The sequence below is a fragment of the Arthrobacter sp. GW460-12-1-14-TSB2 genome (assembly GCF_059423525.1).
Window position 1 is genome coordinate 52,561 of sequence record NZ_JBWKYC010000019.1, and the last position, 56,904, is coordinate 109,464.

Genomic DNA, 56,904 nt, shown 5'->3' on the forward strand with positions numbered 1-56,904 from the left:
GTGCTGTCCCAGGACAGCACCCCGACTTCCTGTTTTAACGGGTCGCGTGACTGCTGGAATTGAGGTTCCGTTGAGAAATAACTTTCCTGACGGAAGATTGCGGATTCCTTGTCGAATATTTTCCTGCTGCTTGCGTTCCAGTTGAAAAACTCTAGTCAACAAACAAATTGACTAATTCGGGTTGGAGCAACAAGCCAGTGTGTGACTATTCGAATTCTGAGCCTGGAACCGCGGGTGCCGGACTTCTGTGATAACAGTCCTTATTCCTGCGCATAATGAAGCCGCAGGTATTTCTGACACGCTTGAATCCCTTAAATCGCAGACTCTCCCGCCGGACAGGGTGCTGGTTGTTGCTGACAACTGCACTGATGCCACAGAGGATATTGCCCTTGCGCTTGGCGCGGAGGTCATCCGCACTGTCGGAAACACGGACAAGAAGGCGGGTGCCTTGAATTTCGCGCTGGAGGGACTGCTTCCCGGCGCGCGACCGGAAGACATGATCCTCGTCCAGGACGCGGATTCGCAGCTGAGCCGTGACTTCCTCGAGCGGGCAACCGCCCATCTGAGCGCCGACAGGCGGCTGGGAGCCGTGGGAGGCGTCTTCCGCGGTGCGAAGGGCGGCGGCTTCGTGGGCCACCTGCAGCGGAACGAGTACGCACGGTACGCGCGGGATGTGAAGCGGCTGCACGGCAAATGCCTGGTGGTTACGGGAACGGCCGCGCTGTTCCGGGTCCGCACCCTGGTGGACGTTATCGAGGCCCGGCGTGATGGCACCCTGCCTCCCGGCAACGGCAGGGCGGGCGTTTACGACACCTCCGTTCTGACCGAGGACAACGAGTTGTCCTTCGCCCTGCTGACCCTGAACTACCGCATCAAATCGCCGGCTGACTGCACGCTGGTCACGGAGATCATGCCCACTTGGCGCGAACTCTGGGCCCAGCGGCTGAGGTGGAAGCGGGGAGCGGTGGAGAACTGTGTCCAGTACGGCTGGACCAGGGTCACCCGGCCGTACTGGGGCAGGCAGGCCCTCTCCGTGACAGGCATCCTGGTGTCGTTGGCCTACTTCGGAACGGTGGCTTTTGCACTGGGCACGGGAGAAGGGCTGCACATTCAGCCCTTCTGGATGGCCGTGACCGGTGTCTTCGTGATCGAACGGGTAGTGACCGTGCGGCTGCGTGGCTGGAAGTACATGCTGGCGGCCGCAACGATGTACGAACTTCTGATCGACCTGTTCCTTCAGGTGGTCCACGCGAAGGCCTACGTGGATGCAGCACTCAACAAAAAGAAAGCTTGGTAACACTATGTACAGCAATCCAGCAGCTCCCGCAGCGGCCGGTGTCGGGGCCGGAACCCTCGCGGCAACCGGGGCCGGTGACCTCTTCTGGTTCGCCCTGGCAGCCTTCGCGCTCGTGGCGCTCGGTCTGGCCGTCAAACGCATCGTGCCGGTTCGGGCCAAATAACTTCAGCCTTATGGGGCGGGCGGCCCGGATTCGCGACGAATCCGGGCCACCCGTTCGTGTCCGGCTCAGGTGACCACGCTGACGGCCTCGGAACAGGCAGCAGCATCGCAAACCTTGTAGCTTGTGGTTGTACCGCCCTTGAACTTGTTCACGTAGCTTCCCGTGTTGGGGACGGTCTTCGGGGTGCCGTTCATCCAGAGTGTGACGCTGGACCCGGTGGCCCCGGTCCACTTCAGCGTGGTGGAATTGACGCCTTTGACCTTGCTGTTGGCCGCGGTGAGTTTGATGGGTGAGCCGGCGGCTGGAGTTGTGGTGGCAGCCGGCGTGAACGAGAAGTCTCGGATCACCACGGACTCCGGTTTCACATGTTCGGGGTCGCCGCCACCCCCGCCTGTGACCCAAAGGTTGAAGTGGATGGCTTCTTTGGCCGGCACGGGGACGGTTGTTCCCTGCAGGACCGTGCGTTTGAGCAGGGTGCCTCCGGACCCCTCGCCGGCGAAGGTTTCGAACGTGAGCTTTCCGGGTTCCCAGACCATTTTGTGGGTGAGGACCAGGTCATTCGTCGTGTTGAAGACGACCGTGTTGTTGCCCTGCCCCGGCGGCTTGGTGGCATCGAACCAGTAGCCGTGGGCCTGGGTCACGGGCCAGGACTCCCCGTAGCTTGCGCCTCCGCCCCAGGCGGATGCCTCGCACAGATCGATCTCGTTGTAGCCGGGAGTCGCCAGGGGATCATAGGTAAACAGGCATCCCCACACCACTTCCTTCTGGAGGGTGCTTACATCTTTCGCCACCGTGGTGCTGTACGTGCCGTAGCCGAATCCCTGCCGGGTGGACTGGAACTCAGCCCCGACAGGAGCGCTGCCTGTCGGGTTGGTGAGGGACAGCGTGACGTATCCGCCGGCGTCGGGATTGCTGACGTTCGCCGCGTCGAAGGCCTTGTTGTACTGCGGCGCACCGGCCCAGAACCGTTTTTCCCAGTTGAACCCCTTCCAGGCAAAGCTGCCGACGGGCCCGGGGTTCGGGTCCATGGGGGTGGTGTCGGCGGCCTGCGCCGACGTTGTTGCGGACAACATGACCAGGCTGGCAGCTGCCAGCATTGCCACCGGCCTGTTTAGCCAAACCGCTTTTGCGACGCGAGACCTCAAGGAAACCATTTAACGCCCCCTACATTTGCGCCGAACACCGCAGCGCCGCGCCCCCAGTGAGCACAAGATGATCATCATTCAGTGCGGATTGGTTGGCAATAGAGGGCCCGCGATATTTATTTTTACATTACTCAATAAATGCACAATTTTTCCGCAATTCGTTGTTGAGGAATTGGTGATAGTTACTAAAGCTGAATACGCACGAGAATTTCTTGGGGGTTTGATGGTTACGCGCGGCATAGCTGTGGTTATTGACGGCGACGGTCGTAGCAGGGCATCGCTGGAGGAGCTGCTGGTCCAGTCCGGGTTCGAAGTGGTGGCCGCGGCGTCCGGTGCCGAGGGAGTGGCTGCCGTGCGGCGGCATGATCCGGTCCTGGTCACCGTGGAGCTCGGGCTTCCCGACTTTGACGGCATCGAAGCCTCCCGCCGGATCCGTACCTTCAGCCATGCCTACGTGATCCTGGTCGGCGCCCTGGCGAACGAAGCCGATGCGTTGCTGGGCCTCGAAGCCGGTGCTGACGATTATCTGGCCAAGCCGTTCCGTCCGCGCGAGCTCCGGGCAAGGATCGCTGCCTTGCTGCGCCGGCCCAGGCGTCACGCGCTGGTGGAAGCTGCGCAATGCGCGGCAGGACACTTCGTCGCCAAGCCTGTAGGCGCGGAACTGACCGCTCCCGCTGCCGCCGCTCCCCGCGACGTTGCCGCGGCCGAGGAACCCGAGGCCGGAACCGGGTGGGATTTTGAACACCGCGGCCTTGCCCTGATGGACAGCACCCGTGCAGTATCGGCGGACGGACAAGCCATTGATCTCACCCGCACCCAGTTCGAACTGCTCCGCGTACTGCTTCAAAACAAGGGGGCGGTGCTGACCAAGGCGGACCTGGCCCGGCATTTGCGGCACGAAGCCCCCGTTCCCGGGTCTGCCGTGACGGCCCGGGACGAACGCGTGCTGGAAGTGCACATGGGCAACCTGCGTAAGCGGCTGGGTGACAGTCCACGTTCGCCGCGGTGGGTGCAGACCGTGCGGGGAGTGGGCTACCGGCTGACCCCGCAGTAGATCCATCCCCGCAAGGCGTCGCCACCGCACGGGGGGCCACCGCACAAGAGCCCGCCGCGCAAGGCAGGTCTTTTGCCCCTGCCCGGCCCATGGGCGCAGGCGTGTACTTGAAGTGTCAGCCCGCTTCGGGCATTACACCGCAACGCACGGGAGGTACCGTCGTCATGTCTGATCTGTTCAGGTGGTCACCGTTCCATACCAACCGCTGGCTGGATACATTCCGCAGCAGCCCGTTCGATCTGCTCCGCCGGTCCCCGTCCGAAATGATGGACGCCATGGACAGGGTCTTCCAGCAAGGCAACCAGCCGATGCCGATCCGCGTCGAGGAGTACCTCGACGGCAACACCCTCGTCGTCCGGGCCGAAGCGCCGGGGCTGGATCCGGACAAAGACATCGACGTCTCTGTTGTTAACGGTTCCCTGCAGATCCGCGCCGAACGCCGGGAAGAGACGGAGGAGAAGGAAAAGGGCAGCTACCGGTCGGAGTTCCGCTACGGCTCATTCTTCCGCTCCCTCCCTCTGCCGCCGGACGTAAAAGAGGAAGACATCAAGGCGACTTACAAGGACGGCGTCCTCGAAGTACGCACACCCGTTCCGGAACAAGAGTTGTCCGAGCCAAAGGGCAAGAAACTCCCTATCACCCGCGAATAGCCGACGTCATACCCGCGCATCGGCCCGGCCGGCTGTTCCTGTGCACCGTGGGCCGGGGCATGTTCCGCGGCGCCGGGCAGGCGTATTGTCTGGGGTAGGAGGCGCTACGCGCACACGATTTCTCCGGACGGTCTCCCCCTCCGATTGTCCGGTGACTGGCCGGAGGACAATCCATGGCAAAGAAACTTCCACTGGATGAGCTGTCCGGCGCGATCGGCAGGATCCGCCGGCTGCTTCTGACCGAGGAAAAAGTCAGCACCGCCGTCGAACTCCTGGCGAGGGCCATCAAGGACTCCGTACCTGGCACCATCGGTGCGGGGGTGTCCGTCCTGGACCCGCAGGGCCGCCGGACCAGTCACGGATCAACCGACAGGGTGGTTGATGAGGCGGATGCACTGCAGTACGAGCTCGGGGAAGGGCCGTGCCTCACGGCGTGGGCCGCGGAGGAAACCATACTCGTGGACGATATCCGAACGGACAGTCGCTGGCCACGCTGGAGTGAGGCGGTGAGGGGGCTTCCCGTCCGATCGGTGGTGAGTGCAGCCCTCGGCGCGAACAAGGAATGCATTGGCGCCATCAAGGTTTACGCTGCGCTTCCGTCCGCCTACACCACGGCCACGACACGGCTGCTGGAGCTGTTCGCCGCCCCGGCCGCGACCCTGCTTTCCCACGTGCAAGCCAACGAATTGCCGCAGCAGATCAGCGAGGAGCTGCATGCAGCCCTGGAGAGCAGGGACGTGGTGAACCGGGCCTGCGGGATCCTGATGCAGCGGCACGGGGCCGGGTACGAGCGTGCTTTGGAGGACCTGATGCACCATGCCAGGCAGCGCAGGACCACCCTCGCCGAGGCCGGCGCGGAAATCATTGCCGCGTTACAGGCCGGCAGGAACTAGAGGCGCCACTATGGGCTTCGACCTGAACGAACCCGAGCAACGGCGGAAGCTCCGGGCGGCCCTGAAAGCGTCTGACGTCACGCCCGGGGAACTCTGGTTGAACTATTTCAGCATCGGCGGCGGCGTGGGCGAATACGAAGTTGAAGCGTATCTGCAGGGGTTGCTCTCCCTGCCGACGATCCAGCGGGACCTGCTGGCGATGGCTGCCAACGAACTCATCGAGACCGTACCCCGCCTGTATGCACCGTATTCTGATAACCCCGACCTTGCAGACCGCCGTCCGGAGTCCGGTCAGGAATCTGAGCCTGAATCGGGCCAGGACGCCGACGAGGACCACGACACGCACAGCAGGCAGGGGCCGGATGAGCAGACGGACCTGCCCGGAGACGAATAGCTGCCCCGCCGGACGGCCGCTGGCCAGCTGCGGGCTGACAGACGCGCGGGGCCGAAAGTAAGCTGGAAGCCTAGGCGATGAAGCAGACGAGCGGAGGCTGACGACGATGTCCGGACACTTCGAATTGATAAGCGCGCCCGGCGGCGGATACAGGTTTAGGCTGCTGGACAAGTCCGGGGACCTCGTGGCGATTTCAGTAAAATTCCCGACGAAGCGGAGCGCCGCCGCCGGGATCTACCGTGTTCGCGAGATTGCCGGGACCGGCCTGATCCATGATTTGAGCACCAGCCGCCGGAGCGAACCATCCCACCGGTTCAGGCCCACGCAGCCGGCACAGGTCCACAGCGGCACCCATGCGTTCCAGGCCCGGGGAGCCCACGCCCTGCACCCTGAGCGGGAGCGGGCGCACATGAGCAGCACGGGCCGCTGACGCGGGGCCACGGCCGGGGCGGCGGCGGGGCGGCGGCCCGAGGAAACGCGGCGGCGCCTACAGCGACACCCTGCCGCTCACCACGGAGCGGCTGACCCCGCCGATCCAGATGCCGTCATCGTCCACCGTGACAGTCAGCAGGCCGCCGCGTCCCAGGACAGTGCCTTGCTGGACGGTGTAGCCGCCGTCCACCACGCCCTCGCCCAGGAGCCATTGCGCCAGTCCGGCGTTGAGGCTGCCGGTTACGGGGTCCTCGGGAACGCTCAAGCCGGGAACGAACGCCCGGACTTCAAAGTCGGCAGGTCCACCCTCCCGGTAGCTGCCGATGACGCCGACACAGAGCTGGTCCATCAAGGCGAAATCGGGCTCCAGCCGGAGCACTGTTTCCGCTGATTGCAGCCGGATCCCCAGCCAGCCCGGGCCGTTGTCCACCCAGTTGCTGCCCAGGACTTCGCTGGCATCGATGCCCAGGCTGGCGAGGGCCTGTTCCAGCACCGCCGGTTCAACCGGACCCGAGCGGACCAGGAGCGGCGCCGCAAAGGCGAGGTCCGTGCCCGAGCGGCGGATTTTCACGAGCCCCGCCTCGCATTCCTGCACCAGTTCGCCGTCACGGCGGGGCTGCCCGCCGTTTTCCAGCCACGCGTGCGCCGAGCCCAGGGTGGGGTGCCCGGCGAACGGCAGTTCGGCGGCGGGCGTGAAAATACGCAGCCTGTAGTCCGCCTCGGGGTGCGACGGCTCCAGGAGGAACGTGGTCTCCGAGAGGTTGGTCCAGTTAGCGAAGCTTTGCATCTGTTCGGTGGACAGGCCATGGGATTGATGTACGACGGCGACCGGGTTGCCTGCCTTGGGCCCCGGGGCAAAGACGTCAACCTGGGAGAAGGGATATTCGTTTACTGCGGTGGTCATGCTGGTCATAGCAACCAACCGTAGGGGGCCGCCGTGCCGCGGCACCATAGCCAATTCCGGAAAGTGGCCTTGTTCAGTCCTGCCCCACCAGCCCGTCCCAGGACCATTGCGGGATGCGGAGCCCGTCGGGCACGTCGTCCGCGGACCGCTCGTACAGGGACATCGTGGTGGTCGTCGCCCACGCGAAGTAGTCGTGCAGCACCTTGCGGAGGGTGTTGTCTCCGGTGAGCCCCACGTCGGTCAGTGCCTGGTCGAAGCAGGCGATGGCCCTGCGGTCCATCTCCTCGTGAGGCCCGTTGCCGCTGTGGATCCGCACCACCGATGTCTCGTCGCCGTACGAGGCCGAATAGCTCGGCGGCCCGCCCAAAGCCTCCGCCCAATACGCGGCGAGCCGCTGGCTGTGCTCGGGGTGGAACCCGTGGCTGAACGCATGGCTGACCACGTCGTCGGCTATGACACGGGCATGCCAGGCGTTGGCCAGCGTCAGGAAGAAGCCGGCGCCGCCGGCAGCCTCATAAACCGTTTGCATGCTGCAACGATGGCACGGCCCGGCAGTACACGGAAGGGGCTTCCCGGCCACCGGCCATGAATCGCACGTGACACGCTTCGCCCTGAGAGGAACCCGGCCCGCTCGCAGCTTCCGGTCGTAAACTGGCCTTCGAATCTGATTGCGCGGGCTCCGGAAGGAACCCTCGCGGCGTGAAGTGGAGTCCGGATGCTCTGGAAACTGCTCGTTGAGTACCTGCGACCGCAGCGGCGGCTGCTGATCGCCGTCGTGATTTTCCAGCTGGCGCAGTCCATTGCGTCCCTGTACCTGCCCACGCTGAACGCGGACATCATCGATGAAGGCGTGGCCAAGGGGGATACCGGGTATATCCTCCGCGTGGGCAGCCTCATGCTGTTCATCACCCTGTTGCAGATCGCCTGCGCGGTGGTGGCTGTGTATTTCGGGGCGAAGGCGGCCATGGCGCTGGGCCGGGATCTCCGCGGGGCGATCTTCACCCGGGTGGGGGAGTTCTCCGAGCAGGAGGTCACGCGGTTCGGGGCGCCGAGCCTGATCACCCGCTCCACCAACGACGTCCAGCAGGTCCAGCAGCTGGTGCTGATGTCCGCCACGATGATGGTGGCTGCACCCATGCTCAGCATCGGCGGGGTGATCATGGCGGTCCGGCAGGATGCGCAGCTGTCCTGGCTGATCGCCGTCAGCGTCCCGGTGCTGCTGGTCGCCGTCGCGCTCATCATCACCCGCATGGTGCCGCTGTTCCGGAAGATGCAGGTGCGGATCGACACCGTCAACCGGGTGCTCCGCGAGCAGCTCACCGGCATCCGGGTGGTGCGGGCGTTCGTGCGGGAGGACATCGAGACCGCCCGGTTTGCCCGCGCCAACGAGGACGTCACGGACACCGCGCTGCGGGCCGGCCGGCTGATGGCGCTCGCGTTTCCCGTGGTGATGCTGGTGCTGAACGTCTCCAGCGTGGCGGTGATCTGGTTCGGCTCGTTCCGGATCGAGGACGGTTCCATGCAGGTGGGCACGCTGATCGCCTTCCTCAGCTACCTGCTGCAGATCCTGATGTCCGTCATGATGGCCACGTTTATGGCGGTGATGATCCCGCGCGCGGCGGTTTCGGCGGACCGGATCGGCGAGGTGCTTACAACGGAGTCGAGCGTGCGGCCGCCGGAGCATCCGGTCACCGCTGCCGCCGGCCGGGGCGGTGCGGGCAGCGGCGAGATGGAGATGCACGACGTCGGGTTTGCCTACCCGGGTGCCGAGCAGCCGGTTCTGTCCGGGATCAGTTTCACTGCCCGTTCGGGGCAGACGACGGCGATCATCGGCAGCACCGGGTCCGGCAAGACCACGCTGGTGAACCTGCTGCCGCGGCTTTCCGATGCCACCAGCGGGTCGGTGAAGTTCGACGGCGTGGACGTCCGCGAGCTGCACCCGGACCAGCTGTGGGGGCACATCGGCCTGGTGCCGCAGCGGCCGTACCTGTTCTCCGGCACGGTGCGCAGCAACCTGCTCTACGGCAAGCCCGATGCCACCGAGGATGAGATGTGGCGGGCACTCACCACCGCGCAGGCGCAGGACTTCGTCAGGGAGATGGAGGGCGGGCTGGATGCGCCCATCTCGCAGGGCGGCACCAACGTGTCCGGCGGGCAGCGGCAGCGGATCGCGATCGCCCGGGCGCTGGTGAAACAGCCCGAGCTCTACATCTTCGACGACTCGTTCTCTTCGCTGGACACCGCCACTGACGCCCGGCTGAGACAGGCGCTCAAGCACAACACCTCCGGCGCCACCTTGGTGATCATCGCCCAGCGGGTGTCCAGCATTGCCGACGCGGACCAGATCCTGGTGCTCGACGACGGCAGGATCGTGGGGCACGGAACGCACGATGAGCTGCTCGAGACGTCGGAAACGTACCGCGAGATCGTGTCCTCGCAGCTGGCAGCGGAGGAGGCGGTATGAGCGGGCGAAGCACCCCCACCCGGCCGGGACCGGCCCCGGAAACCGGGAGCACCGCCGTCGTACGCCCGCCGCGTCCGCCCATGGGTCCGGGACGCGGGGGACCGTTCGCGGGGATGAACATCCCTGCGGAGAAGGCGATGAACTTCTGGCCGTCGGCCAGGCGGCTGCTGGGAACTCTGCGGCCGGAGCGCCTGTGGCTGGTGCTGGTGATCGCGCTGAGCGTCGCCGGGGTGACGTTGTCCGTGATCGGCCCGCGGCTGCTGGGCGAGGGCACCAACATCATCTTCGCCGGCGTCGTGTCCAAGCAGCTCCCGGCGGGGATGACCAAGGCGCAACTGATTGCGCAGCTGCGGGCCGCGGGGGAGAACCAGAAGGCGGACATGCTCAGTGCCATGGCGCTGACGCCCGGGACGGGGATCGACTTCACGGCGCTGGCCAATGTGCTGCTGTGGGCGCTGGTGCTGTATGTGCTGGCGTCCGCGTTCATGTGGGTGCAGGCGTACGTGCTCAACGGGGTGGTGCAGCGGACGGTGTTCCGGCTGCGCGAGCGGATCGAGGCGAAGATCAACCGGCTGCCGCTGCGGTATTTCGATTCAATCCAGCGCGGCGAACTGCTCAGCCGGGTGACGAACGACGTCGACAACATCTCCCAAAGCCTGCAGCAGACCATCAGCCAGGCGGTGATGTCGCTGCTGACCGTGGCGGGCGTGCTGCTGATGATGTTCCTGCTCTCGCCCACGCTGGCGATCATTGCGCTGGTGACCATTCCGCTGACGCTGGTGACGACGGCGGTGATCGCCAAGCGCTCGCAGAAGCTGTTCGTGGCGCAGTGGAAGCACACCGGCGAGCTCAACGGCCAGATCGAGGAGACCTACACCGGGCATGCGCTGGTGAAGGTGTTCGGCCGGCAGCAGGAGGTGGGGGAGCGGTTCCGGCAGAAGAACGCGGAGCTGTATGAGGCGAGCTTCGGCGCGCAGTTCATTTCCGGCCTGATCATGCCGGCCATGACGTTCATCGGGAACCTGGTGTACGTGGGGATCGCCGTGGTGGGCGGCCTGCAGGTGGCGTCCGGGGCGATGCAGCTGGGCGATGTGCAGGCATTCATCCAGTACTCGCGGCAGTTCACGCAGCCGCTGGCGCAGCTGGGGTCCATGGCCAACCTGCTGCAGTCCGGGGTAGCGTCGGCCGAGCGGGTGTTCTCGTTGCTGGATGAGCCGGAGGAGTCGCCGGAAGCGGCCGGTTCTGTTCCTGCCGGCGGGCGCGGGCGGCTGGTGTTCGAGAACGTCTCGTTCTCCTATTCACCGGACAAGCCGCTGATCTCTAACCTTTCGTTGGTGGCGGAGCCGGGGCAGACCGTGGCGATCGTCGGCCCCACGGGGGCCGGGAAGACGACGCTGGTGAACCTGATGATGCGGTTCTACGAGATTGATGCGGGCCGGATAACGCTCGACGGCGTGGACATCACCTCGGTCTCCCGGCGCGAGCTGCGCTCGCGGATGGGCATGGTGCTGCAGGACACATGGCTGTTCGGCGGGACGATCCGGGACAACATTGCGTATGGCCGGCCCTCGGCGTCGGAGGCCGAGATTCTGGAGGCGGCGAAGGCGACGTACGTGGACCGGTTCGTGCACTCCCTGCCGGAGGGTTACGACACCGTGCTGGAGGACGAGGGCGGAAACGTGTCCGCGGGGGAGAAGCAGCTGCTGACGATTGCCCGGGCGTTCCTGGCCCGGCCGTCTGTGCTGATCCTGGACGAGGCGACTTCTTCCGTGGACACCCGGACCGAGGTGCTGGTGCAGAAGGCGATGAGTGCGCTGCGGAGCGACCGGACGAGCTTTGTGATTGCGCACCGACTGTCCACGATCCGCGACGCCGACCTCATCCTTGTGATGGAGGCCGGGCAGATCGTGGAGCAGGGGACGCACGCTTCGTTGCTGGCGGCCGGCGGGGCTTATGCGCGGCTGTATGAGGCGCAGTTCGCGGCTCCTGTGGCGGAGGTTTAAGGGGTTCGCGGAAGGCGACGCCGGCCCTCCGGCCCCGGCGAGTCGGAAGGCCATAGGGGAGAGCTCAGGATGTCGGTGCGACGTCGATGAGCACCTTACCGATGGTGCCATGCTCCACGGCGTCATGTGCCGCGGCCGTCGCTTGGAGCGGGAAGCGGGTCAGCGGCAGGCCGTGTTCTTCACCAACGCGCAACGCGCCGGCCTTTAGCGCCTCGGAGACGGCGGCCACGGCGTGCTGTTTCTGCTCGTCCGTAACGGTGTAAGTAAGGATGAACTGGTAGCGGACGTTCTTCGTCATGCTTTCACGGATGGGAACGGTCACTGATTCCCCGAGATTCGCCGCGTAGATGGCAATGGTTCCGTTTGGCTTGAGCACCCGTACGTCGGAGTCGATATTGGCTGGAACGTTAACATCGACGATGGTGTCGACTCCGTCTGGGGCGGCTTGGCGGACGGCAGCGACGACGCCGTCCGTCCGGTAGTTGATAACTAAATGGGCTCCGGCGAGACGTGCGAGCTCAGCTTTCCGGTCTCCGCTGACGGTCGTAATGACTGTTGCTCCAGCCCATTCTGCGAGCTGAATGGCCGCGTGTCCCACTGCGCCTGCGCCGCCGGTGACGAGTACGGTTCGTCCCGACAGGGCTCCGGGTGAGAGTCTGGCGGGGCCGTCCTCGGCCGAGGTCAGCGCCCGGTGCGCTGTCAGGGCGGGGATACCGATGGATGCCCCTGTGTCGAAGGATTCGGTACCCGGAAGTGCCACTGCTTTGACCGCCGGTACAACCGCATACTCCTGCGCGGTGCCTTCATTGCCGCCCCAGGCGACGTCCCAGAGCCAGACGCGGTCCCCGATGCTGAATCCTGTCACTCCGGATCCGATCTCGTCGATTACGCCGGCACCGTCCTGGTTAGGAACCTTTGGTGCTTCCAGCTTGGTGCTTCCTCCGCCTGCTCGGGCCTTCCAGTCAGTGGGATTCACCCCGGAGACGACGACCCGGACGCGGACCTCACCCGCGCCTGGATCAATCAACGGCTTGTCCTGAAGCTTCAGCACTGCGGACGAGCCTGTCTCTTCGAACACAATCGCTTTCACGTCTTCTCCAATGAGTCGGTTTGCGTGGACGGCCTTACCGAACCAACCTATCGAAGGGCAGCGGCCCAGTTCCTGTATCTCCGGCACCTAATCATGGCGTCGTGCCGACGTGACTTCTGCAGGTGCGAAGTAGAGTGCGGCGCCGTAGCTGCCCTTGCATTCAACGGCGACGGCCGAGAGCGTTTCCTTTGGCGCGGATAAATGCGATTGTCTTGCGGTATCCACCCGAAGTCGCGGCAAATTCCCGGTCGGCGAGTGGACGAGAAAGTGTCGATCGATAATGACAATAGGTGGGTTTCTGCATGGGTCATGGGTACCGGTCCCGACTTGCACGTTTGGTTCGTTGCGTTCCATGATGATTCCCAGCGCACCTTCCTTTTCAGTTCTGAGCGCACCGGGCGGGGCCCCTGGCCAGCTCATTGATGAGACGCTTGTCAGACTCCTATCGGGCCATGGCAGGCTGCCCAGCGGCGCCACTTGTGAGGCTGGCGATCGGCAGGTCCATGTCAGGGACAAATATCACCTGTGACGGAGGGCGCGTCAGAAGGCCCCTTCCTTGAGCAAGCAACCCCCAGAGGCTGAACCATACTTTGGGCAACTCTGCGCCTGTCGATATTCAAGCGGGCACCGTGCGTACTCCTGCCCCTTGGAAGCGGGTCGCAAGGCTGGCAGCGTTGGTCAGGACGTTCGACCAGCGAGTGAATCCAAGGTGCTAGGAGCCGCCGGGCTCACGCGGACTGAGCGTGCGCCCGGCGGGGTCAGATCACTTGGGCGGTCAGGCTACCTGCGCCGTCAGACCGGCCGCCTTGATCGCCGTCGCCGCAGCTGTCTCGTCGTTGTCGGAGCTGTCCCCGCTGATGCCGACGGCACCCTTGACCCTCCCGTCTTCACCCTGTATGAGGACGCCACCGGGCACCGGAATCAGGCGGCCGGCGAGAGCTGCGGTCGCAGCGGCGATGAAGTAGGGCTGCTGCTCGGCACGTTCCATGAGTGCTCGCGAGCCCATCCCGAGAGCCAGGGCCCCATAGGCCTTGCCATGGGCAATTTCGAAGCGGTTATTCGAAGCTCCGTCCTGACGCACGACGGCGATGACGTGGCCTCCTTCGTCGAGCACAACGACGGTCAGCGGTTTGAAGCCGTTCTGCTGACCCGTTGCGAGGGCCTCGGCGGTGATGGACTGGGCAGTGGCTAGGTTGATGCTCATGAGGTGCTCCTGGCAAGGTCGTCGATGTGTTTCTGCGTAGCGCGGTGCCGGTGTAGAACGGGTTCGGTGTATCCGGACGGCTGCGCGGCGCCGTCAAGTACGAGCTCGCGGGCGGCTAGGAACGCCTCGGTGTCGAACGCGGGGGACATGGGCAGGTAGTCCGGATCCGAGGCATTCTGCTCATCGACGACCGTGGCCATGCTGCGCAGCGACTCTTCCACCTGTTCTGTGGTGACAACGCCGTGCCGGAGCCAGTTGGAGACATGCTGCGAGCTGATGCGGCAGGTGGCCCGATCCTCCATGAGCGCCACGCTGTCAATGTCGGGAACCTTGGAGCATCCGATGCCTGCGTTCACCCAGCGCACGACGTACCCCAAGGTGCTCTGGATATTGTTGTCCAGTTCGTTGCGTCGAGCATCAGCATCCCAGGCTGAGGGGTCCCCGACAGGGATGGTGAGCAGCTGCCGCAAGGTAGACCGGCGTGCCCCGCCGAGCTCGGCCTGTCGGGCGTCCACGTCGACGTGGTGGTAGTGGATGGCGTGCAGGGTCGCGGCGGTCGGCGAGGGAACCCAGGCGCAGTTGGCGCCGGCGAGCGGGTGCGCGATCTTCTGGGCGAGCATGTCCGCGAGGTTGTCCGGTGCCGCCCACATGCCCTTGCCGATCTGGGCCCGTCCGCGGAATCCGCACTCCAGTCCAATGTCGACGTTGGCGTCCTCGTAGGCGGTAATCCAGCTGGAGGTGCGCATGTCAGCCTTGCGTACCATGGGCGCCGCGAGCATCGAGGTGTGGATCTCGTCGCCGGTGCGGTCCAGGAATCCGGTGTTGATGAATACCACCCGATCGCGTGCCTCCCAGATGCACGCCTTGAGGTTGGCCGAGGTGCGGCGCTCCTCGTCCATGATTCCGATCTTGAGAGTGAGCGGGTCAAGGCGCAGCACGGATTCGGTGCCCGCGAGTAGAGCGCAGGCCATGGCTACTTCGCGAGGTCCGTGCATCTTTGGCTTCACGATGTACACGGAGCCTGTCCGCGAATTGTGCCGGGTGTTCGGACCCCGCAGGTCGTGCACGGAGCCGAGGCCTGTAAACAGGGCGTCGAGGATCTCTTCCGGCACCGGCTCACCGGCTGTATCAAGCACGGCGTCACTTGTCATGAGGTGGCCGACTTGGCGGATGAGCAGTAGCGAGCGGCCTGAAAGGGCCAGTTCGGATCCGTCAGGTGCGGTGTAGAGGCGGTCGGGGTTCAGCCGTCGGGTATAGGTCCTCCCGCCCTTGGCGACCTCGGCGGTTAGAGTGCCCTGCATCAGCTGCAGCCAGTTGCGGTAGCCGACCACCTTGTCCTCGGCGTCGACGGCCGCCACCGAGTCTTCGAGGTCCATTATTGTAGTGATCGCGGATTCCAGCACGATGTCTTTTACGCCGGCTGGGTCGCCCGAGCCGATGAGATGGGTGAAGTCGATCTGGATCTCCACGTGCAGGCCATGATGGACGAGCAGTACGGATTCCGGCTCATCCGCGGCGCCCTGATAGCCGCGGAGCTGGTCGGGCTTGGCCAGCCCTATGGGGCCGTTCGGGGTCTCGGCGACGAGGAGGCCGTCCGCGATACGGTAGGCGGTGACATTCGCATGCGAGCCGGCCGCCAATGGCGCGTGCTCGTCCAGGAACTGTCGCCCGCGGGCGACGACGGCGGTGCCCCGGACCGGGTTGTATGCGCCCGTTCGCTCACGTCCCTCCGCTTCGTCGATGACGTCGGTGCCGTACAAGGCATCGTACAGCGAGCCCCAGCGTGCGTTGGCCGCGTTGACCGCAAAGCGTGCATTCAGCAGCGGCACGACTAGCTGGGGTCCGGAGATCGTGGCGATTTCGGGATCGACCTGGTTAGTCGTAATAGTGAAATCCGCAGGCTCATCGGCCAAGTAACCGATCGATCGCAGGAACTCCTCGTAGACCTCCGGGTCCCCCGGACCGTTCAAACGGTGGAACTCGTCAATCTGCTGCTGCAGCCGGTCACGGACACTCAGCAGGTCGCGCACCTGCGGCGAGAACTCCCCGATTAGCGCCGCGGCGCCGCTCCAAAAAGCCTCTTCCTCGATCCCCGTACCCGGCAACGCCTCGTCCCGGACAAAGGCATGGAGCTCTTCGGCGACGCTAAGGCCGTTAATTTCTATTCGGTTTGACATGTTTTCGCCCATCTAAGCTATTCCGCATAGCGGAAATAATATTTCAACAAGTAGAACCTAACGAGCGCAGCGATGCCTGTCAACGCTCAAGGGGCAGAGTAAATTTTTCCTCGCAAGACCATTGACTAGTGGTCAGACCGATACGTAAAGTCAATCCATAAAGCAGAATATTTTTTTCGTATGATGGAAATGCACGCTTGCTATTCGAGCTCGGGATCAGAAGTCGTCGGAAAACCTGCCCCGTGAATTGACGCGTTCAGTCCTATGCGCCACGTATTCCCCTCCTTCCTCGCTCCAAATACAAAGGAGTCTTTTGTGAGCACTTACCAGCAAGTCGTGGATCCCCTCTGGGGTTCGCTTGGTCTATCCGCCTTGTGTGCGGCGTTGCCGTTGATTCTTCTGTTTGTCTTGTTGGGTGTCTTCCGTGTAAAAGCGGCAAAAGCTGCCCTGACAAGTTTGCTGCTATCGATTGTCTTGGCCACCCTGGTTTGGCAGATGCCCTTGGATCAGGCTCTTAGCGCCACTGCCGCCGGCGCCTTTTACGGCCTGTTTCCAATTCTGTGGATCCTGGTGAACGCCCTGTGGGTCTACAAGCTCACCGTGGCCACTCCGTGGTTCGATGCCCTTGGCAGAACCATCAGGTCGATTTCCAATGACCTGCGGATCCTCTCCATCCTGATCGCGTTCTGCTTCGGTGCGCTATTGGAGTCCCTGGCCGGATTCGGCGCACCGGTGGCGATCACCGCGGCGATGCTGATGGCCGCGGGCATGAAGCCGCTCAAGTCCGCCGTTGTCTCGCTCCTTGCCAACACTGCCCCGGTGGCCTTCGGTGCCATGGCTGCTCCCATCATCGCCCTGAATGGCGTCACCGGCCTGCCCTTGCACGACCTGTCCTCGATGGCGGGACGGCAGACACCCTTCATCGCCCTCATCGTGCCGCTGCTGCTCGTCTTCATCGTGGACGGCAAGCGCGGCCTGAAGCAGACCTGGCCAGTGGCGCTGGTGGCCGGCGCAGTATTCGGCACCGTCCAGTTCATCACGTCCAACTACTTTGCCGTCGAACTGACTGACGTTGTGGCCGCTGTCGCCACCGTGGCCGCAGTGCTGCTGATGCTTCGTTTCTGGCAGCCCCGGGAGATCATCGAGATGTCCGGGCAAGGCAGCGATTCAGGTGAGCCTGGAGAAGAGTTGTCATCCGGCCCGGCACAGTCCCGTCAGGCCTCGGCTCGCCGCTACGGCTCAGAGCGGGAGCCGGCCTCCGCCTCCGTTACTGAGGCCGTTTCCGCAGCAGCGACCACGCGAGTCATGACGCCGGCCAACGTACAGCGGCCCGCAGCACGGGAAATTTGGATGGCCGTGGCGCCATATCTGATTATCATGGCTATCTTTTCCGTCGCCCAGATTCCTCTGGTGAAGAACTGGCTGAGCGTGGTGGGAAGCGTGAGCTTTGCATGGCCGGGCCTGGACGTTGTCGATGCAGACGGGAAGCATGTTGCCGCGCAGAAGTTCAAGTTCGACCACCTTAAGGCCACCGGTACGCTTTTGCTGATCTCTGGCATCATCACCATGGTCCTGTACCGCATCCCGGCAATCAGTGGACTCCGAATTTACTGGGAAACCCTCAAACAATTGCGCTGGACAATTATCACCGTGACGGCCGTCCTTGCCCTGTCCTTCGTCATGAACCTGTCCGGACAGACAACGTCCCTCGGTCTGGCACTGGCCTCGGCCGGAGGCTTCTTTGCTGTGCTCTCCCCGGTGATCGGCTGGATCGGAGTCGCGCTCACCGGCTCCGACACCTCCTCCAACTCCCTGTTCGGCCAGCTCCAGGTTGCCGCAGCCGAACAAACAGGCCTGCCTCCGGTACTCATGGCGGCAGCAAACTCCTCCGCCGGCGTGATGGGCAAGATGCTGTCCCTGCAAAACCTGGCAGTAGCCTCGGCTGCCGTAGGCCTTGAAGGAGCCGAAAGCACCCTGTTCCGGAAGCTTCTGGGCTGGAGCCTTGCGCTCCTGGCCGTAATGATCGTCCTGGTCCTGCTGCAATCAACTCCGGTGCTGGGCTGGATGGTTCCCTAAACCTCGCATCATCAAAAACGAACGTCGCACTGGGATTCGGTTTCGTCCTATCCCTAGACCCAAGAAACAAAGAGGTTCCTTTCCATGAGCACAACAACAGCACTCACAGCGTCCTCGGCTCTCCTGAACGCCAGCGCACACTCGTCGACTGATCTGGACGAACGTGTCCGGGTCAGCACGGACCGATCCGGCTACATCCCGCCCAGCCTTCCGGACGGCGTCGTGTACGCCACCAGCACGGAGGAAGTGGTTACCACCATGAAACTCGCGGCGGCGCACAACGTTCCGGTGGTTCCCCGCGGTGCCGGGACAGGACTGGCGGCGGGAGCTTCAGCCCATGCGGGCGAAGTGGTCCTTGACCTGGCCCGGATGAACAAGATCCTCCACATCGACCCGGTGGAGCAGCTGGCGGTGGTGGAACCTGGCGTCCTCAACGCCGAAGTGAATGCCGCAGCAGGGGCTCACGGCCTTTTCTATGCACCGGATCCCGCGAGTACGGCAATTTGTTCCATCGGCGGGAATATCGCCACCAACGCCGGCGGAATGTGGTGCGCAAAATACGGCGTTACCCGGGAATCCGTCCTGGCCCTCCAAGTTGTCCTGCCCGACGGCCGGGTGCTGCGCACGGGAAGGAACACCATTAAGGGCGTTACCGGGTATGACCTGAACGCCCTGATGATCGGTTCTGAAGGAACGCTTGGCGTCGTTGTGGAAGCCACCCTGCGCCTCCGGCCCCGGCCCATCCAAACCGCTACCGTCGCCGCCTATTTCCCGGATGTCGACGCCGCCGCACTGGCTGCATCTGCCATCATCGCAGCCCGGCTGCAGCCCTCGGTGCTGGAACTCATGGATGGCCCCACACTGGAAGCTGTGGACGCAGCGCACGGCACCGATCATCGCTCAAAGGGCGGCGCATTCCTGCTGGCACAAACCGACGGATACGGGGCGTTCCTGGAACAAGATGTCCTCCTCCAAGCCATCGAGCCTTTCGCCAGCCACGTTGAGAAGGCTGTTGACGCCGCAGCCGCGGATGCGCTGGTAGCCACACGAAGGGAAGCGATCCCGTCGCTGGAACAACTTGGCCGGGTCTCGATCTGTGACATTGGTGTTCCGAGGAATCGGCTGGCAGATGTCTTCGCGGGGCTGGAAGACATCTCCCGCAAGACCGGGGTGCGAATCTTCAATGTGGCCCACGCGGCCGACGGCAACCTTCACCCGATGATCGTCGTCGAACCCGACGAATCCATCACCGAAGGACCCGCCAAGAAGGCCCTCGGCGACATGTTCTACCTTGCCCAGCGCCTTGGCGGCACACTCACGGGTGAACACGGCGTCGGCCTGCTCAAGCGAGACTGGCTTGAAGACGAGCTGGGCACTGTTTCGCTGGAACTTCAGCAGTCGATCCGTAATGTGTTCGATCCGCAAGGACTTCTGAACCCGGGCAAAGCCATATAAACGGCCTACACAGTCCTAGCTAAGGGAAGGGATGACGTCCCCCTCACAGGTCCCGTTATCCCTTCCCTTGTCTGAGCTCTCGAAACGGCCGTAGCTGATTCTGATTCCTTGGTGATGGAAGATTGAAGCATGACTGATCTGCCGACCTCCTCACCGAAACGGACATACGATGCACTCCTGCAGGATGTTGAGGAAGGGTTGCGATCCGGACGGTTCAAAACCGGGGACCAGCTTCCTGGGGAGCGCATCCTGGCGGAAAAATACGGTATATCCCGAGCATCCGTGCGAGAGGCGATGCGCATCCTGGATGTTGTGGGTGTCATTCGCAGCCCCACCGGGGCAGGCCCCAAATCCGGTGCAGTCTTCGTCTCTGAACCTTCGGCAGGGCTGTCCTCCACACTTCGCCTCCACATCGCCAGCAGCCGGCTAGCCGTCAAAGACATCGTCGAAACGCGGATTCTCCTCGAAACATGGGCAGCCGAGGCGGCTGTCCAATATGACAATCCACAGGGAATCCAGCGAGCCAAAGAGCTTCTTATGGCCATGGATGCTCCCGACATCGATTACGAAACATTCCATAATTTGGACGCACAGTTCCATCTGGCTCTCAGCGCGTTAGCCGGCAATACGGTCATCGACACGGTCATGGACTCCCTCAGCGGCTCCGTCCGTGGCTACCTCAAGGGTGCCCTAGTTTCTCTCGGACAATGGCCGGTCGTCCTCGCGGAGCTTAGGGCTCATCACCACGCAATCTTTGCTGCCGTTGAAGACAAGAACGGGGGCCTTGCAGCTGACCTGCTCCGGAAGCATATCGGGTGGCTGTACGACCAGACGACAAAAACACACTCCCTGGCGCCCAATCCCGATGGGCATGGACGGACGAACATTCCGGCAAGACCGGCCCAGGCCTAATCGGTTACAAGACTGGACCGCAGGGCGTCATGCCCCTCGCCGCCCACGGCAGGCGACCGCGGAAGAAACTCCACTCGAACTTAGGCATCGGCCGCCCGGGAGCACGGCGAAGAGCGCCTCGTCGCTGTCACCGCGTCACTTCCTCCAGCAGTTCCGGCACGTGCCGGTAGTCGGCGCCCGTTGCCCTGGTCATCCCCAATTCGCAGGTGCGGTTGCATGATGCGTGCGCTGACGCACTCATTTGCTCAACCTCTTTGCCCTGCTTCTCGGTGGCGGACGCCGTGAGCTCGGGGTGGAGCATGCCGCGGTCCCCGGCGAAGGCGCAGCAGCCCCAGTTCACCGGAACATCCACTTTGTTCGCCACCGCCTTGCCCACTGCGTCCAGGAACCGTTGATCCCCAGGCGCGTTGAGGAGCAGGTGGGGTGCAGCGCCAGCGAAGCGAGCTTCGCGTGGTCCGGAAGCTTGGGCAGGATGTGCTCGGCGGCGAAGTCCACGGCATCCACGATCCGCAGCGGACGTTGGCCCACCAGGGGGACATCTGATTCCACGGCCTGCCGAAGCCCCTCCGTGCAGGAGGACGCGTCGCAGATGATGGCGAGTTCCCCATCGCGGGTGACTTCCCGCAGCGCAACCAGGGTTTTCTCCTGCATTGTCGCTTGGCCGGCAACCATGCCTTTGGAGGACCATGGTGTTCCGCAGCAGAGGCCGTCGATGCCCTTCGGCACGAGCAGCGTGATTCCAGCACGCTCGCAGAGCTGCTCGAAGCTGTACTGGACGCCGCGGCCGGGTGCCTCGCCGTCGCGCCCGGCCGGCCCGAACATCGTCCCCACGCAGCGGGGAAGTAGACGGCGTCCGGCGCCCTGTCCGGCGTCGGACGTTTCCTTATGGAACCGCCTTCGCCGTATGCGGTGACGTGGCCTTCGTTGGCTGCCTGAACTGCTTCGACGATTTCGGCATGAGCCCCGGCGTAGTTATCCGAGGCGAAGCCCCGGTATGCCGGGTCGTGCAGGCGCCCCGCCAGTACCTATGGGACGCCTGCGTTTGTATCAACGCTGACGCTCATACCGGTGCGTCCACGAGGTGGCCGGCGGTGAGGGGCAAGCGCCGCCCGTTGAGCTGTTCTGCCTCCAGGTGGAAGATCCGCTGTACCGCGTCGGCAAGAACACTGACATCGGTGAAGCCCGGAAATTTCCGTTCCGGCTGGGCTGCGCGCATCCGGTCATCGACCAGAGCCTTGACGACGAAGACCAGGGCGGCTGAGTGCTGAGCGGAGTGGGGGCTTCCATTTCCTCCCTGCAGGTGCCGGAATCCGTCGGCCACGGCCAGGGTCCATGCCTCGGCGGCTGACTTGACGGCGGCATAGGCGGCGCCGCCCGCTGTCGGCGAGGAGGCTGACTGTGCGGAAACGACGGCCAGGCGACCCGCAGGGGAGGCAGCCAAATCGTCGTAAAAAGCGCGGCTGGTGTTCCTCAGTGTGGTGAGGACGCTGGTGTGCAGGAAGTCCCAGTCGGCATCCGTCTGGTCTGTAATTCCGGTACCGCCCCGCCACCCTCCCACAAGATGGATCAGGCCGTCCACGGGACCCAGATCGTTCCGGACAGACGCCGCCATGTCCTCAACGGCCTGCAGGTCCGCGAGGTTGCAGACATAACCGGTGACGTTGTTGTACGCGGCCGCGAGCTCCTGCACGCGGTCCTCAAGGATGTCCACGGCGGCTACGCGTGCCCCTGCTTGCGAGAGGGTGCGGACTACTGCGACGCCGGCTGCGCTTGTCGAACCGGCGACGACGACCGTGCGCCCCGAGAGGTCCTGGCTCATGCGCCGGCCTCGCCCTCAGTCTTGACAGGGCTCTTACCGGTGATTCCTGCAGTTGAGTCAATAACGGGGCGCATCTTCTTCTCCAGTGCTTCGTAGAACATCGACAGGGGGAATTCGTCATCAAGGATCTGGTCCGTCAGGTCCCGGGGCGGGCTGTCAAGCCGAAGGGCCTCCGGTCCCTTGGCCCACACGGAGGCCGGGTGGGGGGTGAGGGTTTCCGAGACGAGCTCGTAGGCAGCCAGCCAGTGTGCGGTCTTCGGCCTGTCGATTGAACGCCAGTAGAGTTCCTCAATGCGGAGACCCAGCTCGACGACCACGCCGGCGACGTCCGTCCAGTCGATGCTCAACTTTCCATCGGTCCAATGCAGGACCCGGTGCTGGTGCATCCACGCGAACAGCAGTTGGCCGCCCACGGCGTCGTAGTTACGGACCCTGTTCCCTGTAATCGCGAAGCGGAAAATGCGGTCGAAGATCACGGCGTACTGGACCAGCTTGGCGTGCTTGCGGGCGTCCTCGGAAGCTGTTTCGTCCCGCTCGATGAGGACGGACTCGCGGAAGGCGGTCAGATCGCAGCGGAGCTCCTCCAGGGAGTACAGGAAATACGGCATCCGCTGCTTGATCATGAACGGGTCAAAGGGCAGGTCGCCGCGCATGTGGGTCCGGTCATGGATCAGATCCCACATCACGACGGTCTTCTCCGTGAGGTGCTGGTCGTCGATAAATTCCGCGGCGTCAGCCGGCAGGTCCAGGCAAGTGATGTCGGCAGCAGCTTTGAGGACGCGACGGAACCGGGCAGCTTCGCGGTCCGCGAAGATACCTCCCCACGTGAAGGAAGGGGTGCTCCGGACCGCTACGCTCTCGGGGAAGAGAACTGCGGAGTTCGTGTCGTAGCCGGGCGTGAAATCGATGAAGCTGATGGGGACGAACAGCTTGTTGGAGTAGTTTGTTGCCTCCAGGTCAGCCACGAATGAAGGCCAAATGACCTCGATGAGGACGGCCTCGAAGTAGCGGTTCGTGCTGCCGTTCTGCGTGTACATGGGAAACAGAACCAGGTGCGGCAGCCCGTCGATGCGCCACTGCTCGGGGTGAAAGGCTACCAAGGAGTCGAGGAAATCCGGTACGACGAAGCCCTCGGACGCCCACCGCTGGAAGTCCTGCACGAGCAGTTCAAGGTAGTCCGTGTCGTGGGGGAGGTGGTGGCGCAGATCGCTGATTGAGTCCGTAATGATGCCGACATTCTGGCGGGCCTGGTCATGGTCAGCGGGTTCTGGAACGGAACCGTCCTGCACTTGAAACTGCTGCAGCCCGACGACGGCTGCCTTCAGAGCCTGCCATGCGGGGAGCGCCCTGAGGTCTTCTGCCCGGATGGTTGTCACTTCAGGGTTTGCGATTACAGACATGCTCGTTCCTTCCGTTGAGGGGATTCCTGAAGAAGCTAGCAGTGCGTAAGCATCCGTGAATGGTTATTCCACCATGCATAAGAAATACTTTTGCTCGGGCGCTGCTCTTCAGTGCAATGCCTGCGTCTGACCTGTGGGTCGGTGTTTTTAAGACATCCCGGAAACGGCGCATCACGGCGAATGAGCAGCGGTATCGGGACGGGTCGAGAGGTTCGGCTCCTGCCGGTTGTGCCATCACTGGCGTGGGCTGCTCGCCGACTTTCGACGCGTCATACCAGATCATCAGGGCTGCTTAGCCACCAGACGGCATCAGGTCAGTAACTCTTACGCTCAGATTGGATTGCCGCCGCCTATGCGTAAGGACCTGACCCGTCGGACGTGCAACATTCGCCCCGCCAAATGCCGCTTCCTTTGCCTGTGTTAGCTTGATCACCATCCTTCCCGGCCCGAGGGCTTCGGAAGGCCCAAATTCACCGCAGCTACCTTTTCGGAGGCACCATGGGACTTGGCTCCCACACGCAAATAAGAGATCGGGCTTTTGATTTCGAAGAAGAAATCAAGCCCGATGGAACACAGGGGTCCTCCCTTGCGATAGCGGCAGATCGCCCAACCGGCGGATCCACCAACGAACTCAAGCGCGGCCTCAACCACCGCCACCTGCAGATGATCGCCATCGGCGGTGCGATCGGTACCGGGCTGTTTGTGGCCTCGGGCAGCACCATTTCCCAGGCGGGTCCCGGCGGTGCGTTGGCCGGCTACGCGCTGGTCGGGCTGATGGTATTCCTGTTGATGCAGTCACTGGGCGAGATGTCGGCCAAAATACCGGTCGCTGGTTCGTTCCAGTCCTTTGCCACCCGTTTCGTCTCCCCGTCCTTTGGGTTCGCGATCGGCTGGAACTATTGGTTCAACTGGGCCATCACGGTGGCCGCAGAGCTGGTCGCGGCCGGAATCATCATGGACTTCTGGTTCCCGGGGGTCCCGGGATGGGTGTGGGCCGGGATCTTCCTGCTGGTGCTGACCGGGCTCAATGCCCTCTCGGCCAAGGCCTTTGGTGAGTCGGAGTTCTGGCTCTCACTGATCAAGGTCAGTGCAGTGGTGCTGTTCCTGATCGCCGGCGTGCTGATGATTTTCGGCATCCTCGGGGATAACTCTCCGGGACTGAGCAACTGGGAAAACCGCGATGACGTGTTCCACGGGGGCTGGGTCTCGATCATCTCGGTCTTCATGGTTGCCGGGTTCTCCTTCCAGGGCACCGAGCTCGTAGGAGTCGCCGCCGGCGAAGCGAAGGACCCGCGCCGCGAGGTGCCGAAGGCTATCCGCACTGTCTTCTGGCGCATCATGCTTTTCTACATTGGCGCCATCTTTATCATCGGCTGCCTCATCCCGTTCACCGATCCGAGCCTGCTGGCCTCCGGTGAGTCCGATATTGCGTCATCGCCCTTTACGCTGGTCTTCTCTCGCGCAGGCATCGCCTTCGCGGCGGCCTTGATGAACGCCGTGATCCTGACCGCCATCCTGTCCGCCGGCAACTCCGGACTGTATGCCTCCACCCGGATGCTTTACGCCATGGCTCATGACGGCATGGCCCCGAAGATCTTCGGCCGGACCAATGCACGGGGTGTGCCGATCGCGGCGTTGCTCGCGACGGCGGCCGTGGGACTCTTCGGGTTCCTCTCCGCGATCGTCGGGCAGGGTGCGGCCTACTCCTGGCTGCTGAACATGTCGGGCCTGTGCGGCTTCATCGTCTGGGCCGGCATCGCGGTCTCCCACTACCGTTTCAGGCGCGGCTTCCTGGCCCAGGGAAACAAAGTCAGCGACCTGCCGTACAAAGCATCCCTGTTCCCGATTGGCCCGCTGCTGGCCTTCGCCCTGCTCATTCTGGTCATCGCGGGACAGAACTACGAGGCTGTGCTTGCCGGACGGTCCGTGGAGGTGCTTTCCTCCTACATCGGGTTGCCAGTCTTCATCGTTCTATGGCTGGGTCACCGCTACATCACCAAGTCCAAAGTAGTGCCGCTGCTCGAGATGGATCTCACGGCACCTAAGGACGTCGAGGACGAATTTAGGGGGGCCACCTAGTAACTAGGCCAGAAGAGGGATGCCGGGTTAGAACACCACCCGGCTTCGCTCCTTCGCCAGATCAGTAAACGTTGTTTTCTGACCTACGTCTGGCAACCCTCAGGCCATGGTCACCCGCGACATCCGGTTCCCGTCTTCGTTGAAGTGACCCTCGAAACCACCGTCACCATGCCGATGGGCTCCGAGATCGGCCCCACAGTCACCGCCCTCGAGCCGCTCGACGTCGACGCCATTGTCCTGAACTGTGCCACCGGGCCGAACTCGCGGCAGTTCACCATGCCGTTGGCGCGGCTGGGGTCCATGGCCAAGCTGCTGTAGTCCGGGGTGGCGTCCGCGGAGCGGGTGTTCTCGCTGCTGGATGAGGACGAGCAGTCGCCGGACGCTGTCGGTGGCGTGGTTTCTGTTGACGGTGCCAGGCGGGGGCGGATGGTGTTTGAGAACGTGTCCTTCTCGTATTCGCCGGACAAGCCGCTGATCTCGTCTTTGTCTCTTGTGGCGGAGCCGGGGGCAGACGGTGGTGATCGTGGGGCCGACCGGGGCTGGGAAGACGACGCTGGTGAACCTGATGATGCGGTTCTACGAGCTGGACGCGGGGCGGGTAACGCTCGACGGCGTGGACGTCACCTCGGTGCCCCGGCGTGAGCTGCGCTCGCGGCTGGGGATGGTGCTGCAGGATGCTGGCTGTTCGGCGGGACCATCCGGGACAACATCGCGTATTGCCGGCCTTCGGCCACCGAAGCCGAGATTTTGGAGGCTGCGCTGGCGACGTATGTGGACCGATTCGTGCGGTCACTGCCGGAGGGATACGACACCGTTTTGGAGGATGAGGGTTCCAACGTGTCTGCGGGGGAGAAGCAGCTGCTGACGATTGCACGGGCGTTCCTGGCGCGGCCTTCTGTTTTGATTCTGGACGAGGCGACGGCTTCGGTGGATACCCGGACCGAGGTGTTGGTGCAGAAGGCCATGAGCGCGCTGCGGTCCGACCGGACGAGCTTCGTGATTGCGCACCGGCTGTCCACCATCCGCGACGCCGACCTCATCCTGGTGATGGAGGCCGGGCAGATCGTGGAGCAGGGGACGCACGCTTCGTTGCTGGCGGCCGGCGGGGCTTATGCGCGGCTGTATGAGGCGCAGTTCGCGGCTCCGGTGGCGGAGGTTTGAGAGGCGTGAGACCACTTCCGCGTCGACCCGTTGTACTTCCGAATCCGATTATCACCCTTCGTCGTCATCGAACTAATAGATAGGCAAGTTCCAGCCCGAATGCGCCGGAAAACTCAACTTCTGCGCGGCCCCCCGTCGACGACGTCCTCGGCCGTGACCACCAGAATGAATCCACCGGCATTCTCATCTGCGGCACCAAAAACAGGACTGCCGGCCTTTGTTGACTCAGGGGTCTTAGTCCGCTGTGAGCGCGGTCCGGTTGATTGTTCATATTCGATGGGCGTGGGTTTCCCCTGTCGTCTGTGCCGTCGCCGGCGGTGGTAGGTCCGTTCGATCCAGATCGTGATGGCCAGCCGGAGTTCAGGCGGAGTGGTCCTTGGCTGGAGGTCCAGGACGTTCTTCTGCAGCAGCAAGAAGAAGGATTCCATCGCGGCGTCGTCCGCAAAGGCGCCGATCCTACCCATGGATTCTGCGAGTTCGTGGCGGCTGAGTGATTCGACGAAGCGGCGGGACCGGAACCGAGAACCACGACCTGAGTGGACTGCGGTCCCTGCCGGCGGCGTGCCCGGACCGCGTTCTCCAGCTCCGCCACGGCCAGCGAGCACTTCATCCGTGAGTCCATCGAAAATCCGACGATCCTTCCGGAATAGACGTCCTTCACCGCACAGAGGTAGAGCTTCCCGCTGCTTTGGGGTGTTCAGTGATGTCTCTTAGCCACAGCTCGTTTGGAGTAGCGGCCGTGAAATCCCGCTCGACCACTGTTCACGGTCTCTGAGTGGCCACGAGGCGTACCATGCTCGCCCCAAAAAACCCTCAGCCCGGACTGGCCTCATTGCTCGCGACGCGTTTAACACGGATGCAACAAACCGGACATCAAACGAGTAAATTGCCAATATACATTGAGTTAAGCAGCAGTAAACACTATGTTTACTGCAGGAGGTTGGATACATGGAAATGACAGATGCTGCTTTGCTTGGACGCCGCGTGCGTGAGTTTCGGAAAATGCGGGGCTTGTCCATGCGGGAACTTGCGCGGCTTGCCGGTGTCAGTGCCGGGTTCATCAGCCAGATTGAAAACGGCCAGGCAAATGCAAGCCTGCAGACGGTGCGAGCCCTCGCCGATACATTCGGTATCCAGTGGATGGAACTCTTCGAAGCCAAGCCAGTGCACGGGCGCGTGCTCAAGAAAGCCGACCGTCCAAAGCTCGCCTCCAGCTCGGCAGTGAGGCACTTCGGTATCACGCAGCCGCCTATTCGTGACGTGGAAGTTCTGGTCTCGGAATATGAGCCGGGGGAGACCGTCGGGGATCCGAACTACACCCACGGCGACTCCCACGAAATCGTCGTCATTCTTCGCGGTTCGTTCCGGTTCAGGCTCCAGGACGAGGAGTTCGACCTCGAACAGGGAGACAGCGTCGACTACCGCACTTCCACACCCCACATGCTCACCAACACCGGCGAGACCGTCGGCGAAGCTCTCTGGGTTGTCACGCCTCCATCCGGCCCATCTGAAGCCGGAAGCTTCAACACTTAACTCGAAACCAAGGAGAAGTTGTGCAGAGAATTCCAGGTCTTCCCACACCGAAACGATTGGCGGCCGGTGCCGCTTCCCTGGCATTACTGCTGGGCGCGCTTGTAGGTTGCGGCACTGCTTCCGCGGACGGCACCGAGAAGATACGCTTCGGCCTGCCGACCATCATGGGGGCCAACAACTCACCGTTGGCGGTCGCTAAACACATGGGGTACTTCAAAGACGAGGGACTCGACGTAGAGATCGTCAACACCACAGATTCGGCCTCCATCATTCAAGGAGTAACATCAGGTTCCCTCGAAATCGGCAGCACCCCGCCCGAGCCCCTCATGCAGGCAAAACTCAAGGGCGGACCTGCCAGTGACATCGTGCTGATGTACAACTACATCCGGAAGCAGACCGGCTCCATCGCCGTCCTGGCGGGCAGTGACAAGAAGACGCTCGGAGACTTCAAGGGCTCGGTGATCGGACAGTCAAGCCTAGGCGCCAGCAACCTGCTGCTATCGAACGGCATCCTCAGCAGCGCGGGGCTCAAACCGGAGACCGACTTCAAGAACCTGGCGGTGGGAACAGGGGCCGCGGCACTGCAGGCCCTCAAATCCGGTAGCGTCGACGCCCTCTCCCTGTGGGACACGGAGTACGCAGCTTTCGAAGCCAGCGGAAACGAACTGAAGTACTTCACCATCCCCGATGTCGAAACGCTGTTCTCCACCACCTATTTCTCCACACCGAAGTTTGTTGAGACAAACGAGAAGGCCGCTGCCGGGTTTGGCCGGGCGATGGCCAAGGCCACGCTGTTCACCGCGACAAATCCCGAAGCCGCGCTCAGGATCCTCTATAAGGACTACCCGCAAACCGTGACTGCCGGAAAGACCGTGGATGATCAGCTCAAATCGGACCTGGTCAGCGTCCAGCGCCGGGTCAAGCTCCTGACCGCTGACGATCCGAGAGTGCACAAGTCCTGGGGCAAGTACGAACCCGCAGCCGTGAAGGCCTGGACCGACTTCGCCTTGTCTGCAGGCATCATCGCCTCGCCGCTAAACCCTGAGGACCTTTACTCCAACACGCTCGTGGACAAATACAACGACTTCGATTCGGCAAATATTGTCGCCGACGCGACGAACTGGAAGGGCGAGTAAGCATCATGGCCAACCTCACCTACACCGCCGGAGTCCCGGCATTCGACCACCATTCACACGCAGCCTACGTGCGCCCGGGCCAGGACATCCACGGCGTGGACGGTTATGAACGTGAATACGCGATGGGGCACGTGGAAGCTAACATGCCCCACGACGAGTATGTCGCCTACACAGCCGCCACCGTGGCCCACGATCATGAAACGGTGTCCCGGATCGCGGAGAAGTTCCGCATCGAAGAATTGATCCAGGAGAGCGTCCGCTTCCAATCGACAACTGTGCACGCCTCGTCGCTGGCTGAGGGATCCCAGGTACTCTACGGCAGCCGGACCCGAGATGAATTGGCCAGGATCAGCAAGAGCCGGCGGGAGGATGACTTCTTGGGACTCTATGATCAGGCGCTTCACGAGTCTGATACCGTCGCGGTACTGACGGACATCCCCTCGATCGATCACACTGTGTGGCCACACAGCCGCTACAAGGGAATCGCAAGAATTGACCCTTACTTCTTCCCGTTTGGCCACCCGGCGTACACGGAGCGCGGCGCAGACACCCCGCGTTTCCAGCGGATCTTCTCGGCGGTTCTCAACGATCAGCTCCGCCTGGGCGGCCTCACAGAGGTCCCCAAAACCCTAGACGACTACCTGACCTTTGTCCGGGACTCGCTAGCCCGGCGGCGGCAGGAAGGTTTCGTGGGAGTCAAGATCGCGTCAGCCTACGTGCGGACGCTCAGCTTTGAACCTGTCACGCTGGCCGACGCGCGGCTTGCATACGGCTCCTTGGCCGAGACGACCGGTCACCCGGATCCCCGGCCGCACAAGATCCTGGCGGACTTCATGGCCTACGAAGTGGCTGCCCATGCGTCTTCCCTCGGGATGCCCCTGCAGATCCACACCGGCATGGGTCATTCAGAACCCGGACTGAAACTGGCCAATGCCAACCCGCTGAATCTTGAACGGTTCCTGGACGCTCCCCGGCTTAACCAGCTGCGTGTGATCCTGATCCACGGCGGCTACCCGTACTCGTCAATTCTTGCAGCGCTCTCACAGGCCCGTGGGAATGTCTTCGTGGACTTCTCCTGGATGCCCTACCTGCAGCAGCACTCCTTGCACCGCATGCTGCAGGAATGGCTGGAAGTCCTTCCGGCCAACAAGGTCATGTTCGGGACAGACACCGGCTCCCCCGAACTGCATGTCGCGGCAACCCGCCGTGCCCGTGTCGCCCTTGACGCTGCCCTGACAAGCGGGACCCGTACCGGCCTATGGAGCGTGCGCCAGGCAGGTTGGCTCGCGGAACGGGTGATGCACCAGAATCTGTGCGATGTGTACGGGATCACGCTATGAGCCAGACACTTATCGATATTTCGGGGTTAAACAAGGTATTCCCCACGAAGACGGGAGACGTCCATGCGCTCTCTGACGTCAACCTCACTATTGGCCAAGGCGAGTTCGTCTCCCTCCTGGGTCCGAGCGGGTGCGGCAAGACTACTCTCCTGAAGATCCTCGCAGGCCTGGAGGACCATACTTCGGGGGAAGCCTCGATCTCCGGCGCGCCCATCACGAAGCCTCGGGGCGACGTGGGCGTCGTCTTCCAAAGACCGACGCTGCTGCCCTGGCGGAATATCGAAGATAATGTCCTGCTTCCCATTGAGCTCCACCGGAAGGTGACCGCAACGGACCGGAGTGCCGTCACCGCACTCCTCGCGAAGGTAGGCCTTGAGGACTTCAGCCGGAAGCACCCGGAAGAACTGTCGGGCGGGATGCAGCAGCGGGCCGCAATCTGCCGGGCACTTGTCCACAACCCTGACGTTCTCCTGATGGATGAACCGTTCGGCGCCCTCGACGCCATGACACGGGACACGCTGAACGTGGAAGTCAACCGGATCTGGCGTGAGACGGCAAAGACCGTTGTTCTGATCACCCACAGCATCCCGGAAGCCGTGTTCCTGTCCGAAAGGGTGATTGTAATGGGACCCCGACCCGGCCGGATCATCGACATCATCGACATTCCTTTCGGCAAGGAAAGAACCCTGGACCTGCTGGGGACCCCCGAGTTCGCCCGCATCAGTTCTGGTATCCGCAAATACTTCGAGGTGACACCATGAGCCAGACCACCGAACGGGTTCAGGCGGTGAAGGTGCCCACCGGGGCCCGGAAGCCAAAATCCGATCCTCGCGTAGCCCGGAACATCGGAGCCGGCCTGCTCCTGCTGGTGCTGCTTGCCGCGTGGCAATTTCTGCCGGGCCTACTGAAGACGCCAAGCTTCGTCATCCCGCCGTTGACGGATGTGATCAAGGCCCTGACCGATCCTGTGTCGTTCCCGCTGTACCTGAGCAACGCCGGCACCACACTCAGCGAGGTACTCACAGGGCTCGGCATCGGCATAGCCATCGGCCTTGTGGGCGCTGTGGTCCTCGCCCAATTCCCCTCGGCGTACGCTGTTGTCTTTCCTTACATCGTTGCCATCGAATCCATTCCTAAGGTGGCGCTGGCACCGCTCTTCGTCATATGGTTCGGCTTCGGGATGCCGTCCAAGGTCGTCGTCGTGGTTCTGCTGGCATTCTTCCCCGTGCTGGTCAACACCATCCACGGCATCCGCGGAGTCGACAAGGACCAGATCGGCCTCTTCGAAGCCAACGGCGCCTCCCGCGCACAGATCAGGGTCAAACTGCTCATTCCGGCAGCTCTTCCCAGCATCTTCAGCGGGCTTGAATTGGCGGTGGCCAACGCCATGATCGGCGCCATCGTTGCAGAGTTCGTGGGGGCCCAGCATGGCCTCGGAGTGATGATCCTCCAGGCGCAGGCGAGGCTGGAAACCGCGGCCGTCTTTGCACTGCTGATCATTCTGTCCGCCCTGGGCATTGCACTCAACCTGATCGTCCGTGTTGCCCGCCGCAAGATCATCTTCTGGTCGCCGGAAAGCAAGTAGTTCCTGTTGCGCGCACTGTTGCCGGTGGTGCCATGGCCCCACCGGCAACAGGCATGCGCGCGCGTGCGTCCCTTCAGCCCACCTCTGATCTCGCCAGGGGCTGATGCGAAATTCAAATCACACGGGCCAGAATTGCCTGGATCGGCGCGAGCTGCCCTCGCGGATGGGGATGGTGCTGCAGGATACGTGGCTGTTCGGCGGATGGATCCGGGACACCATTGCGTATGGGCGGCCTGACGCTACGGAGGCTGAGATTCTGGAGGCGGCGACAGCGACGTATGTGGACCGGTTCGTGCACTCGCTGCCGGAGGGATACGAACCGTGCTGGAGGACGAGGGCGGGAACGTTTCGGCCGGTGAGAAGCAGTTGCTGACGATTGCCCGGGCGTTCCTGGCGCGACCGTCTGTGCTGAATTTTGGGCGAGGCGAGGAGCTCGGTGAACACGCGCGCACTGGTGCTGGTGCAGAAGGCGATGAGCACTTTGCATTGATCGCGCACCGCCTGTCCACGATCCGCGACGCCGACCTCATCCGGGTGATGGAGGCCGGCCAGATCGTGGAGCGGGGGACGCATAGGGAGTTGTTGGCGGCAGGCGGGGCTTATGCGCGGCTATATGAGGCGCAGTTCGCGGCTCCTGTGGCGGAGGTTTGATTGGCTCAAAATTGGCTCGCCAAGACGGCATGGCTACTGCGGCCGAACTTGATAATGGTCGCAATCGGCGGTTTGCCATCGCATTCAAGCGATATGTGCCCGTGAAGAATGTTGCTGATCTTTGAACGGGTAGAGAGGATCACCCGTCTTGGACGGCAGCGCAGCATGGCCGAATCCGCGGGCAGTTGATTCGTGCCGCTGATCATTTGCCCATTGGCGACGAGACCAAGTCCCCGCGCGAACCTCCGAGCTCGGAGTTTGAAACGATACGCTTTCTGGAAGACACTCCCCTCGCGCTCTGGAAGGAACAAAGCCCTTGGAGCTGGAACCACTGGAAGATTCTGAGCTGCGCAGGCATCTTGAGGTTTTCGAAAGCGATTTACACGCCGACTGGTCGCCGCTTCCCGGGCAAGGCGATCCAGGACAACGCCAGGAACGGATCGTGGCGGCGATAAACCGAGCCAACACTCGGGCAGCCACCTGGGCAGGGCGGTGGACGCCGGCGCAGGAATCCGAGCACATACACCGAGTCGTTGAAGGACTCGGCGTAATGGCAACTAACCTGAGCCTGGTCGCAACCATGTATGCATGGAGTGAACAGGGGATGACCATAGAAGTACGGGAGCATCTTCAGAAGGACCTAGAAAATGTCTTATCTGTGGTTGGAAGATACGCAGCTCGGACAGCAATCCTCACGCTCGAAGCACGGACCGCAGCCGAGGCAGACGACATCTATGCCAACTTGCTCAGTATCCGAGTTGAACATTATGGCATTCAGTCGATTCTTTGGGCCAAGGATTTCACTCCGATGCCGTCTTCCATCGGGGCGGACTGCGTAGACGAGCTCACCGCCCGCGCGGATGAATTAATTTTGGAGGTGGATAAAGCATTTAATCAGTTCATCATTAAGGCGACACCAGCATGGCTGAAAGCGAAGATCAAGTCCGTACTCAGCCTCGCCGATGTTGTGACTGATTATAGCTATAACGAATTAGCCGCGTCCGCACAAGACGACCCGCGCGTTAGCTTAGAGATATCTAAATTGGCCCTCGATGAAGCGGATTCGTTGGAAGACCTTGTTGGGCTGATGAGTTTGATGAACACTAACTTTCTGTCCTTGTCTAAAGATTCTCTCTGGGGGGAAGAGCATCGCCGCGCTTTAGCTTCTACTCAGTTGAAGCTTTATAGCGCCATTTTAAAGTCAGCTAGGACCGGAGTCGAAGGACGCTTGGCTGCGGTCAGTTGGCTGAATGCCCTCCGCGAATGGAGTGTTGGTAATGATTGCTACAGTCCGCAAATTCAGAATAATAGCTGTTCGATCATACATTTAGTCTGCACTGATGATCGAATAGCGCGGATATTTGTGGTTGGTTCGTCTGTGGAATTTTCGGAGATGTCTCTCGTGGATGGTTTCTGGGAGAGAGTCTTTACAATCCACAATAGCTTTGACAAGACTGGCACTACGGTCGTGTCCAAGTCCGATCGAGCTTTCCTTGCAGAGGCGCTCGACGGACTTCTGAGTCTCCCTGTCGGACCCAAATGCAAGCTAGTTGTTCATGGGCGAACCGCCCTCGTTCCGTGGTTCTCGCTTCGCCCGAAGGCAGGTGCCCCTTTGGCAAGCCTCGCAACCCTGGCGCCTCCCTCTCCAACTGTTGTTCACAAGCGCAAGGCTGCGGACCCACGCAAGTTCCTGGCCATCGTCGATGATTCATTTGGCCAAGATTGCGCTAGCGCCCTGAATGCCTGGAATGTCTATACGGGTGCCCGCGGCGAGGTGGTTCGGTTGGACACGCGGAAATCATCCCCATTGAGTTCAACTGAGATTCTATGCAAGATAAAGGAGGCCGATGAAGTGCTGTTCTTCGGTCACGGTCAGGCTGAGATGACCGACTACCGTAGCTCTAGATTAAAGATAGGGCTGAATGAGTGGATTTCTCCCAATGACATCGCATCATTTGATCTCTCCGGAGTCCGCCGACTGTTGCTCATTGCGTGTCAGAGCGGTCGAGTAAACTCCGGGATGCCGGTTTCATCAATGGGGGAAGCCTTCTCTGCCCGCGGTGCTTCTGCCGTTATTTCGACTCTTTGGAGCATTTCATCTGCTGTAGCTTCCCAATTTCTTAAGGTATACCTTAAGAAATTGAAAAGATCTGATGATATGCAGAGCTCGTGGGCGGCAACTATTGAAAAGGATCTGAGCCGGTTCGGCTATTTTATTTTGAGTTCGAGACTTCCTCTGGCCTAACTTTGGAGGTCGCGAGACGCTGGAGCAGGGAACTCGCGCAAAGCGACGGTCCGTGCGGAAATTCATCCGGACAATGAAGCTCGCCGTTCGCGTCTCCAGCATCGGAGGAATAGATCCGAGTGACGAGATTATTGCATCGCAGTGTCTTATTCCGCGAGATCGACCTGGGGCGGCGGCCTTGCGCGCATCTCAAGGCCGTCTGAAATCCGCGGGTTACCCAGACCGCCATCGGGAAGCCATCTTGAACGCGATGGCACGACTGCATCTGGTGCCGCCTAATTGTCTTTCTACGGCCTCTCGATCCAATCTGAAGGAATCAAAGCAACGCCGTCCCTCCAATTGTCCTGCACGGCGTCCGAGAACCATTGGTCGGCGAGGTTGGCGTGATCGCACACAATGATTTGGAACTGGGGTGAAAGGCTGGCAACAAAGTCCAGCATCAGTTTGAACATCCGCTTGACTGCCTCGACGTCCTTATCTTCGCCAGGGACCCCCCTCTCCTGCTCCAGTTCGGACGGGTAATAGGCTTGGGTAGGCTGATCGAGCATAAGGAATCTTGGAACCGGACGGGCGTTTTCCACGAAATACTTATGAAGGGCGAGATGGCTGATGAGATGGAGGCCAATCCAGTTCTCCGCGCTTCCTATGCGCCAAAGGGGAACGGGACCCTCTGCCGTCTCGACAATAACGGTGAGCTTGTTGGCATCCAATCGAACATCAGAACCGTGCTCCAGGTCGAGATGCTTAGCTAGCTCGCTCATGTGGTGAGCAATTCTGGCAAGAGCGGAGTCGAGCCGAATAGTCTCCTCCGCCGAGTCCAGGGCGCGATCTAGGGATTCGACCGCTGTCTCAGCAGAGCGATATTCGCGCCGGAGACGCTCCATTTCAGACGTATCTACTCCTCGAAGCGATGAAAGTATGGCGCTGATTCGCCCTCTAACGAAATCCTGTTGGCCGGTCGTTCCCCTTTCTTGGACAGCTCTCGTACCCTCGGCCAAATGCTCTTCCGCCTCATCCAGAGCTACTAGTCTGGCACGAAGGGATCCAGCCAATTCATCAAGGTCTTCGATTGCCTTGGATCGTCGTGGCGTCCCGCCAACCGCGCCTTCGAGTTGCATTTCCAGCTGAGAGAGCGAGCTCCGTAAGTCGTCCACCGAAGCATCCGGTTCGGTCATGTGGCTTCCACACAGCGGACAAGAGTCGGCGGCGGTCAGAGGGTCGCCAATTAGGTGGATGCTGCGCAGACGGGCGACTTGGGTCCCGACAGCACGTCGGTAGTCACCTTCGTCCTCCGTGACTTCTAACAGCAACTGCCTTTCCGCCTTGATTGCCTTCAGGTTGTCAAGCAGGTCATCGGACTCCCTTCGGAGGACTGAACCCCCGTCGTCCACATAAGTTACGGATGCCGTTCTCCCGTGCAAGGTAGATTCCAGTGCCAAGCGAGCACTGGCAGCGTCACCATCAGCCGCACGGTCCACCAACCCCACCGCCTGCGCTTCGGAGAAGACGGAAGCTAGCTGGTCGGTCACGGTCGCCTGCGTTTGCTCAGCAACTTTCAACTGTGCGGTGAGCCGGGCTAGGAAGCGTTTAGCCTCGCGGAGTTGCGCTCTCAGGATGGCTTGGTCTGGCGGGACGGCGCCAAGGAAATACGGGAGCGTGTCCTTGATGCCTTGGGCAATGTTCTGGTCACTTTGACGATGAAAGAGGTGAGCGCGGTCAGCAATTTCGTTCTGTCCCTGTAGGCAAAGTAGAACTCCGTGGCCTAGGTTCGCTGCAAATGACATCCGAAGAGAGCCCAATGGCGGTTCAACTAAATTGTCATCGATTCCGATGCGCCTGCCCAGTTCCTGCCGCAACGCTTTGGTGTCCGTATTGACTCTGAGTCGTGAGTGACCCAACAGATCTACGCTCGCCCCGATTTCCAGCATTGCCATTTGCGTTGAAGCCCTGCCCGGTGCAGCGGCGGGCCTGGCGACGAATGCTTTCGTCCCATCTGGCATAAGGAGAAGTGCGGCATACCAAGAAACAGAGGAAGTGATGACACCCGCTGACATCATGACGGTGTCTCGTCCCATGCAGTACTCAACGATATCCAGGAGTGCGCTTTTCCCTGTCCTTGATGCGCCGGTCAAGATGTTTAGCTTGCCTGGAGAGAACTGCACGTCACGGCGCCTGCCATCGAGGCTGTACACGGAAATACACAAAATCTGCATGGACTAGACCTTCATCCCAAGAAGCGAGTAGACAGTTGACACTCCTTGCACCTTAGCAAGCCAACGTCCGGCGAGTTCCGCCTTCTTCAAAAGGACCTGCAGCTCCCCGGACATTTCTCTAGGGTCAATCTTGGGGGCAACGATTCCTGATGATTCTATGGATAGGTGCCGGTGTCGCAGGCCAAATCGAAGGCCCTCCAATACGCGGTCCCTGAGGGATTCGGTTCTATATGAAAACCCAGCCGAGATTCTTGGATTGTTGAGCAACCATGTGGACAAGTGAGTGCGAGTCGAGGTCGGCAACGCGTCCCGCGTCGGGCTGTGGAGCACCATCGTGACTACAACGAAGGCTAGAGTCCATGGCATCGGCTCGCGCCGCTGCGAGTAGTAGGCATTGGCGCTTTGTCCGATGATGACCGCGATCAAGGCAGGATTCAGCATCGTCTTAGCTGCAGCCGACCTCTTGCCCCAGGTCTTCAAGATCTACCCCGCGTCCGTAGGCTGAATCTTCAACACGTCCGCTAGAAGTGCTTCAAAGTCGACGTGCCAGCCCATTCTGCCAGTATCGGCTAGTTCATGACGTTTTCCTCTTGCGAAGAAGGGCTCGTCATGGCGTGGTCTGACTGCGATGTCCGAATCCAACAGCTTTCTGTATAAGTCGAGTCCTACCCTGGCTTTTGTTGCCGCATCAGGGCTATTTCCGAGCTCCAGGGACATGAATTCGAATTCTCGTTCCCATTCGTCTATCAGTTTTTCCTCAAATTCTTCTAATTCATCTAGCTGGATTAGGTCATCGTCAGCCCATCGGGTCGAATGGACGTATGCCCGATAGTAATCGCCTACGGCTCGGGCAAGATTTCTCGGTGGGCACTGAACAAGCTCGAGTTGGCGGTAGAAAATATGCTTTCGGTGCTCTCGTTGGAGTTCGCCGAGATCGAGGTGTGAGATTTCAACAAGTGTAGGTAGGCTACCCAGCGCGAAGTTGTCTCTGAGCTCGCTTATCTTCCGTCTGACGTCGCGGACTGCGATTCCTTCAATGAGGCCGCGGAGCATTTTGACTGCCTGCTGATCCCACCATCCCCACAGCAGTTCCATGAACATGTCTGCGTGACCGTCGGGCAGGGCCCATAGAAGTTCTCGCCTGACTTGTCCGTCAACCTCTTCCAGCAGGGGTGACCCATCCACAATCGTAATTCTTGAGATAAAGCGGCCCTGAGCAGTATCCGGGAGGGCGAGAAAAGCGCGCCGGCCATTTTCGGTACTAGCTGCTGAGGAGTTCCTGGCGGTCTTGTTGAGTAGTTCAAGAGCCAGTCCCACATCTCGGTGTTGCTCTGTGAGCGCACTCGCAATTGAACCTGAGGGTGCCGTGCTGGTTGTGATGAGGTATAGCTGGGGTCCATCTGCGTGGGTGGCCATCCCGGAGTCGAGCCACGCCTTAATTGTCTTCCATAAATCCTCCGAAGAATCTGTGAGGTTTGGGCTCGACCGGCTGTGGTGCTTGGTCTGCAGGAGCTCAGTGGGAGTACCGGCTTCGTCCCATGCAATGTCGTCGTAAAGTTCCAGCGTAATTCTGGCGTCCGGGCGGTTTTGACCGACCTTAAGCATTAGGAACAAACTGAGCCAGGTCTGGTACTGGTATCCAGCCGCGCTGGCCGCCGCGCTATGAGAAGTAGTCATGGGTCGCTCCCCTCCCGCTGACTTCCCAGCGATCATCTCCCCGGCTCAGGCATCGAGCCAGGATTTCATCCTAGATCCTTGTCGCTTCGATCGAGGCAGACGAGCGAGGTGTCACCTATCTATTCAACCGCGTTACCGTCGATTGTTTTTGAGGCCGCCGACGGCAATTTGTGCGGGGTTTGAAAGCAGGGGCGTGTGGTGCTGTCGAGCGGTGCGAGCTTCCGCCGAAACATCGTTGAAAGCGCGCGGTTACAACGAACTACATGCCCGTCAACGATGAGTCCATGTTCCGTCTTATTGGAGCGCGAACATCCCTTAGCCGTTTCAACATCGAGCCGCCACGGGATCGGCGTCCAGCGTTACATACGTTCAGCGCGACTCAAGCAGACGGCGGAGGTTCGGCACTCGCCGTCGTCCGCTCCGTCTTTGCAACTCAGCAGCTGCCGCTGGAGCTGACTAACTTCTGTTACTGCATCCCATGCGCCCAGGTAGGGAAACGCGGCGCCCGATACGGACGTCTAGGCAGAAGCGGAAACCCCCGCCGTAGTACACGGACACACAGCGCAACGTTCCGGCCCCCGGACGTAACCTGTTTAGATGCCTCGTTTTGCGCTTGATATTGAGTCCGTACCCCGTCCCGTCCGCGCTCAGGCGCTGCTGGATGCGGTGAACCACCGGGTCGTCATCGCCGACGGCGCGATGGGCACCATGCTGCAGGGCCGGGAACTGTCCCTTGAAAAGGACTTCCTGGGGCTCGAAGGCTGCAACGAGATCCTCAACGACACCCGCCCGGACGTCCTCGCGGACATCCACGACGCGTACTTCGCCACGGGCATCGACGCCGTCGAAACCAACACCTTCGGCGCCAACTGGTCCAACCTCTCCGACTACGGCATCGACGACCGCATCGAAGAGCTCGCCCGGAAGGGCGCAGCGATCGCCCGCGAGCGCGCCGAAGCGGCTGAACAAACAGACGGTCGGATGCGCTGGGTCCTCGGCTCCATGGGACCGGGCACCAAGCTCCCCAGCCTCGGCCACACCAGCTACGACTACCTCAAGCAGACCTTCGCCCTGCAGGCCGAGGGCCTCATCGACGGCGGCGCGGACGCCTTCCTCATCGAAACCAGCCAGGATCTCCTGCAGACCAAAGCCGCCGTCAACGGCTGCAAGCAGGCCATCGTGACCCGCGGCATCCGGCTCCCCATCTTCGTCGAGGTGACCGTCGAAACCACCGGGACCATGCTGATGGGATCCGAAATCGGCGCGGCCCTCACCGCGCTCGAGCCGCTCGGCGTCGACGCCATCGGCCTGAACTGCGCCACCGGCCCGGACGAGATGAGCGAGCACCTCCGCCACCTCTCCAAGCAGTCCTCCGTCGCGATCGCCTGCATGCCCAACGCTGGCCTCCCTGTCCTGGGCCCCAACGGCGCACACTATCCGCTGTCACCCAGCGAACTCGCCACCGCGCACGAGCAGTTCGTACGGGAATTCGGCCTGGGCCTCGTAGGCGGATGTTGCGGTACGACGCCGGAGCACATGGCCGCCGTCGTCGAACGGCTTGCGCCCTTCCGCACTACCGACGCCGTCGCCGGCGGCGGGAGGGGCGCCGACGGCGCCCGCGTTCCCACCGAACGGGAAGCGGGCATCGCCTCCCTCTACCACCATGTGCCGTTCGACCAGGAGTCCTCCTACCTCGCGATTGGTGAGCGCACCAATGCGAACGGTTCAAAGGCATTCCGCCAGGCGATGCTGGAAGAGCGTTGGGATGACTGCGTCGATATCGCCCGCGAGCAGGTCCGTGTCGGCGCGCACCTGCTCGACGTCTGCATCGACTACGTGGGGCGCGACGGCGTGGCCGACATCAAGGAGATCGTCTCGCGTTTCGCGTCGGCCTCAACCCTCCCGCTCGTCATCGACTCCACCGAACCGCCCGTGCTGCAGGCCGGCCTCGAACACATCGGCGGGCGCCCGGTAATCAACTCCGTCAACTACGAGGACGGCGACGGCCCGGACAGCCGCTTCGCGCGCATCATGCCGCTCGTGAAGGAACACGGTACCGCCGTGATCGCCCTGACCATCGACGAGCACGGCCAGGCACGCACCACCGACGGCAAAGTGGCCATCGCCTCCCGCCTCATTGACTCCCTGGTAGGCGAATGGGGCATGCGCGTCGAAGACATCATCGTCGACGCCCTGACCTTCCCCATCGCCACCGGCCAGGAAGAGACCCGCCGCGACGGCATCGAAACCATCGAGGCCATCCGCCAGATCACCGCGAAATACCCCGGCATCCACACCACCCTCGGCGTCTCGAACGTCTCCTTCGGCCTGAACCCGGCAGCGCGCATCGTCCTGAACTCCGTGTTCCTGCACGAGGCCGTGCAGGCGGGCCTCTCCAGCGGCATCATCGACGCCGCCAAGATCGTGCCGCTCGCCTCACTGCCGGAGGAACAGCGCAAGGTGGCCCTGGACCTCGTCTGGGACCGCCGCGAATACGACGACGACGGCAACATCACCTACGACCCCCTGAACAGCATGCTTGACATGTTTGCCGGCGTCGACACGGCAGCCCTGAAGGACCAGCGCGCCGCGGAACTCGCCGCACTGCCCACCGGCGAACGCCTGCAGCGGCGCATCATCGACGGGGAAGGCAAGGGCCTCGAAGAGGATCTCGACCTGGCGCGCGCCGAGGGAATGACCCCGCTGGCCATCATCAACGACCAGCTGCTCGAGGGCATGAAGGTGGTGGGTGAGCGCTTCGGCGCCGGCGAGATGCAGCTGCCGTTCGTGCTGCAGTCCGCCGAGGTCATGAAGAACGCGGTGGCCCTGCTCGAACCGCACATGGAGAAGTCGGACGCGTCGGGCAAGGGCACCATGGTGATCGCCACCGTGCGCGGCGATGTGCACGACATCGGCAAGAACCTGGTGGACATCATCCTCACCAACAACGGCTACAAAGTGATCAACATCGGCATCAAGCAGCCGATCGCCGACATCATCGCCGCGGCCGAGGAACACGACGCCGACGTGATCGGCATGTCCGGGCTCCTGGTGAAGTCCACCGTGGTGATGAAGGAGAACCTCGCGGAACTGCAGTCCCGGGGGCTCGCGAAGAAGTGGCCCATCATCCTCGGCGGCGCAGCCCTGACCCGCGCCTACGTGGAACAGGACCTGGCGGAGCAGTTTGAAGGAACCGTCAGGTACGCCAAGGACGCCTTTGAGGGCCTGTCACTCATGGAACCGCTGGTGCAGGTGGCCCGCGGCGCCGACCCCGACGCCGTCGGCCTTCCGCCGCTGAAGAAGCGGATCCATAAGGGAGGCCCGAAGTTCACGGTGACCGAACCGGAAGCGATGCCCGGCCGTTCCGACGTCGCCGCCGACAACCCCGTGCCTGCGCCGCCGTTCTGGGGCACGCGCATTGTGCGAGGCGTGGCACTCCACGACTACGCGGCGTTGCTCGACGAGCGAGCCACCTTCATGGGGCAGTGGGGGCTCAAGCCCGGCCGCGGCGACGACGGCGCCTCCTACGAGGAACTGGTGGAACGCGAGGGCCGGCCGCGCCTGCGGTACTGGCTGGACCGCATCCTCGCCGAGGGAATGCTGGACGCGTCGGTCGCCTACGGCTATTTCCCGGTGGTCTCCGAGGGCGAACAGGTGGTGGTGCTGCACCACGGGGAGGACCACGACGGCGTCCTCGGCACCGCGGGACTGCTCGCCCCCGACGGCGGCTCAGGCGGTCCGATCGGCACCGAGCGGCTGCGTTTCGACTTCCCGCGCCAGCGCCGCGACCGGCACCTGTGCCTGTCCGACTTCGTCCGCTCGCGCGAATCGGGGCAGGTGGACGTCCTGCCGGTGCAGCTGGTCACCGCCGGCTCGAAGATCGATGAGGTGACTTCCGAGCTGTTCAAGGGGAATCACTACCGCGACTACTACGAGCTCAACGGCCTGGTCATGCAGCTCACCGAGGCGCTCGCGGAGTTCTGGCACGCCCGCATCCGCTCCGAGCTGGGATTCGCGGCCGAGGAGCCCAAGGACAAGGCAGGGTACTTCAAGCTCGATTACCGCGGTGCACGGTTCTCGCTCGGGTACCCCGCGTGCCCTGACATGGAGGACCGCCGCAAGGTCACGGAACTGCTGCGTCCCGAGCGGATGGGCGTAATCCTGAGCGATGAGCTGATGCTGCACCCCGAACAGTCCACCGACGCCTTCGTGTTCCACCACCCGGAGGCGAAGTACTTCAAAGTCTGAGGTGGAGTCGCTGCCTGTTTCAGCAGGGATAACGCCTAAGCTTCCCCTATGGGAATTATCATCACACTGCTTATTATCTGGCTTGTCCTTTCGATCCTCGGCTTCGTGGTGAAGGGCCTGCTGTGGCTGGCATTCATCGGCCTGATCCTGTTCGTGGCCACGGCCGTGTGGGGCTGGTTCAAGCGGAAAACTAACGCCTGATCTCCTCCAGATCAGATACGACGGCGGGTAGGGCCTTGGCGGCCTGCCCGCCGTCGCTGTATACCGGCTTCACCCGCCGAAGTGCTGCGAGGATGGCCCGCCCCACCACGGCGATTCCAATGATCGTGGTGATGCCGCGCAGGGTGTCCCAGCCCGCCGTCGACGTCACCAGTGAGTAGAGCAGGAAGCTGCTGAGGTTGGTGCCCAGCGGCGCGCCCGGTATGTAGGAGATGCCGGTGCCGGCGCCCACGGCGAAGGGCCAGAACCACAGGTTGGTCAGCAGGCCGAACAGGTAGGACGCCAGGATGCCGTAGCCGCACAGCATCCACAGTTCGGCCTTGCCCCGCACACGACGGGGGAGCAGGCCTGCCCCGGCGCCCACCCACGCGCAGGCGAAGATCTGGAACGGTGTCCAGGGCCCGATGCCACCCCACAAGGCACTTGAGAGGGCGATGGTGGCGGCGCCGAGAAGCATGCCGAACCGCGCGCCGAAGGCCCGGCCGGCCAGGATCAACAGGATAAAGACCGCCTCCACGCCGCCGACGCCGGTGCTCGCCACCCGCACCGCCGAACCGACGGCGGCCAGGACGCCGAGCAACGCCACCGTATGTGCGGAGCGGACCGAGCCGTCCAGGGATACGACGACGGCGACGGCGGCGAGCGGCGCAATGGCCAGCGCCGCGTAGGGGAGGGCCGCGGCGGCATCCTCCGGCAGTGCCGCGGCCAGCAGCGGCCAGCAGAACGCGGCAAATGCCACTATGTTTGCCGCTGCGAGAACTGCCAGCTCGACACCCCGCGGCAGCCGGATGCGGCGCTGCCTTGCCGCGCCCTGGGAGTCTGCTTGTTCGATGACCCGTGGCCTCGGTCCGGCCCCCGCTGGCCGGGGAGCCGCGAGGGCCGGTTCGGTCACCACAGATGAGGGCGCGACGCCGTCACGCATCGGCAGGATCCGGGCGCCAAGGCCGTGGGCAAAGTCGTGGTCGTGCGTGGCGATCAGGACCGCCGTACCGGAGTCCGCTGCTGCCCGCAGCGCGGCCGAGACTGCCATGCGGGCCGCAGGGTCGAGTCCCCGGGTGGGCTCATCGATGAGAAGTACTGATGGCTCGTCCATGGTCTGCAACGCGATGGCAAGGATCCTGCGCTCTCCTGCCGAGAGGTCCCGGGGATGCTCATGTCCGATGGGCATCCCCACGTCTCCGCGCAAACGGGCCAGGTGCGCCGCCGCAGGCATGGGGGCAGGCTGGTCAACGCGCCGGTCCCGGTGACGACCGGTACGGGCCTGACGCGCAGCGCGCGCCCGGCGCCGCTCTGCCGCGCGGAGCTCTCCTCCCACCGTGTCCCTGGTGAAGAGGTCGTCCGAGGCGTCCGGGACTAGGGCGACGCGGCCGCCGTCCACCATGCCGCCGTCGACCGTTCCCTCACCGAGGGCGAGCGCCACCAGCAGGGACGACTTCCCGGCCCCGTTCGGCCCCACGAGGGCCACCACTTCACCGCGGTGCAGGGCCAGGGATGCCTCACGCACGAGCGTCTTGCCCTTGCGGTGCACCGCAAGATTCGTCGCCGTCAGCACCGGCGCGAGGTCAGCTGGCTCAGCCGGCGTCGGACGCGTATCGATAGGGTGCGAAGGTGCGGCTGGCGCGGCACCCGGCACCAGGGCGCCGTCGTCGATGATCCACCACGAGCCGGCAACCGGGACGAACTGCTCCGCCCGGTGCTCCGCCACGATGACGCAGACACCTTCTTCGCGGGCGAGGCCGTTGAGCACGGCGATGACGTGCCCGCGTGCTGTGGTGTCAAGGTCGGCCAGGGGTTCGTCAACCAGGAGAAGGGGCGGATGCTCCACCACCGCGGCCGCGATGGCTACGAGCGTTGCCTCACCCGCCGAGAGGGTGCTGACATTGCGGTCCAGCAGCGCCGACACCCCGATATGCTCCGCGACCTCCAGCACCCGGGCCTTGGCGGTCCCGGTTGCCATGCCGCGCAGCTCCAGGGCGAGGCCGATTTCGTCCCGGACCCGGGTGGTGGCGAAGGCTGCGCGGGGATTCTGCAGGACGACGCCGGTGACGCGGGCGGTATCGCGCGGCGGCGTGGTGGCACGGTCAATTCCGCCGACGCACACGGTGCCGTCGACCGTGCCGCCGTCAATGTGTGAGAGGAGGCCCGCAATGCCCCGCAGGAAGGTGGACTTGCCGGAGCCCGTGGGCCCCGTGATAACCGTGATGGACCCGCTGGCGGGCGCGAACCCGGGGACGCGCACCTGTGCGTCACCGATGCGGAATTGTGCGTCCCGGACGAGGACCGGTGCGACGGTACCCCCGATGGGTCGGTGTGCTGCCCGGCTCCCGAAACCGCGCAGCTCCAAGGCGGCGGCAACCCGGCCGGCATGCTCAAGGGTGCGCTCGAGCACGGGCACCAGGGCCCGGGGTCCGAAGCGTTCGCCCCGCAACCGGAACGCCAGGCGGACGGAGGCCACGGCGTCGGAAAGCGCCGGGAGCGCCGCCCACGCCACCACAAGGGTCCGGGCCAGGCCCTGCATGGGTCCGCGGCGGGCCAGGTGCACGAAGCCGCGGGCCACATCCACCCAGGCGTTGAGCAGGCCGAAAGCGAGGAACATCCCGGCAACCGGCAGGGCGGACAGGACCGCCGCCCACAGCCCCTGCGCCGTGACCGGACCGAGGAGGACCACGTGGGCGTACGGGGCAGGCAACGGCACCGCCGGCAGGTCCAGCAGCACCGGTGCACCAATGTCCGCCCCGTTGAAGAGGATGCGGTAGATGACCCGCGCCGCGATGAAGATGACGGCGAGAGCCGCCCCTGCTCGTAACGGCGCGGGTCGAAAGGTCATGCCTTGGGGGCGGCCGGTTCGCCGTCGACCGTGAAGAGCAGTTCCAGGCTCTGTCCCGGGCTTACCTGCAGGGTGGCGAGGCCTTCCTGCGCGTAGGCCCAGTCGCCGGTTGCCGGCTTGACCCAGAGGGCCCAGTAGGCGAAGGCTGCGGGCATCTTGCTGCAGTCTTCCCGGTAGGTGCCGCCCTTGTGGGTGATGTCGAGGTCTGCGGCGGGCACGCCGTTCACCCGGCACACCAGTTCCTTGGGGTACTGCGTGGTGCCCTCGGTTTTCACCTTTGCCTCGTCCAGCACCTTGGAGGCGGCAGTCGGCGAGTCCACGGGCACACAAACGGACGTGTCGGCGGCAGCCTGCTTCAGGGCACCCGAATCCACGATGACCTTCACGCCGGTGCAGGGCCCGGAGGCGGCGCTGGATGACGACGTTGCCGAGGAGGCTGGCGCGGAGGTGGTTGGCTGGGTGGCGGCCGGCGTGGAACAGGCGGCGAGGGTAAACAGGAGACCTGCGGCGGCGAGGGAGCTCGCGGCGGCGGTGCGGATCTTAGTCAAAGTCACCTGTCAAGGGTAGGACGTGCTTGTCCGGATCCGGAGGCCGTCACGTTGTGTGACGTTAGTTCTCATGCCTGCTGGCAGGCCCCTGCGTAAAGCAGAAGGGCCGACGACGGCGCTCAGGTGAGTGCCGTCGTCGACCCTTCCGGGGGCGTTACTAAGCTTCCGACGCGGCCATCTTGACTGCGAGCGCATCCTCCGGGGCTTCGTGCTGCGCAGATTCGTGCTGCGCAGCGCCCGACGACGGATGTGCTGCGACTGCCGCGGCGTGCTCGGCCAGCACCCCGGTCTGGTGGCGGATCTTCAGGCGGTAGAGCAGGGTCCCGCCAATGATCACGGCGCCCACGAAGATCACGCCGCCCCACTGCAGGTACCACTCGAACGGCGGCACCGAGTTGTAGATCTCCGGCCGGGGCCAGACCAGATTCAGTGTCATGGCACCGCCCCACAGGACCGCGAGGATGTTCACCGGCAGACCCCATTTGCCAAGGCTGAACCCGGCTTCGGACTGCTGATCCCGCAGTGGCCACTTCTTCAGCAGCCGGTGGCGCAGCAACGGAACAGTGACCAGAAGGTAGGACAGATAGATCAGGACGATGCTGATGCTGGACATGATGGTGAAGATGGCCGGCTGCATCACGTTGACCAGCAGCGGAATGACGGCAATGACGCCGATCACGATCGCCGCGATCTTGGGGGTCCTGCGGACCGGATCCACCTTGCTGAGCTGCCGGCTGAACGGCAGGTTGTTGTCCCGTGCCATGGCGAACATCATGCGGATGGCGGCGGCGTGGACAGCCAGGGTGCAGACCACCACGGCCACCACGATGCATGCCAGGAAGGCCTTGCCGAAAGGTCCGCCCAGGACGGAGAGCACAATGTACTGCAGCCCGCCGTCGGCAGCTCCCACCTTGGGATCGGCCAGGTCCGGTGCGGCCAGGATGCCAAACAGCAGGATCAGGCCGCCCAGCAGGAACGAGGCCGTGACGGCGCGCAGGATGGCCTTGGGGGCCGTGCGCTTGGGGTCCTTCGTTTCCTCCCCGAGCGAGCTGGCGGTATCGAAGCCGTACATGACGTAGCCCGAAGCCATGGCGCCGATGAGGAAGACGCCGAAGAAGCCGAGGTCGTGCCCTTCGCCGAAGCCGGCGGTGTCGAAGAAGACCTCGGGCCCCCGCACCACGTGCCAGCCCAGCGCGAGGATCAGCAGCACGGCCGCGGTCAGCTCCACGAAGACTCCGATGCTGTTGATCCTGGTCATCAGCTTCACACCGAAGGCGTTGATGAGGGTGGAGATGGTGATCATGATGGTGGCCAGCACCACGCCGTTCATGGCGAAGTCGTAGGGCCCGGTGCCGTCACCGACGAACTGGAAACCGGACCAGAGCTGGGGCAGGGTGAGCTGCAGGGCCAGTGCCACGGAGCCCAGCGCCACGATGGAGGAGAGCAGGAGCAGCCAGCCCGCCAGCCAGGACGAGGTCCCCGATGAGAGCCGCTTGGCCCAGTTGTAGACCGATCCGGCCACGGGGTAGCGGCCGGCCAGCTCGGCAAAGCACAGCGCCACCATCAGTTGGCCGACGAACACGATGGGCCAGGACCAGGCGTACGCCGGGCCGGCCATGGAAAAACCAAAGTAGAACAGTTGGAAGACGCCGGTCAGGATGGAGATGTAGCTGACGCCTGCGGCGAAGCTGGCAAACTTGCCGATGCTCCGGTCCAGGGTCTGGGTGTAGCCAAATTCATCCATGCCGCTTGAATCAATACTCTTGCTGGGTTCCAATGTGTGAACTCCTAAGTCAGAAAAGTACGACGATGCACCCCGCGGCCACAAGGGGCGCGGGTGAAATCAATAGCCTCCGGAACTTGCCTCTCAGGCGAAGGACGGGCTGAGCTCCTCCTCTTTCCTTGCAGCGGCCCTTTCAGCGCCATCGGTGTGGCCGGCCCGGATCAAATCCGCGCAGCGCTCGCCGATCATCATGACGGTGATGTTGGGGTTGACGGTGACGTGTTCAGGCATCACGGAGGCATCCGCCACGCGCAGGCCGGTGACGCCCTTGACCCGCAGCTCGGGATCCAGCGGTGACAGATCGTCGTCGGCCGGGCCCATCCGGACGGTGCCCACCGGGTGGTACACGGTGTTGTGGGTCTTGCGGATGTACTCCCGCAGCTCCTCGTCCGTCTGCGCCTCGACGCCGGGCGAGAGCTCGCGGCCGGTCCATTCGGCCATGGCGGGCTGGGCGGCGATTTCGCGGGCCTTGCGGATGCCGGCCACCATGACCCGCATGTCGTGGCCTTCGGGATCCGTGAAATAGCGCGGATCCACCATGGGCTTGTCGCGGAAGTCGCGGCTGCGCAGCCTGACGGTGCCGCGGGAGCGGGCGTGCGTGACGTTCGGGGTGAGGGAAAAGCCGTTCTCCGTGGTGGGGTAGCCGTGCCGCAGGGTGTTCATGTCGAACGGGACGGAACCGTAGTGCATCATCAGGTCCGGGCGGTCCAGGCCCTCCTCGGTGGGGGTGAAGATGCCGATTTCCCACCACTGGGTGGATGTTTGCACCATGGGCTGCCTGGCCTCGAACTGGACCACGCCTTCGGGATGGTCCTGCAGGTTTTCGCCGACGCCGGGGGAGTCCACCAGGACCTCGATGCCGTGCTGGGCCAGGTGGGCTGCCGGGCCGATGCCGGAGAGCATCAGCAGCTTGGGGGAGTCGATGGCGCCGGTGGACAGGATGACCTCGCGGTGCGCGGAGAGCCGGTGGGTCCGGCCGAACGCGGAGTCCACCACGTCGACGCCGGTGCAGCGCTTGTCCGCGTCGAACACCAGCTGGCGGGCGCGGAGGCCCGTGAGCAGGGTGAAGTTGTCGCGGTCGATGATGGGGTGGATGTAGGAGACCGAGCTGGAGGCCCGGGTGCCGTCCGCGCGGCGGTTGATCTGGAAGAAGTTGGCGCCGTTGACCACGGTGGTGCCGGTGTTGAACTTCGTGCGGGGAATGCCCGTCTGTTCGCAGGCGTCCAGGAGCGCGACGCCGGCAGGATCAACCGGGGGCACGTTCATCAGGTGCACGGGTCCTGAGTCCCCGTGGTGGGGTGCGTCCGGCCCGGCGTCCTCATTGGTTTCCAGCCGCTGGTAGAGGGGCCAGGCGGCGCTGGCGTTCCAGCCGGTGGCACCGTACTTGGACTCCCAGTCATCCAGGTCTTCACGGGGAGCCCAGAACGCGATACAGGAGTTGTGGCTCGAGCAGCCGCCCATCACCTTGGCACGGGCGTGCCGCATGAAGGAGTTGCCGTTTTCCTGCGGTTCCACCGGGTAGTCCCAGTCGTATCCGGATTCGAGCAGCTCCATCCAGCGGTCCAGCTGGAGGATCTCCGGCAGGTTGCGGTCGTCCGGGCCGGCCTCCACCAGGGCCACGGTCACGTCCGGATCCTCGCTCAGCCGGGCGGCGACGGCGGCACCAGCGGATCCGCCGCCGATGACGACGTAGTCGAACCCGCGCTCGGGGACGTCGTCGATGTTTTCGTAGTGCATCTAGTTCTCCTTGCCGTGGTCAGCGAACCAGCCGGTTACCTGCGGGCTGGTGTTCTGGTAGATGTGCTTGGCCTCCTGGTATTCGGCCAGGCCCGTGGGGCCCAGCTCGCGGCCGACGCCGGACTGGCCGAAGCCGCCCCACTCGGCCTGGGGGAGGTAGGGGTGGTAGTCGTTGATCCAGATGGTGCCGTGCCGCAGCCGGGATGCCACGCGCTGCGCCTTGCCGGCATCCTGGGTCCAGACCGCCCCGGCCAGGCCGTAGATGGTGTCGTTGGCGATCGCCACCGCTTCGTCCTCGGTACGGAATGTTTCCACCGTCACCACCGGGCCGAACGCCTCGTCGGTGACAACGGACATGCCTCGTTCCACGCGGTCCAGGACGGTCGGCTGGTAGTAGAACCCGCCGTCGTACTTTTCCCCTTGCGGTGCCGCGCCGCCGGTCCGCAGCCGCGCACCCTCCTGGATGCCGCGCTGGACGTAGGCGTGGACTTTGTCGCGGTGGGCCGCGGAAATCAGCGGCCCGGTTTCGGCGTCATCATCAAAGGGGCCGCCCAGCCGGATGTCCCTAGCACGGCGGACCAGCTCGTCCACGAAGCGTTCGGCGATCGATTCCTCCACCACCAGCCGCGCCCCGGCGGAGCAGACCTGCCCGGAATGGACGAACGCCCCGTTCAGGGCATTGTCCACGGCGGCGTCGAAGTCCGCGTCCGAGAACACCACGTTGGGGTTCTTGCCGCCAAGCTCCAGTGCCACCTTCTTGACGGTGCCGGCGGCGGCCGCCGCGATCCGCTTGCCGGTTTCCAGCCCGCCCGTGAAGGAGACGAGGTCGACGGCGGGGTGTTCCGAGAGCGGTGCGCCCGCCTCCGCGCCGGCTCCGGTCACCAGGTTGGCGACGCCGTCCGGCAGGCCGAGGTCCTGCAGCAGCTGCATGGCCAGGATGGCGGTGGACGGGGTCAGCTCGGAGGGTTTGAGGACGAAGGTGCAGCCGGCGGCCAGTGCGGGTGCGATCTTCCACGCCGCCTGGAGCAGGGGGTAGTTCCACGGCGTGATCAGGCCGCAGACGCCCACGGGTTCGTAGACGATCTTGCTGACCACCTCGGCGTTCCCGGCGTCGACCATGCGGCCCGCCTGCTGCCCGGCGAGCCTGCCGAAGTACTCGAAGCAGGCGGCAATGTCGTCCATGTCGATGCGGCTTTCGACCATGCGCTTGCCGGTATCCAGCGACTCGGCGCGGGCGAACTTTTCCCGGCGTTCGCGCAGGCCGGCGGCGACCTTGAGCAGGAAGGTGCCGCGCTCGGGTGCCGGGACATTCGACCAGATTCCGGAGTCGAAGGCGGCACGGGCTGCGGAGATGGCGCGCTCGGCGTCCTCCCGGCCGGCCTCCGACACTGTGGCCACCAGCTCGCCGTCGGCGGGGTTTCGGATTTCGCGCACGGCGCCGGAGGCGGCCGGCTCCCATGCACCGTTGATGAACAGGCTGGATGCTGTCTCGGTTGTTGCGGTTTGGGTGACGTCCCGAAGGGGTGTGGCGTAAGTCATACGAAGGACAGTAGCGGACATTGAACGACTGTTCAATACTTTTTTGAACAGTTGTTCAATGCTACGTATGGAGCTAGCCTGCCCGGCTGCCGGTGGTTCAGGACTCGTGCAGCTCGTGGTCCTTGATGGTGTGGTCCTGAAGCGGCGCGAAGGCGATTTGCTCCGTGCGGGCGATGCTTCTCTGGATGGAGGCCTCATCTACGCCGAGAAGTGCCGTCAGCCACATGCCGTTTTGGATGACGACAATGTCAGCCGCCCGCTCCCTGCATGTCTCCCAGGAAAGATCGGGTTGGGCGTTGGAGACCAATGCAGCGAGGCCATCGAGATAGCGGTCGAAGGCCTCGGCGTTGATCTGTGCATAGCCCTCGTCCGCCTGGGCAAGGGCCCAAAGGTGCAGGCGCAGGGACAGGTAGCGGGTGGTCAGCAGATCGGCGGCCGCCACTCGGCGCAGGGCCTTGCGCAGCTGTTCCTCCGGACCTGACGACGGGTCGGGCGCCACCAGCAGAAGGTCGTGCTCGTCGACCCGGCGCAGGGCTGCCCGTATCAGGCTCGTCTTGTCGTCGTAGTAGTAGTTCACCAGGCCGAGCGCGACGCCGGCTTCGCGGGCCACGGCCCGCATGCTCACACCCGAAATCCCGTGGCGGGACAGCAGATCCAGCGCCGCCTCGAGAATGCGCGACTGCCTGTCCATCTGTTCGCCGGAGTTCACGGCATTGGTCCCCATCTGGCCAGACTATTGCCTAACCCGTACGAGTGCACTTTCCGGGTCCGTATGACCTTGCTGTAGGCGGTCAGGATGTGGACCTCGTGTCGAACGCCGCCGCCGATTCCCGTAGCAGGCGCGCGACTGTGTCAACCGGCATGCTGGCTGACCGCCGCCGGTCGTACCGCCGCAGGACGATGCGACGCGTGCCCAGTCCCGGGACGTCCAGGACATCCACCCCGTCATGGCTGACGCCGCTCAACGCCAGGGTGGGTACGATGGCGACACCCTCGCCCGCCGCGACGAGGGCCAGTGCGGTCAGCGTGTCCTGGTACTGATGCACCGTCTCCATCTGGGCGCCCGTTGACTGACGGAGCCGGCCGAGCACGGAAGCGTTGGCGGCTGAGGAATCGACGCCGAGCCACGGAAGTGGCAGGTGGCCAAGGTCGATGTTCTCGGTGGTGAGCAGGGCACCCGCGGGAACCACCAGTTTCCACGGCTCGTCCAGTAGGGGCTCCTCGATCATTCCGGCGGGCAGTGAGCCTTGGCCGGGCGTCGTCGAATCGAGCTCCACCACAACGGCGTCGAGCGCGCGCTGCCGGAGCAGCCGCAGCAAGGCAGGGAAGTCGTCTTCAATCATCCGGATCTGCAATTGCGGGTACCGGATGCGCCACTCGGGCAGGCGCGGGATGACCACGGTGCGGACAAAGCTGGTGAATCCGCCCACCCGCACCACCCCCGCGACCTTGGCCCCGCCCTCCATCCGGGCGCGGGCAACGCTGAGTGCACGCTCGATCTCCTCACCGGCTTCCGCAACGGCCAGGCCCGCGGGTGTCAAGACCGAGCCTTTGGGTGTGCGAACCACCAGCGCATGCCCCGTCTTGTCCTCCAGCTTGTTGAGCTGCTGGGACACGGCCGAGGGCGTAATCCCCAGTTCGTCAGCCGCGGCGAGCACCCCGCCCGTGCGGGCAACCGCAAGGAGGACTCGCAGTCGGCGCGGATCAATATCCATGTTAAGTAGTTCTAAACCACATCTTCAGAGGAGTGCAATTGATCTACAGTCATGCCGTCCTCATAATTGCTGTTGAAAGCCAAATCCAGGGATGCCTGATCCGATCGGCAACGGCCCCGAAACACGTAACTTCAGCCCGCTATCTGCACCTTCCGCCCAGCGGATGGCAGCCGGGCACCACCCCCGAAAGGACATCATGGAACTGCTCTGGGAAATTGCCGGCTGGGCAGGCGCTGTTGCCATCCTCAGTGCGTACCTGGCGGTGTCCATGGGCTGGCTGAAGGCCGGCAAGGGCTTCCAGACCGCGAATCTCCTCGGTTCCTGCGCCTTCATCATCAACGGCGCCTTCCACGAAGCATGGCCGTCCGTGGTCACGAATATCGCCTGGTTCCTCATTTCCGCGGTGGCGCTTCTTCGCATGCGGTCCATGCAGGATTCACCGGCGGCCGCTGCCGAGGCCCCGCACGTGCAGTTTCCCGGCGTCCCTGACTCGACCGGGCAACTGGCCATCGTTGAAGCGCCCCGAGCAGCTAGCTTTACGTAAGCGGACGAAGACTTAGGCGGACGAAGACTTAGGCGGACGAACACTTAAGCGGACGACGGCGGGAGGTCCCGCCGTCGCCCGCTGCCGTTTGGCGTGCGAAACAATTGGTCAACTGGTTGGCGGATTCCGCCGAGGATGCCTGATAATCAAAGTAAGGCTTGGACCGCGTGTGCCGGTTTCCTCGCCTCAAGAATCAGCCCGCCTCGGAGCCACTGGTCCTCGCCCGCAGGCAACACCTTCAAATAATTCAGGGATACCTCTATGGACAGTTCAGGCTTCATGGCACTTTTTCTTGCCGGGACAGACGACACCGCCACGAGCGCGCTCCCGAATGCTCCGCGAGTGCACAGGACAACCAGACCACGGCTGTCGCGTTGGTCCGCCATGCGAGGCCGGATGGCCAGCCTGCTCCACCGCCTTGCGTGGGCGATTGAGCCGGATACGCGTCGCATCCACTGACCGTCGCATCCACTGACCAAAGAATCGGTCCGGAGCTGACCCCGGCGCCCAAGCCTTAGTTGTTCAGGGCGGCGTAGAGGTTCAGGCTGGCCGAGAACACCAGCCACGAAACGTACGGCAGCATCAATACTCCCGCCGTCGTGTTGATCGGCCCGAACCGCAGCACGGCGAACGTCGCAACCACGGCGTGGGCTGCGATCACCAGCAACGCCAGCCACAGCGCGGCGTCGCCAATGATCGGATACAGGCCGAAGAACGTCAGCGGCCACGACAGATTCAGCACCAGCAGGCCGCCGTAGACCTTGAACGCCTCCCGGCGCGGGAACCGCTGCTGCCGCCACACCAGCCACGCCGCCACCGCCATGGCCGCGTACAGCACCAGCCAGGTCGAGCCGAACATCCACCCCGGCGGGCTCCATGGTGCCTTGTTCGCAGCCGCGTACCAGGCGCCGTTCAACCTGATCGGCAGGGATCCCAGCAACGACACCGTCCACGAGACCGCCAGAAAACCGCAGAGGGCCGCAATCTGCCGCCGCAGCGGCCGTGGGCCGGGAGCGGGAGTGCCCGGGGCGCTTTGTTCAACGTTCAAGGGCACTGACCAACTGTGAACAACCGCAGGCCCTCCCGTCAAACGACGACGGCGGCACCGCCCGCCGTCGTTGGCCCGGGCGGGCATTCACAGCCCGCCCATAGGCAAACGGTGCCTCCTTCTCATGCGGGGAGACCACGATCAGAGTATGAGCGCATGGAGAAGGAGAACAGTTCCCGGGCTGGCCGCCGTCGCGGCGTTTTTCCTGGTCGCAGCCAGCGCGGCCGGGATCGATGAAATGGCCAACGCAAAAATACCGGGCGTGGCCACCGGAATCGTCCAGGACTCGGCCATGAACACCGAGCCGGGGCTTGAGCACGTCCTTCTGGCCGGATTAAGTCAGGGTTCCCTTCCCGGTGGTTTCCCGAACGATGATGTCCGGGACGACGAGTACGACGACTATCTGGAAACACTCCACTTTCAGCCACGTCCCCCGGCCTGAGAACGCCGGACCACCAGCCAGCGAGCAACCGCGTGCTCCGGGGTACTGAACTATATTCGGACAAGGGAAAGGTCCGGTTGCGTCGCGGGATCAAGGGAGGCGGATCTCTGAATGGCGGGAATGCCACCAGCCACGCTGGAAGTGAGCGACACCGTCGTCCAGTGCCTTGTCCGGGACCAGCGGCCCGACCTCGGTGATCGTCCCCTGGCCCGGGTTGCGAACGGCTGGGACAACGCGACATTCCGGCTCGGTGATGACTTGGCGGTCCGGCTGCCCCGCAGGGCGGAGGCTGTACCGCTGATTCTCCGTGAGAAGCAGTACCTTCCGGACATAGCCCGCCGCTCCCCGGTTGCGGTTCCTGTGCCTGTCCATGCCGGCCGGCCGACGTCGGACTTTCCCTGGCCTTGGAGCATCGTGCGGTGGGTTCCCGGAGCCGCCGCGGCCGACGTCGGCCCGGCAGACCGCGGGCCGGCCGCTGAAGGCCTGGCCGATTTCCTCCTTTCCCTCCATGTGCCGGCCGAAACCGGCGTCCCGGTGAATCCATTCCGCGGCGTGCCGCTGGCGGACCGTGACGCTGCGGTGGTGGAACGGCTCGGGGACCGCGAACGCTACCCGCAGGCAGCCGCGCTGGGTGCGGTGTGGGCGCAGGCCCTTGCCGCTAAAGCCTGGGCTGGTCCGGCGATGATGCTTCACGGGGACCTTCACCCGGGCAATATCCTTCTGGCGGACGACGGCTCGCTGGCCGGCGTCATCGATTTCGGCGACGTTGGGGCAGGGGATCCGGCCGTTGATCTTGCGGTGGGGTGGCTGATGTTCGACGCCGGCGCCCGCCGCCGCTTCACGGACGCCTTTGGCGCCGCTGTGGACAGGGACACCTGGATGAGGGCCCGGGGCTGGGCTCTCGTCCTGTCCACCGCGATGCTGAGCAACTCCGACGACAATCCGCGGATGTTCGCCGTGGGAGAGTTCGGGGTCAGGCAGGTCCTGGCAGGCTGACTTTCGGCCTGATGCTTTGAAGCGGCGTTAATTGATGCTCCTATAGGTGTCAATGGTCGTTGAGCCAGCTTTCGTAGCGTTGGTGGAACACGTCGTCGCGAGTAAG

43 protein-coding genes and 4 pseudogenes are annotated in these 56,904 nt (G+C 63.4%); 26 read left to right on the forward strand and 21 right to left on the reverse strand.

Features of this window, described 5'->3' with window-relative positions; all coding sequences use genetic code 11:
• The first annotated feature begins 247 nt into the window (after positions 1 to 247).
• Both AC07YR_RS19060 and AC07YR_RS19065 read left to right on the forward strand, forming a co-directional pair.
• Complete coding sequence (locus AC07YR_RS19060) at positions 248 to 1,297, forward strand: glycosyltransferase family 2 protein (protein WP_436058811.1); 1,050 nt, start codon at positions 248 to 250, stop codon at positions 1,295 to 1,297.
• Between the two features lie 4 nt (positions 1,298 to 1,301).
• The gene (locus AC07YR_RS19065; protein ID WP_200939301.1) at positions 1,302 to 1,460 is read left to right on the forward strand and encodes a hypothetical protein; all 159 of its coding nucleotides are present in this window, start codon (positions 1,302 to 1,304) and stop codon (positions 1,458 to 1,460) included.
• 65 nt (positions 1,461 to 1,525) lie between these two features.
• On the opposite strand, the gene AC07YR_RS19070 is transcribed toward AC07YR_RS19065, so the two are convergent.
• A complete protein-coding gene (locus tag AC07YR_RS19070; protein WP_494734888.1) occupies positions 1,526 to 2,557 on the reverse strand; it encodes a LamG domain-containing protein in 1,032 nt (343 codons plus the stop codon).
• 271 nt (positions 2,558 to 2,828) lie between these two features.
• Between AC07YR_RS19070 and AC07YR_RS19075 the strand changes: the two genes are divergently transcribed.
• The 5 genes from AC07YR_RS19075 to AC07YR_RS19095 all read left to right on the forward strand — a co-directional run bounded on the left by AC07YR_RS19075 (position 2,829) and on the right by AC07YR_RS19095 (position 6,026).
• A complete protein-coding gene (locus AC07YR_RS19075) occupies positions 2,829 to 3,659 on the forward strand; it encodes a response regulator transcription factor (RefSeq protein ID WP_494734889.1) in 831 nt (276 codons plus the stop codon).
• 164 nt (positions 3,660 to 3,823) lie between these two features.
• Positions 3,824 to 4,309, forward strand: coding sequence for an Hsp20/alpha crystallin family protein (locus AC07YR_RS19080; protein ID WP_082506706.1), 486 nt, complete (start codon positions 3,824 to 3,826; stop codon positions 4,307 to 4,309).
• Positions 4,310 to 4,482: 173 nt separating this feature from the next.
• Positions 4,483 to 5,202, forward strand: a complete 720-nt coding sequence (locus AC07YR_RS19085) for a GAF and ANTAR domain-containing protein (RefSeq protein ID WP_494734890.1) — start codon at positions 4,483 to 4,485, stop codon at positions 5,200 to 5,202.
• Between the two features lie 10 nt (positions 5,203 to 5,212).
• Positions 5,213 to 5,596, forward strand: coding sequence for a hypothetical protein (locus AC07YR_RS19090; RefSeq protein WP_494734891.1), 384 nt, complete (start codon positions 5,213 to 5,215; stop codon positions 5,594 to 5,596).
• A gap of 106 nt (positions 5,597 to 5,702) precedes the next feature.
• Positions 5,703 to 6,026, forward strand: coding sequence for a YegP family protein (locus AC07YR_RS19095; RefSeq protein ID WP_494734892.1), 324 nt, complete (start codon positions 5,703 to 5,705; stop codon positions 6,024 to 6,026).
• A 57-nt stretch (positions 6,027 to 6,083) separates the two neighbouring features.
• Here the strand turns inward: AC07YR_RS19095 and AC07YR_RS19100 are convergent, their stop codons facing one another.
• Both AC07YR_RS19100 and AC07YR_RS19105 read right to left on the reverse strand, forming a co-directional pair.
• Positions 6,084 to 6,932: a PhzF family phenazine biosynthesis protein gene (locus AC07YR_RS19100; protein WP_494734893.1), complete on the reverse strand. Its 849-nt coding sequence runs from the start codon at positions 6,930 to 6,932 to the stop codon at positions 6,084 to 6,086.
• A gap of 73 nt (positions 6,933 to 7,005) precedes the next feature.
• A complete protein-coding gene (locus AC07YR_RS19105; RefSeq protein WP_494734894.1) occupies positions 7,006 to 7,461 on the reverse strand; it encodes a group II truncated hemoglobin in 456 nt (151 codons plus the stop codon).
• A 186-nt stretch (positions 7,462 to 7,647) separates the two neighbouring features.
• Here AC07YR_RS19105 and AC07YR_RS19110 point away from each other — a divergent pair, with 186 nt between their 5' ends.
• On the forward strand, positions 7,648 to 9,396 hold the full coding sequence (locus AC07YR_RS19110) for an ABC transporter ATP-binding protein (RefSeq protein ID WP_494734895.1): 1,749 nt from the start codon (positions 7,648 to 7,650) through the stop codon (positions 9,394 to 9,396).
• Complete coding sequence (locus AC07YR_RS19115; RefSeq protein WP_494734896.1) at positions 9,393 to 11,399, forward strand: ABC transporter ATP-binding protein; 2,007 nt, start codon at positions 9,393 to 9,395, stop codon at positions 11,397 to 11,399. The genes AC07YR_RS19110 and AC07YR_RS19115 overlap by 4 nt, the downstream gene beginning before the upstream one ends.
• 64 nt (positions 11,400 to 11,463) lie before the next feature.
• Here AC07YR_RS19115 and AC07YR_RS19120 read toward each other — a convergent pair whose 3' ends face one another.
• The 3 genes from AC07YR_RS19120 to AC07YR_RS19130 form a co-directional block, all read right to left on the reverse strand.
• Positions 11,464 to 12,489: an NADPH:quinone reductase gene (locus AC07YR_RS19120; protein WP_494734897.1), complete on the reverse strand. Its 1,026-nt coding sequence runs from the start codon at positions 12,487 to 12,489 to the stop codon at positions 11,464 to 11,466.
• 775 nt (positions 12,490 to 13,264) lie between these two features.
• A complete protein-coding gene (locus AC07YR_RS19125; RefSeq protein WP_494734898.1) occupies positions 13,265 to 13,693 on the reverse strand; it encodes a GlcG/HbpS family heme-binding protein in 429 nt (142 codons plus the stop codon).
• A complete protein-coding gene (locus tag AC07YR_RS19130) occupies positions 13,690 to 15,870 on the reverse strand; it encodes a malate synthase G (protein ID WP_494734899.1) in 2,181 nt (726 codons plus the stop codon). The genes AC07YR_RS19125 and AC07YR_RS19130 overlap by 4 nt, the downstream gene beginning before the upstream one ends.
• Before the next feature lie 264 nt (positions 15,871 to 16,134).
• Here AC07YR_RS19130 and AC07YR_RS19135 point away from each other — a divergent pair, with 264 nt between their 5' ends.
• From AC07YR_RS19135 to AC07YR_RS19145, 3 genes are all read left to right on the forward strand, one after another.
• Positions 16,135 to 17,946 (forward strand): L-lactate permease, encoded by a 1,812-nt coding sequence (locus AC07YR_RS19135; protein WP_494734900.1) that lies wholly within the window; start codon positions 16,135 to 16,137, stop codon positions 17,944 to 17,946.
• 84 nt (positions 17,947 to 18,030) lie between these two features.
• Complete coding sequence (locus AC07YR_RS19140; protein WP_494734901.1) at positions 18,031 to 19,401, forward strand: FAD-binding oxidoreductase; 1,371 nt, start codon at positions 18,031 to 18,033, stop codon at positions 19,399 to 19,401.
• A gap of 129 nt (positions 19,402 to 19,530) precedes the next feature.
• On the forward strand, positions 19,531 to 20,313 hold the full coding sequence (locus AC07YR_RS19145) for a FadR/GntR family transcriptional regulator (RefSeq protein ID WP_494734902.1): 783 nt from the start codon (positions 19,531 to 19,533) through the stop codon (positions 20,311 to 20,313).
• A 127-nt stretch (positions 20,314 to 20,440) separates the two neighbouring features.
• Here AC07YR_RS19145 and AC07YR_RS19150 read toward each other — a convergent pair.
• From AC07YR_RS19150 to AC07YR_RS19160, 3 genes and pseudogenes are all read right to left on the reverse strand, one after another.
• Positions 20,441 to 21,209, reverse strand: a pseudogene (locus AC07YR_RS19150) (heterodisulfide reductase-related iron-sulfur binding cluster); the annotation flags it as partial.
• Between the two features lie 164 nt (positions 21,210 to 21,373).
• Entirely contained in the window at positions 21,374 to 22,132 is a 759-nt protein-coding gene (locus AC07YR_RS19155) for an SDR family NAD(P)-dependent oxidoreductase (RefSeq protein WP_494734903.1), read from the reverse strand.
• Positions 22,129 to 23,532 (reverse strand): DUF6421 family protein, encoded by a 1,404-nt coding sequence (locus tag AC07YR_RS19160; protein WP_494734904.1) that lies wholly within the window; start codon positions 23,530 to 23,532, stop codon positions 22,129 to 22,131. The genes AC07YR_RS19155 and AC07YR_RS19160 overlap by 4 nt, the downstream gene beginning before the upstream one ends.
• A gap of 498 nt (positions 23,533 to 24,030) precedes the next feature.
• Here AC07YR_RS19160 and AC07YR_RS19165 point away from each other — a divergent pair, with 498 nt between their 5' ends.
• Both AC07YR_RS19165 and AC07YR_RS19170 read left to right on the forward strand, forming a co-directional pair.
• Positions 24,031 to 25,611: an amino acid permease gene (locus tag AC07YR_RS19165; protein WP_494734905.1), complete on the forward strand. Its 1,581-nt coding sequence runs from the start codon at positions 24,031 to 24,033 to the stop codon at positions 25,609 to 25,611.
• A gap of 129 nt (positions 25,612 to 25,740) precedes the next feature.
• Positions 25,741 to 26,772, forward strand: a pseudogene (locus AC07YR_RS19170) (ABC transporter ATP-binding protein); the annotation flags it as partial.
• 234 nt (positions 26,773 to 27,006) lie between these two features.
• On the opposite strand, the pseudogene AC07YR_RS19175 reads toward AC07YR_RS19170, so the two are convergent.
• Positions 27,007 to 27,531, reverse strand: a pseudogene (locus tag AC07YR_RS19175) (DDE-type integrase/transposase/recombinase); the annotation flags it as partial.
• A gap of 189 nt (positions 27,532 to 27,720) precedes the next feature.
• Here AC07YR_RS19175 and AC07YR_RS19180 point away from each other — a divergent pair.
• The 7 genes and pseudogenes from AC07YR_RS19180 (at position 27,721) to AC07YR_RS19210 (ending at position 35,262) form a co-directional block, all read left to right on the forward strand.
• Entirely contained in the window at positions 27,721 to 28,305 is a 585-nt protein-coding gene (locus AC07YR_RS19180) for a helix-turn-helix domain-containing protein (RefSeq protein WP_494734906.1), read from the forward strand.
• A 20-nt stretch (positions 28,306 to 28,325) separates the two neighbouring features.
• The gene (locus AC07YR_RS19185) at positions 28,326 to 29,441 is read left to right on the forward strand and encodes an ABC transporter substrate-binding protein (protein WP_494734907.1); all 1,116 of its coding nucleotides are present in this window, start codon (positions 28,326 to 28,328) and stop codon (positions 29,439 to 29,441) included.
• A 5-nt stretch (positions 29,442 to 29,446) separates the two neighbouring features.
• The gene (locus AC07YR_RS19190) at positions 29,447 to 30,781 is read left to right on the forward strand and encodes an amidohydrolase family protein (protein ID WP_494734908.1); all 1,335 of its coding nucleotides are present in this window, start codon (positions 29,447 to 29,449) and stop codon (positions 30,779 to 30,781) included.
• Complete coding sequence (locus AC07YR_RS19195; protein ID WP_494734909.1) at positions 30,778 to 31,542, forward strand: ABC transporter ATP-binding protein; 765 nt, start codon at positions 30,778 to 30,780, stop codon at positions 31,540 to 31,542. Before AC07YR_RS19190 ends, AC07YR_RS19195 begins: the two co-directional genes overlap by 4 nt.
• On the forward strand, positions 31,539 to 32,366 hold the full coding sequence (locus AC07YR_RS19200) for an ABC transporter permease (RefSeq protein WP_494734910.1): 828 nt from the start codon (positions 31,539 to 31,541) through the stop codon (positions 32,364 to 32,366). Before AC07YR_RS19195 ends, AC07YR_RS19200 begins: the two co-directional genes overlap by 4 nt.
• Positions 32,367 to 32,508: 142 nt before the next feature.
• Positions 32,509 to 33,017 (forward strand): annotated as a pseudogene (locus AC07YR_RS19205) (ATP-binding cassette domain-containing protein); the annotation flags it as partial.
• Positions 33,018 to 33,333: 316 nt separating this feature from the next.
• On the forward strand, positions 33,334 to 35,262 hold the full coding sequence (locus AC07YR_RS19210; RefSeq protein ID WP_494734911.1) for a CHAT domain-containing protein: 1,929 nt from the start codon (positions 33,334 to 33,336) through the stop codon (positions 35,260 to 35,262).
• Between the two features lie 287 nt (positions 35,263 to 35,549).
• Here the strand turns inward: AC07YR_RS19210 and AC07YR_RS19215 are convergent, their stop codons facing one another.
• From AC07YR_RS19215 to AC07YR_RS19225, 3 genes are read right to left on the reverse strand one after another with little or no spacing between them, the layout of a single operon-like run.
• Positions 35,550 to 37,475 carry a DUF3732 domain-containing protein gene (locus AC07YR_RS19215; RefSeq protein WP_494734912.1) on the reverse strand — a complete coding sequence of 642 codons (1,926 nt, stop codon included), beginning with the start codon at positions 37,473 to 37,475 and terminating at the stop codon, positions 35,550 to 35,552.
• 3 nt (positions 37,476 to 37,478) lie between these two features.
• Positions 37,479 to 37,955, reverse strand: a complete 477-nt coding sequence (locus tag AC07YR_RS19220; protein ID WP_494734913.1) for a three component ABC system middle component — start codon at positions 37,953 to 37,955, stop codon at positions 37,479 to 37,481.
• A gap of 3 nt (positions 37,956 to 37,958) precedes the next feature.
• On the reverse strand, positions 37,959 to 39,152 hold the full coding sequence (locus AC07YR_RS19225) for an ABC-three component system protein (RefSeq protein WP_494734914.1): 1,194 nt from the start codon (positions 39,150 to 39,152) through the stop codon (positions 37,959 to 37,961).
• Positions 39,153 to 39,749: 597 nt separating this feature from the next.
• On the opposite strand from AC07YR_RS19225, the gene metH reads away from it, so the two are divergent.
• Positions 39,750 to 43,400, forward strand: coding sequence for a methionine synthase (gene metH / locus AC07YR_RS19230; RefSeq protein ID WP_494734915.1), 3,651 nt, complete (start codon positions 39,750 to 39,752; stop codon positions 43,398 to 43,400).
• A 48-nt stretch (positions 43,401 to 43,448) separates the two neighbouring features.
• Complete coding sequence (locus tag AC07YR_RS19235) at positions 43,449 to 43,601, forward strand: LPXTG cell wall anchor domain-containing protein (protein ID WP_028269736.1); 153 nt, start codon at positions 43,449 to 43,451, stop codon at positions 43,599 to 43,601.
• Here the strand turns inward: AC07YR_RS19235 and AC07YR_RS19240 are convergent.
• The 7 genes from AC07YR_RS19240 to AC07YR_RS19270 all read right to left on the reverse strand — a co-directional run bounded on the left by AC07YR_RS19240 (position 43,591) and on the right by AC07YR_RS19270 (position 53,768).
• Complete coding sequence (locus tag AC07YR_RS19240) at positions 43,591 to 46,446, reverse strand: ATP-binding cassette domain-containing protein (RefSeq protein WP_494734916.1); 2,856 nt, start codon at positions 46,444 to 46,446, stop codon at positions 43,591 to 43,593. The two genes, AC07YR_RS19235 and AC07YR_RS19240, sit on opposite strands and share 11 nt — an antisense overlap.
• Entirely contained in the window at positions 46,443 to 47,000 is a 558-nt protein-coding gene (locus tag AC07YR_RS19245) for a hypothetical protein (protein WP_436058792.1), read from the reverse strand. Before AC07YR_RS19245 ends, AC07YR_RS19240 begins: the two co-directional genes overlap by 4 nt.
• Positions 47,001 to 47,151: 151 nt before the next feature.
• The gene (locus AC07YR_RS19250) at positions 47,152 to 48,738 is read right to left on the reverse strand and encodes an APC family permease (RefSeq protein ID WP_494734917.1); all 1,587 of its coding nucleotides are present in this window, start codon (positions 48,736 to 48,738) and stop codon (positions 47,152 to 47,154) included.
• 123 nt (positions 48,739 to 48,861) lie between these two features.
• Positions 48,862 to 50,514 (reverse strand): GMC family oxidoreductase, encoded by a 1,653-nt coding sequence (locus tag AC07YR_RS19255; protein WP_494734918.1) that lies wholly within the window; start codon positions 50,512 to 50,514, stop codon positions 48,862 to 48,864.
• Positions 50,515 to 52,053 carry an aldehyde dehydrogenase family protein gene (locus AC07YR_RS19260; protein WP_494734919.1) on the reverse strand — a complete coding sequence of 513 codons (1,539 nt, stop codon included), beginning with the start codon at positions 52,051 to 52,053 and terminating at the stop codon, positions 50,515 to 50,517.
• A 97-nt stretch (positions 52,054 to 52,150) separates the two neighbouring features.
• On the reverse strand, positions 52,151 to 52,777 hold the full coding sequence (locus AC07YR_RS19265) for a TetR/AcrR family transcriptional regulator (RefSeq protein WP_436058788.1): 627 nt from the start codon (positions 52,775 to 52,777) through the stop codon (positions 52,151 to 52,153).
• Positions 52,778 to 52,844: 67 nt separating this feature from the next.
• A complete protein-coding gene (locus AC07YR_RS19270; protein ID WP_494734920.1) occupies positions 52,845 to 53,768 on the reverse strand; it encodes a LysR family transcriptional regulator in 924 nt (307 codons plus the stop codon).
• 196 nt (positions 53,769 to 53,964) lie between these two features.
• Between AC07YR_RS19270 and AC07YR_RS19275 the strand changes: the two genes are divergently transcribed.
• Positions 53,965 to 54,312, forward strand: coding sequence for a CBU_0592 family membrane protein (locus AC07YR_RS19275; protein WP_055798193.1), 348 nt, complete (start codon positions 53,965 to 53,967; stop codon positions 54,310 to 54,312).
• Positions 54,313 to 54,826: 514 nt separating this feature from the next.
• Here the strand turns inward: AC07YR_RS19275 and AC07YR_RS19280 are convergent.
• Positions 54,827 to 55,366 carry a TspO/MBR family protein gene (locus AC07YR_RS19280; protein WP_494734921.1) on the reverse strand — a complete coding sequence of 180 codons (540 nt, stop codon included), beginning with the start codon at positions 55,364 to 55,366 and terminating at the stop codon, positions 54,827 to 54,829.
• Between the two features lie 142 nt (positions 55,367 to 55,508).
• Between AC07YR_RS19280 and AC07YR_RS19285 the strand changes: the two genes are divergently transcribed.
• Positions 55,509 to 55,802, forward strand: a complete 294-nt coding sequence (locus AC07YR_RS19285) for a hypothetical protein (protein ID WP_494734922.1) — start codon at positions 55,509 to 55,511, stop codon at positions 55,800 to 55,802.
• Positions 55,803 to 55,913: 111 nt separating this feature from the next.
• Positions 55,914 to 56,798: an aminoglycoside phosphotransferase family protein gene (locus AC07YR_RS19290; RefSeq protein WP_494734923.1), complete on the forward strand. Its 885-nt coding sequence runs from the start codon at positions 55,914 to 55,916 to the stop codon at positions 56,796 to 56,798.
• Positions 56,799 to 56,904 lie beyond the last annotated feature (106 nt).

Excerpts from the sequence above, each read along its gene's own strand:
- AC07YR_RS19195 (WP_494734909.1), top strand. The coding sequence starts at position 30,778 with ATGAGCCAGACACTTATCGATATTTCGGGGTTAAACAAGGTATTCCCC.
- AC07YR_RS19105 (WP_494734894.1), bottom strand. The coding sequence starts at position 7,461 with ATGCAAACGGTTTATGAGGCTGCCGGCGGCGCCGGCTTCTTCCTGACG.
- AC07YR_RS19155 (WP_494734903.1), bottom strand. The coding sequence starts at position 22,132 with ATGAGCCAGGACCTCTCGGGGCGCACGGTCGTCGTCGCCGGTTCGACA.
- AC07YR_RS19200 (WP_494734910.1), top strand. The coding sequence starts at position 31,539 with ATGAGCCAGACCACCGAACGGGTTCAGGCGGTGAAGGTGCCCACCGGG.
- AC07YR_RS19275 (WP_055798193.1), top strand. The coding sequence starts at position 53,965 with ATGGAACTGCTCTGGGAAATTGCCGGCTGGGCAGGCGCTGTTGCCATC.
- AC07YR_RS19215 (WP_494734912.1), bottom strand. The coding sequence starts at position 37,475 with ATGCAGATTTTGTGTATTTCCGTGTACAGCCTCGATGGCAGGCGCCGT.
- AC07YR_RS19265 (WP_436058788.1), bottom strand. The coding sequence starts at position 52,777 with ATGGGGACCAATGCCGTGAACTCCGGCGAACAGATGGACAGGCAGTCG.
- AC07YR_RS19255 (WP_494734918.1), bottom strand. The coding sequence starts at position 50,514 with ATGCACTACGAAAACATCGACGACGTCCCCGAGCGCGGGTTCGACTAC.
- AC07YR_RS19130 (WP_494734899.1), bottom strand. The coding sequence starts at position 15,870 with ATGTCAAACCGAATAGAAATTAACGGCCTTAGCGTCGCCGAAGAGCTC.
- AC07YR_RS19260 (WP_494734919.1), bottom strand. The coding sequence starts at position 52,053 with ATGACTTACGCCACACCCCTTCGGGACGTCACCCAAACCGCAACAACC.
- AC07YR_RS19270 (WP_494734920.1), bottom strand. The coding sequence starts at position 53,768 with ATGGATATTGATCCGCGCCGACTGCGAGTCCTCCTTGCGGTTGCCCGC.
- AC07YR_RS19180 (WP_494734906.1), top strand. The coding sequence starts at position 27,721 with ATGGAAATGACAGATGCTGCTTTGCTTGGACGCCGCGTGCGTGAGTTT.
- AC07YR_RS19290 (WP_494734923.1), top strand. The coding sequence starts at position 55,914 with ATGGCGGGAATGCCACCAGCCACGCTGGAAGTGAGCGACACCGTCGTC.
- AC07YR_RS19165 (WP_494734905.1), top strand. The coding sequence starts at position 24,031 with ATGGGACTTGGCTCCCACACGCAAATAAGAGATCGGGCTTTTGATTTC.
- AC07YR_RS19115 (WP_494734896.1), top strand. The coding sequence starts at position 9,393 with ATGAGCGGGCGAAGCACCCCCACCCGGCCGGGACCGGCCCCGGAAACC.
- AC07YR_RS19190 (WP_494734908.1), top strand. The coding sequence starts at position 29,447 with ATGGCCAACCTCACCTACACCGCCGGAGTCCCGGCATTCGACCACCAT.
- AC07YR_RS19095 (WP_494734892.1), top strand. The coding sequence starts at position 5,703 with ATGTCCGGACACTTCGAATTGATAAGCGCGCCCGGCGGCGGATACAGG.
- metH (WP_494734915.1), top strand. The coding sequence starts at position 39,750 with ATGCCTCGTTTTGCGCTTGATATTGAGTCCGTACCCCGTCCCGTCCGC.
- AC07YR_RS19250 (WP_494734917.1), bottom strand. The coding sequence starts at position 48,738 with ATGGATGAATTTGGCTACACCCAGACCCTGGACCGGAGCATCGGCAAG.
- AC07YR_RS19075 (WP_494734889.1), top strand. The coding sequence starts at position 2,829 with ATGGTTACGCGCGGCATAGCTGTGGTTATTGACGGCGACGGTCGTAGC.
- AC07YR_RS19135 (WP_494734900.1), top strand. The coding sequence starts at position 16,135 with ATGCGCCACGTATTCCCCTCCTTCCTCGCTCCAAATACAAAGGAGTCT.
- AC07YR_RS19110 (WP_494734895.1), top strand. The coding sequence starts at position 7,648 with ATGCTCTGGAAACTGCTCGTTGAGTACCTGCGACCGCAGCGGCGGCTG.
- AC07YR_RS19160 (WP_494734904.1), bottom strand. The coding sequence starts at position 23,532 with ATGTCTGTAATCGCAAACCCTGAAGTGACAACCATCCGGGCAGAAGAC.
- AC07YR_RS19235 (WP_028269736.1), top strand. The coding sequence starts at position 43,449 with ATGGGAATTATCATCACACTGCTTATTATCTGGCTTGTCCTTTCGATC.
- AC07YR_RS19285 (WP_494734922.1), top strand. The coding sequence starts at position 55,509 with ATGAGCGCATGGAGAAGGAGAACAGTTCCCGGGCTGGCCGCCGTCGCG.
- AC07YR_RS19125 (WP_494734898.1), bottom strand. The coding sequence starts at position 13,693 with ATGAGCATCAACCTAGCCACTGCCCAGTCCATCACCGCCGAGGCCCTC.
- AC07YR_RS19070 (WP_494734888.1), bottom strand. The coding sequence starts at position 2,557 with ATGCTGGCAGCTGCCAGCCTGGTCATGTTGTCCGCAACAACGTCGGCG.
- AC07YR_RS19090 (WP_494734891.1), top strand. The coding sequence starts at position 5,213 with ATGGGCTTCGACCTGAACGAACCCGAGCAACGGCGGAAGCTCCGGGCG.
- AC07YR_RS19225 (WP_494734914.1), bottom strand. The coding sequence starts at position 39,152 with ATGACTACTTCTCATAGCGCGGCGGCCAGCGCGGCTGGATACCAGTAC.
- AC07YR_RS19140 (WP_494734901.1), top strand. The coding sequence starts at position 18,031 with ATGAGCACAACAACAGCACTCACAGCGTCCTCGGCTCTCCTGAACGCC.
- AC07YR_RS19240 (WP_494734916.1), bottom strand. The coding sequence starts at position 46,446 with ATGACCTTTCGACCCGCGCCGTTACGAGCAGGGGCGGCTCTCGCCGTC.
- AC07YR_RS19145 (WP_494734902.1), top strand. The coding sequence starts at position 19,531 with ATGACTGATCTGCCGACCTCCTCACCGAAACGGACATACGATGCACTC.
- AC07YR_RS19065 (WP_200939301.1), top strand. The coding sequence starts at position 1,302 with ATGTACAGCAATCCAGCAGCTCCCGCAGCGGCCGGTGTCGGGGCCGGA.
- AC07YR_RS19085 (WP_494734890.1), top strand. The coding sequence starts at position 4,483 with ATGGCAAAGAAACTTCCACTGGATGAGCTGTCCGGCGCGATCGGCAGG.
- AC07YR_RS19100 (WP_494734893.1), bottom strand. The coding sequence starts at position 6,932 with ATGACCACCGCAGTAAACGAATATCCCTTCTCCCAGGTTGACGTCTTT.
- AC07YR_RS19080 (WP_082506706.1), top strand. The coding sequence starts at position 3,824 with ATGTCTGATCTGTTCAGGTGGTCACCGTTCCATACCAACCGCTGGCTG.